At 68.8% G+C, this 54,756-nt stretch carries 62 protein-coding genes and 1 tRNA gene (2 of these 63 cut by a window edge); 23 read left to right on the forward strand and 40 right to left on the reverse strand.

Annotated features, from left to right (window positions below):
• On the reverse strand, positions 1-359 hold the start of the coding sequence (gene mshA / locus ABH927_RS11635) for a D-inositol-3-phosphate glycosyltransferase (RefSeq protein WP_370020687.1). 925 nt of this gene lie to the left of the window's left edge; 359 of the gene's 1,284 nt are visible here — the first part of the coding sequence; its start codon is at positions 357-359; its stop codon lies off the left edge, out of view.
• 125 nt (positions 360-484) lie between these two features.
• On the opposite strand from mshA, the gene ABH927_RS11640 reads away from it, so the two are divergent.
• The 3 genes from ABH927_RS11640 (at position 485) to ABH927_RS11650 (ending at position 2,649) form a co-directional block, all read left to right on the forward strand.
• Positions 485-1,234 carry an SDR family NAD(P)-dependent oxidoreductase gene (locus tag ABH927_RS11640; protein WP_370020689.1) on the forward strand — a complete coding sequence of 250 codons (750 nt, stop codon included), beginning with the start codon at positions 485-487 and terminating at the stop codon, positions 1,232-1,234.
• Complete coding sequence (locus ABH927_RS11645) at positions 1,231-2,040, forward strand: class I SAM-dependent methyltransferase (RefSeq protein WP_370020691.1); 810 nt, start codon at positions 1,231-1,233, stop codon at positions 2,038-2,040. Before ABH927_RS11640 ends, ABH927_RS11645 begins: the two co-directional genes overlap by 4 nt.
• Before the next feature lie 105 nt (positions 2,041-2,145).
• Positions 2,146-2,649 carry an N-acetyltransferase family protein gene (locus ABH927_RS11650; RefSeq protein WP_370020693.1) on the forward strand — a complete coding sequence of 168 codons (504 nt, stop codon included), beginning with the start codon at positions 2,146-2,148 and terminating at the stop codon, positions 2,647-2,649.
• Between the two features lie 52 nt (positions 2,650-2,701).
• On the opposite strand, the gene ABH927_RS11655 is transcribed toward ABH927_RS11650, so the two are convergent.
• Positions 2,702-3,232, reverse strand: a complete 531-nt coding sequence (locus ABH927_RS11655; RefSeq protein WP_370020694.1) for an O-acetyl-ADP-ribose deacetylase — start codon at positions 3,230-3,232, stop codon at positions 2,702-2,704.
• 51 nt (positions 3,233-3,283) lie between these two features.
• Here ABH927_RS11655 and ABH927_RS11660 point away from each other — a divergent pair, with 51 nt between their 5' ends.
• From ABH927_RS11660 to ABH927_RS11680, 5 genes are all read left to right on the forward strand, one after another.
• Positions 3,284-3,640, forward strand: a complete 357-nt coding sequence (locus ABH927_RS11660) for a BlaI/MecI/CopY family transcriptional regulator (protein WP_370020695.1) — start codon at positions 3,284-3,286, stop codon at positions 3,638-3,640.
• Positions 3,637-4,551, forward strand: coding sequence for a M56 family metallopeptidase (locus tag ABH927_RS11665; protein ID WP_370020697.1), 915 nt, complete (start codon positions 3,637-3,639; stop codon positions 4,549-4,551). Before ABH927_RS11660 ends, ABH927_RS11665 begins: the two co-directional genes overlap by 4 nt.
• A gap of 69 nt (positions 4,552-4,620) precedes the next feature.
• Positions 4,621-5,058, forward strand: coding sequence for a helix-turn-helix domain-containing protein (locus ABH927_RS11670; protein ID WP_370020699.1), 438 nt, complete (start codon positions 4,621-4,623; stop codon positions 5,056-5,058).
• Between the two features lie 3 nt (positions 5,059-5,061).
• The gene (locus ABH927_RS11675) at positions 5,062-5,505 is read left to right on the forward strand and encodes a hypothetical protein (protein WP_370020701.1); all 444 of its coding nucleotides are present in this window, start codon (positions 5,062-5,064) and stop codon (positions 5,503-5,505) included.
• Positions 5,506-5,738: 233 nt separating this feature from the next.
• Positions 5,739-6,071, forward strand: coding sequence for a DUF2516 family protein (locus tag ABH927_RS11680; protein ID WP_370020703.1), 333 nt, complete (start codon positions 5,739-5,741; stop codon positions 6,069-6,071).
• A gap of 22 nt (positions 6,072-6,093) precedes the next feature.
• On the opposite strand, the gene lepB is transcribed toward ABH927_RS11680, so the two are convergent.
• Complete coding sequence (gene lepB / locus ABH927_RS11685) at positions 6,094-6,795, reverse strand: signal peptidase I (protein WP_370020705.1); 702 nt, start codon at positions 6,793-6,795, stop codon at positions 6,094-6,096.
• 278 nt (positions 6,796-7,073) lie between these two features.
• On the opposite strand from lepB, the gene ABH927_RS11690 reads away from it, so the two are divergent.
• On the forward strand, positions 7,074-7,817 hold the full coding sequence (locus ABH927_RS11690) for a lytic polysaccharide monooxygenase (protein ID WP_370020707.1): 744 nt from the start codon (positions 7,074-7,076) through the stop codon (positions 7,815-7,817).
• Between the two features lie 42 nt (positions 7,818-7,859).
• Here ABH927_RS11690 and ABH927_RS11695 read toward each other — a convergent pair whose 3' ends face one another.
• Complete coding sequence (locus tag ABH927_RS11695; RefSeq protein WP_370020709.1) at positions 7,860-8,831, reverse strand: magnesium transporter CorA family protein; 972 nt, start codon at positions 8,829-8,831, stop codon at positions 7,860-7,862.
• A 60-nt stretch (positions 8,832-8,891) separates the two neighbouring features.
• On the opposite strand from ABH927_RS11695, the gene ABH927_RS11700 reads away from it, so the two are divergent.
• Positions 8,892-10,529, forward strand: a complete 1,638-nt coding sequence (locus ABH927_RS11700; RefSeq protein WP_370020711.1) for a DUF2207 domain-containing protein — start codon at positions 8,892-8,894, stop codon at positions 10,527-10,529.
• A 9-nt stretch (positions 10,530-10,538) separates the two neighbouring features.
• Here the strand turns inward: ABH927_RS11700 and ABH927_RS11705 are convergent, their stop codons facing one another.
• A complete protein-coding gene (locus tag ABH927_RS11705) occupies positions 10,539-11,480 on the reverse strand; it encodes an asparaginase (RefSeq protein ID WP_370020713.1) in 942 nt (313 codons plus the stop codon).
• A gap of 45 nt (positions 11,481-11,525) precedes the next feature.
• Here ABH927_RS11705 and dtd point away from each other — a divergent pair, with 45 nt between their 5' ends.
• Positions 11,526-11,951: a D-aminoacyl-tRNA deacylase gene (gene dtd / locus ABH927_RS11710; protein ID WP_370020715.1), complete on the forward strand. Its 426-nt coding sequence runs from the start codon at positions 11,526-11,528 to the stop codon at positions 11,949-11,951.
• A 34-nt stretch (positions 11,952-11,985) separates the two neighbouring features.
• Here dtd and ABH927_RS11715 read toward each other — a convergent pair whose 3' ends face one another.
• The 3 genes from ABH927_RS11715 to ABH927_RS11725 form a co-directional block, all read right to left on the reverse strand.
• Positions 11,986-13,044 carry a folate-binding protein YgfZ gene (locus tag ABH927_RS11715; protein ID WP_370020717.1) on the reverse strand — a complete coding sequence of 353 codons (1,059 nt, stop codon included), beginning with the start codon at positions 13,042-13,044 and terminating at the stop codon, positions 11,986-11,988.
• A 201-nt stretch (positions 13,045-13,245) separates the two neighbouring features.
• Entirely contained in the window at positions 13,246-13,656 is a 411-nt protein-coding gene (locus tag ABH927_RS11720; protein WP_370020718.1) for a Fur family transcriptional regulator, read from the reverse strand.
• A gap of 363 nt (positions 13,657-14,019) precedes the next feature.
• Positions 14,020-14,517 carry an FABP family protein gene (locus ABH927_RS11725; RefSeq protein WP_370020720.1) on the reverse strand — a complete coding sequence of 166 codons (498 nt, stop codon included), beginning with the start codon at positions 14,515-14,517 and terminating at the stop codon, positions 14,020-14,022.
• Between the two features lie 138 nt (positions 14,518-14,655).
• Between ABH927_RS11725 and ABH927_RS11730 the strand changes: the two genes are divergently transcribed.
• Complete coding sequence (locus ABH927_RS11730; protein WP_261587853.1) at positions 14,656-15,018, forward strand: DsrE family protein; 363 nt, start codon at positions 14,656-14,658, stop codon at positions 15,016-15,018.
• Between the two features lie 41 nt (positions 15,019-15,059).
• Here ABH927_RS11730 and ABH927_RS11735 read toward each other — a convergent pair whose 3' ends face one another.
• The 4 genes from ABH927_RS11735 to ABH927_RS11750 all read right to left on the reverse strand — a co-directional run bounded on the left by ABH927_RS11735 (position 15,060) and on the right by ABH927_RS11750 (position 22,676).
• On the reverse strand, positions 15,060-15,767 hold the full coding sequence (locus ABH927_RS11735; protein ID WP_370020722.1) for a type 1 glutamine amidotransferase: 708 nt from the start codon (positions 15,765-15,767) through the stop codon (positions 15,060-15,062).
• Positions 15,757-17,028, reverse strand: coding sequence for a MurT ligase domain-containing protein (locus ABH927_RS11740; protein ID WP_370020724.1), 1,272 nt, complete (start codon positions 17,026-17,028; stop codon positions 15,757-15,759). Before ABH927_RS11740 ends, ABH927_RS11735 begins: the two co-directional genes overlap by 11 nt.
• 176 nt (positions 17,029-17,204) lie before the next feature.
• Positions 17,205-20,615 carry an ATP-binding protein gene (locus tag ABH927_RS11745; protein WP_370020726.1) on the reverse strand — a complete coding sequence of 1,137 codons (3,411 nt, stop codon included), beginning with the start codon at positions 20,613-20,615 and terminating at the stop codon, positions 17,205-17,207.
• A gap of 108 nt (positions 20,616-20,723) precedes the next feature.
• Positions 20,724-22,676, reverse strand: a complete 1,953-nt coding sequence (locus ABH927_RS11750; RefSeq protein WP_370020728.1) for a hypothetical protein — start codon at positions 22,674-22,676, stop codon at positions 20,724-20,726.
• Between the two features lie 144 nt (positions 22,677-22,820).
• Between ABH927_RS11750 and ABH927_RS11755 the strand changes: the two genes are divergently transcribed.
• Genes ABH927_RS11755 through ABH927_RS11765 form a run of 3 tightly spaced genes read left to right on the forward strand, consistent with a single transcriptional unit; the run spans position 22,821 to position 25,101 of the window.
• Positions 22,821-23,474: a hypothetical protein gene (locus tag ABH927_RS11755; RefSeq protein WP_370020730.1), complete on the forward strand. Its 654-nt coding sequence runs from the start codon at positions 22,821-22,823 to the stop codon at positions 23,472-23,474.
• Positions 23,471-24,148, forward strand: a complete 678-nt coding sequence (locus ABH927_RS11760; RefSeq protein ID WP_370020732.1) for a hypothetical protein — start codon at positions 23,471-23,473, stop codon at positions 24,146-24,148. Before ABH927_RS11755 ends, ABH927_RS11760 begins: the two co-directional genes overlap by 4 nt.
• A complete protein-coding gene (locus ABH927_RS11765) occupies positions 24,145-25,101 on the forward strand; it encodes a hypothetical protein (protein WP_370020734.1) in 957 nt (318 codons plus the stop codon). The genes ABH927_RS11760 and ABH927_RS11765 overlap by 4 nt, the downstream gene beginning before the upstream one ends.
• A gap of 9 nt (positions 25,102-25,110) precedes the next feature.
• Here ABH927_RS11765 and ABH927_RS11770 read toward each other — a convergent pair whose 3' ends face one another.
• From ABH927_RS11770 to ABH927_RS11835, 14 genes are all read right to left on the reverse strand, one after another.
• Entirely contained in the window at positions 25,111-26,397 is a 1,287-nt protein-coding gene (locus ABH927_RS11770; protein WP_370020735.1) for a hypothetical protein, read from the reverse strand.
• A gap of 61 nt (positions 26,398-26,458) precedes the next feature.
• Positions 26,459-26,869 (reverse strand): type II toxin-antitoxin system VapC family toxin, encoded by a 411-nt coding sequence (locus tag ABH927_RS11775; RefSeq protein ID WP_370020737.1) that lies wholly within the window; start codon positions 26,867-26,869, stop codon positions 26,459-26,461.
• A gap of 10 nt (positions 26,870-26,879) precedes the next feature.
• Entirely contained in the window at positions 26,880-27,107 is a 228-nt protein-coding gene (locus tag ABH927_RS11780; RefSeq protein WP_370020739.1) for an AbrB/MazE/SpoVT family DNA-binding domain-containing protein, read from the reverse strand.
• A 211-nt stretch (positions 27,108-27,318) separates the two neighbouring features.
• Positions 27,319-27,597 (reverse strand): hypothetical protein, encoded by a 279-nt coding sequence (locus ABH927_RS11785; protein WP_370020741.1) that lies wholly within the window; start codon positions 27,595-27,597, stop codon positions 27,319-27,321.
• A gap of 13 nt (positions 27,598-27,610) precedes the next feature.
• Entirely contained in the window at positions 27,611-27,859 is a 249-nt protein-coding gene (locus tag ABH927_RS11790; protein WP_370020743.1) for a hypothetical protein, read from the reverse strand.
• Positions 27,860-28,063: 204 nt separating this feature from the next.
• Complete coding sequence (locus tag ABH927_RS11795) at positions 28,064-28,363, reverse strand: DUF1416 domain-containing protein (RefSeq protein WP_370020745.1); 300 nt, start codon at positions 28,361-28,363, stop codon at positions 28,064-28,066.
• Positions 28,363-29,202, reverse strand: a complete 840-nt coding sequence (locus tag ABH927_RS11800; RefSeq protein ID WP_370020747.1) for a sulfurtransferase — start codon at positions 29,200-29,202, stop codon at positions 28,363-28,365. Before ABH927_RS11800 ends, ABH927_RS11795 begins: the two co-directional genes overlap by 1 nt.
• Entirely contained in the window at positions 29,199-29,609 is a 411-nt protein-coding gene (locus ABH927_RS11805) for a DUF4395 domain-containing protein (RefSeq protein ID WP_370020749.1), read from the reverse strand. Before ABH927_RS11805 ends, ABH927_RS11800 begins: the two co-directional genes overlap by 4 nt.
• A gap of 56 nt (positions 29,610-29,665) precedes the next feature.
• Positions 29,666-29,755 (reverse strand): putative leader peptide, encoded by a 90-nt coding sequence (locus tag ABH927_RS11810; RefSeq protein WP_370020751.1) that lies wholly within the window; start codon positions 29,753-29,755, stop codon positions 29,666-29,668.
• A gap of 41 nt (positions 29,756-29,796) precedes the next feature.
• Complete coding sequence (locus tag ABH927_RS11815; RefSeq protein WP_370020752.1) at positions 29,797-30,225, reverse strand: TlpA family protein disulfide reductase; 429 nt, start codon at positions 30,223-30,225, stop codon at positions 29,797-29,799.
• A 103-nt stretch (positions 30,226-30,328) separates the two neighbouring features.
• On the reverse strand, positions 30,329-31,099 hold the full coding sequence (locus ABH927_RS11820; protein WP_370020754.1) for an anti-sigma factor: 771 nt from the start codon (positions 31,097-31,099) through the stop codon (positions 30,329-30,331).
• Entirely contained in the window at positions 31,096-31,608 is a 513-nt protein-coding gene (locus ABH927_RS11825; protein WP_370020756.1) for a sigma-70 family RNA polymerase sigma factor, read from the reverse strand. The genes ABH927_RS11820 and ABH927_RS11825 overlap by 4 nt, the downstream gene beginning before the upstream one ends.
• Positions 31,609-31,666: 58 nt before the next feature.
• Positions 31,667-32,347, reverse strand: coding sequence for a DUF2993 domain-containing protein (locus ABH927_RS11830; RefSeq protein WP_370020758.1), 681 nt, complete (start codon positions 32,345-32,347; stop codon positions 31,667-31,669).
• 39 nt (positions 32,348-32,386) lie between these two features.
• Positions 32,387-32,635 (reverse strand): MoaD/ThiS family protein, encoded by a 249-nt coding sequence (locus tag ABH927_RS11835; protein WP_261587834.1) that lies wholly within the window; start codon positions 32,633-32,635, stop codon positions 32,387-32,389.
• A gap of 241 nt (positions 32,636-32,876) precedes the next feature.
• Between ABH927_RS11835 and ABH927_RS11840 the strand changes: the two genes are divergently transcribed.
• Positions 32,877-33,593: a winged-helix domain-containing protein gene (locus ABH927_RS11840; protein WP_370020760.1), complete on the forward strand. Its 717-nt coding sequence runs from the start codon at positions 32,877-32,879 to the stop codon at positions 33,591-33,593.
• 66 nt (positions 33,594-33,659) lie between these two features.
• On the opposite strand, the gene ABH927_RS11845 is transcribed toward ABH927_RS11840, so the two are convergent.
• Complete coding sequence (locus ABH927_RS11845; protein ID WP_370020761.1) at positions 33,660-35,384, reverse strand: bifunctional UDP-sugar hydrolase/5'-nucleotidase; 1,725 nt, start codon at positions 35,382-35,384, stop codon at positions 33,660-33,662.
• 131 nt (positions 35,385-35,515) lie between these two features.
• On the opposite strand from ABH927_RS11845, the gene mshD reads away from it, so the two are divergent.
• On the forward strand, positions 35,516-36,496 hold the full coding sequence (gene mshD, locus ABH927_RS11850; RefSeq protein ID WP_370020763.1) for a mycothiol synthase: 981 nt from the start codon (positions 35,516-35,518) through the stop codon (positions 36,494-36,496).
• A 7-nt stretch (positions 36,497-36,503) separates the two neighbouring features.
• Here the strand turns inward: mshD and ABH927_RS11855 are convergent, their stop codons facing one another.
• From ABH927_RS11855 to dcd, 3 genes are all read right to left on the reverse strand, one after another.
• Positions 36,504-37,502 (reverse strand): anion permease, encoded by a 999-nt coding sequence (locus tag ABH927_RS11855; RefSeq protein WP_370020765.1) that lies wholly within the window; start codon positions 37,500-37,502, stop codon positions 36,504-36,506.
• A gap of 6 nt (positions 37,503-37,508) precedes the next feature.
• Positions 37,509-38,126 carry a DUF47 domain-containing protein gene (locus ABH927_RS11860; protein WP_261587827.1) on the reverse strand — a complete coding sequence of 206 codons (618 nt, stop codon included), beginning with the start codon at positions 38,124-38,126 and terminating at the stop codon, positions 37,509-37,511.
• 147 nt (positions 38,127-38,273) lie between these two features.
• Positions 38,274-38,849 carry a dCTP deaminase gene (dcd, locus tag ABH927_RS11865; RefSeq protein WP_370020767.1) on the reverse strand — a complete coding sequence of 192 codons (576 nt, stop codon included), beginning with the start codon at positions 38,847-38,849 and terminating at the stop codon, positions 38,274-38,276.
• Between the two features lie 205 nt (positions 38,850-39,054).
• On the opposite strand from dcd, the gene ABH927_RS11870 reads away from it, so the two are divergent.
• Both ABH927_RS11870 and ABH927_RS11875 read left to right on the forward strand, forming a co-directional pair.
• Positions 39,055-39,128 (forward strand) — tRNA-Gly (locus tag ABH927_RS11870).
• Between the two features lie 115 nt (positions 39,129-39,243).
• Complete coding sequence (locus ABH927_RS11875) at positions 39,244-39,717, forward strand: hypothetical protein (protein WP_370020769.1); 474 nt, start codon at positions 39,244-39,246, stop codon at positions 39,715-39,717.
• 483 nt (positions 39,718-40,200) lie between these two features.
• On the opposite strand, the gene ABH927_RS11880 is transcribed toward ABH927_RS11875, so the two are convergent.
• Positions 40,201-40,500 carry a helix-turn-helix domain-containing protein gene (locus ABH927_RS11880; protein WP_370020771.1) on the reverse strand — a complete coding sequence of 100 codons (300 nt, stop codon included), beginning with the start codon at positions 40,498-40,500 and terminating at the stop codon, positions 40,201-40,203.
• A gap of 5 nt (positions 40,501-40,505) precedes the next feature.
• Positions 40,506-40,850 (reverse strand): type II toxin-antitoxin system RelE/ParE family toxin, encoded by a 345-nt coding sequence (locus ABH927_RS11885; RefSeq protein ID WP_370020773.1) that lies wholly within the window; start codon positions 40,848-40,850, stop codon positions 40,506-40,508.
• A gap of 367 nt (positions 40,851-41,217) precedes the next feature.
• Here ABH927_RS11885 and ABH927_RS11890 point away from each other — a divergent pair, with 367 nt between their 5' ends.
• Complete coding sequence (locus ABH927_RS11890; protein WP_370020774.1) at positions 41,218-41,706, forward strand: hypothetical protein; 489 nt, start codon at positions 41,218-41,220, stop codon at positions 41,704-41,706.
• Between the two features lie 1,226 nt (positions 41,707-42,932).
• Here the strand turns inward: ABH927_RS11890 and ABH927_RS11895 are convergent.
• The 3 genes from ABH927_RS11895 to ABH927_RS11905 form a co-directional block, all read right to left on the reverse strand.
• On the reverse strand, positions 42,933-43,658 hold the full coding sequence (locus ABH927_RS11895) for an alpha/beta fold hydrolase (RefSeq protein ID WP_370020776.1): 726 nt from the start codon (positions 43,656-43,658) through the stop codon (positions 42,933-42,935).
• A gap of 219 nt (positions 43,659-43,877) precedes the next feature.
• Complete coding sequence (locus ABH927_RS11900; protein ID WP_370020778.1) at positions 43,878-44,354, reverse strand: MarR family winged helix-turn-helix transcriptional regulator; 477 nt, start codon at positions 44,352-44,354, stop codon at positions 43,878-43,880.
• A 176-nt stretch (positions 44,355-44,530) separates the two neighbouring features.
• Positions 44,531-45,232, reverse strand: a complete 702-nt coding sequence (locus ABH927_RS11905) for a hemerythrin domain-containing protein (protein WP_370020780.1) — start codon at positions 45,230-45,232, stop codon at positions 44,531-44,533.
• Between the two features lie 77 nt (positions 45,233-45,309).
• Here ABH927_RS11905 and ABH927_RS11910 point away from each other — a divergent pair, with 77 nt between their 5' ends.
• Complete coding sequence (locus ABH927_RS11910; protein WP_370020782.1) at positions 45,310-45,954, forward strand: TetR/AcrR family transcriptional regulator; 645 nt, start codon at positions 45,310-45,312, stop codon at positions 45,952-45,954.
• A gap of 297 nt (positions 45,955-46,251) precedes the next feature.
• On the opposite strand, the gene ABH927_RS11915 is transcribed toward ABH927_RS11910, so the two are convergent.
• Positions 46,252-47,508: a cytochrome P450 gene (locus tag ABH927_RS11915; RefSeq protein ID WP_370020784.1), complete on the reverse strand. Its 1,257-nt coding sequence runs from the start codon at positions 47,506-47,508 to the stop codon at positions 46,252-46,254.
• A gap of 426 nt (positions 47,509-47,934) precedes the next feature.
• On the opposite strand from ABH927_RS11915, the gene ABH927_RS11920 reads away from it, so the two are divergent.
• On the forward strand, positions 47,935-49,308 hold the full coding sequence (locus ABH927_RS11920; RefSeq protein WP_370020786.1) for a condensation domain-containing protein: 1,374 nt from the start codon (positions 47,935-47,937) through the stop codon (positions 49,306-49,308).
• Positions 49,309-49,418: 110 nt separating this feature from the next.
• Here the strand turns inward: ABH927_RS11920 and ABH927_RS11925 are convergent, their stop codons facing one another.
• From ABH927_RS11925 to ABH927_RS11935, 3 genes are all read right to left on the reverse strand, one after another.
• Positions 49,419-50,270: a BTAD domain-containing putative transcriptional regulator gene (locus ABH927_RS11925; protein ID WP_370020787.1), complete on the reverse strand. Its 852-nt coding sequence runs from the start codon at positions 50,268-50,270 to the stop codon at positions 49,419-49,421.
• A 144-nt stretch (positions 50,271-50,414) separates the two neighbouring features.
• The gene (locus tag ABH927_RS11930; protein ID WP_370020789.1) at positions 50,415-51,068 is read right to left on the reverse strand and encodes an O-methyltransferase; all 654 of its coding nucleotides are present in this window, start codon (positions 51,066-51,068) and stop codon (positions 50,415-50,417) included.
• A 99-nt stretch (positions 51,069-51,167) separates the two neighbouring features.
• On the reverse strand, positions 51,168-52,100 hold the full coding sequence (locus tag ABH927_RS11935; protein ID WP_370020791.1) for an NADP-dependent oxidoreductase: 933 nt from the start codon (positions 52,098-52,100) through the stop codon (positions 51,168-51,170).
• Between the two features lie 115 nt (positions 52,101-52,215).
• On the opposite strand from ABH927_RS11935, the gene ABH927_RS11940 reads away from it, so the two are divergent.
• On the forward strand, positions 52,216-52,776 hold the full coding sequence (locus ABH927_RS11940; RefSeq protein ID WP_370020793.1) for a MarR family winged helix-turn-helix transcriptional regulator: 561 nt from the start codon (positions 52,216-52,218) through the stop codon (positions 52,774-52,776).
• A gap of 260 nt (positions 52,777-53,036) precedes the next feature.
• Here ABH927_RS11940 and ABH927_RS11945 read toward each other — a convergent pair whose 3' ends face one another.
• On the reverse strand, positions 53,037-54,756 hold the 3' portion of the coding sequence (locus ABH927_RS11945; RefSeq protein ID WP_370020795.1) for a BTAD domain-containing putative transcriptional regulator. Its footprint extends 605 nt past the window's final position; 1,720 of the gene's 2,325 nt are visible here — the last part of the coding sequence; its start codon lies off the right edge, out of view; it ends in the stop codon at positions 53,037-53,039.

A 54,756-nucleotide genomic window follows, 5' to 3' on the forward strand; every position in this document is an offset into this window, starting at 1 on the left:
CAGTAGTGGGAGTGGATCAGGTCGTAGCGGCCCGGGTCGTACATCGCCTCGGCCCGCAGCACGCCGGAGAGGAACCCGCACAGCTCGCCGGGGAGGTCGGCCCGGTCGAGCTCCTCGTACGGCCCGGCGGTCACGTGGCGGACCAGGACGCCGGGGGCGATCTCCGCCACGGGAGGGAGGTCGCGGGCCGTCTGCCGGGTGAAGATCTCCACTTCCGTGCCGAGCGCCGCGAGCCGCTTGGCCACCTCGACGATGTAGACGTTCATGCCTCCCGCGTCGCCGGTGCCCGGCTGGTCCAGCGGGGATGTGTGCACGCTGATCGTCGCGACCCGGTTGACCCGACGCCGTCTGAGCGTCACCCGAACCACCTCCGAGAGTGCTCTAACAAGAAAGATCTCCACAAGATTCCCGAGATCCCTCCGGTCGGCCTCGCGGGGGGACTCCTGCGAGGATGTTGGCCCGTCCAAGCGTTTGGAGGCGAACCATGACCAAGACCGCAGTGGTGACCGGCGCGAGCAGCGGCATCGGTGAGGCGACGGCCCGCCGGCTCGCGGCCGAGGGGTTCGACGTCGTGGCGGCGGCCCGGCGGCGTGACCGGCTGGACAAGCTGGCCGCCGAGGTCCCGGCGATCCGCCCGGCCACGCTGGACGTGACCTCGCAGGAGTCCGTGGACGCCTTCGCCGCCTCGCTGGAGCGCTGCGACGTCCTGATCAACAACGCCGGTGGGGCGTTCGGCCTGGAGCCGGTCGCGCAGGGACTGCTGGACGACTGGCAGCGGATGTACGACGTGAACGTGCTGGGCTCGCTGCGGATGACCAAGGCCCTGCTCCCCAAGCTGATCGAGTCGGGCGACGGCGTCCTGCTGATGCTCACGTCGGTCGCCGGGCTGGTCTCCTACGAGGGCGGCGGCGGTTACTGCGCGGCCAAGCACGCTCAGACCTCGATGACCGAGACGCTGCGGCTGGAGCTCGTGGGCGAGCCCCTGCGGATCATCGAGATCGCGCCCGGCATGGTCCAGACCGACGAGTTCTCGCTGACCCGCTTCCGTGGCGACGCCGAGAAGGCCGCCAAGGTCTACGAGGGCGTCCCCGGCCCGCTGACCGCCGACGACGTCGCCGACGTGATCGCCTTCGCCGTCACCCGGCCGTCTCACGTGAACATCGACCGGCTGGTCGTACGGCCCCGCGCGCAGGCGGCCCAGCACAAGGTGTACCGCGTGCCGGAACGGGCGTGAGGCCGCGCCCGGGGACGCGGCCCATCGGGACGATCACTCGCGGGACCACGGGGCACAACCGGCTGCGGCGGTCCGACCGCTGGATCGCCGCGGTCCACGGTCCGTTGCTCAGGTCGTGGGCGGACGAGAAGCCGCTGGTGGTGGACCTCGGCTACGGAGCCTCCCACATCACGACATATGAGCTTTTCACCAGGTTGCGCTGGGTGTGCCCATCGGTGGAGGTCGTGGGCGTGGAGATCGACCCCGAGCGCGTGGCGGCGGCCAGGCCGTACGAGCGGGAAGGGCTCTCCTTCGCGAGGGGCGGGTTCGAGTTGCCGGTCGCCAGGCCGCCGATGGTCGTGCGCGCCTTCAACGTGCTCAGGCAGTACGGCGAGGCGGCGGCCTGGGAATACTGGGGCCTGCTGCGCGACCGGATCCACCCGGCCGGCGTGATCGTCGAGGGGACGTGCTCGGAGATCGGCCATCGGGCCGTGTGGGCCACGCTCGGGCACGACGGCCCCCGGACGCTCACCTTCGCGGCCCGTTTCACCGGCTTCGAACGGCCCTCCGACCTGGCCGAGCGGCTGCCCAAGACGCTCATCCACCGCAACGTTTCCGGAGAGCCGATTCATGCGTTCCTCGCGGACTGGGACCGGGCCTGGGCGACCTGCGCGCCCTTCGGCTCGTATGGCCACCGCCAGCGCTGGATCAGGGCGGCCGAACTGCTGGCGCGCGACTGGCCGGTCGCCACGGCGCCGCCCGCCGGCGGCCCGTCGCGGTGGCGCCTCGGCGAGCTGACGCTCCCCTGGTCCGCCGTGGGTCCATAGCCGCCGAGGGTCTCGAACCCCGGTCCGCCGTGTGTCCATGGCACCGAAGATCCGCAAGGGACTCCCCCGAGTCTTCCGTTCACCATGGATTGGTAACGTCGGGCCATGCGCTTCGTCCTGGCACCGGAGATGACGCCCGAGCTGTTCGAGGACCTCCTGCACTGCTGGACCGAGGTGACCAACGCGGGCGGAGCCGTGGGGTTCGTGCCGCCCGTGACGCCGGACGACATCAGGCCCACAGCCGAAAGGTCGTTCTCCGGGACCGGCAACGACCCCCTCGTCGGCTTCGACGACGACGGCCGGGTCGCGTCGTGGCTGATCCTCGCGGACAGCCAGTCGGGGCTGCGGGCGCACTGGCGGTGGGTCCTGCGCGTCATGGTCCACCCGAAGCACCAGGGCAAGGGCTACGGGCGGGAGCTCATGCTGGCCGCCGACGACGCCGCGAGAGGGCTCGGGCTGGAGATGCTCCAGCTCACGTGCCGCGGCGGCACCGGAGTGGACGGTTTCTACGCGAGCCTCGGCTACCGCGAGGTCGGCAGAGTCCCCCGCTCGATCCGCCTGTCTCCCGGCGACGACCGCGACGAGATCTACATGATGAAGTGGCTGTGATCGCGGCCCAGCGCAGCCCCCAAAGCGGCGGGCAAGAGACTTAACCGAACACTTACCCCATCTGCTCCAAGGCCCGCTCGAAGACCGCATAGGCTCCGGGGTTGAACAGCACGAAGCGCACCTCACGCACGGCGGACTGGGCGACACCCGACCCGGCCTGCCGTACCGCCGACAGGGCGATGCGGGCGGCGTCCTCCATCGGCCACCGGTAGATCCCGGTGGACACGGCGGGGAACGCCACAGTCGCGGCTCCCAGCGAGTCGGCGACGTGCAGCGACTCCCGATAGCAGGAGGCCAGCAGATGGGACCTGTCCTCGCTCCGCGAGTACACGGGACCGACGGTGTGGATCACCCATCGGGCCGGGAGCCGGCCGGCCGTGGTCGCGACCGCCTGGCCGGTGGGCAGGCCCTTCCCGTAACGCGAGGCGCGCAGAGCCCGGCACTCCTCGAGGATCTCCGGACCGCCACGCCGGTGGATCGCCCCGTCGACCCCGCCGCCGCCCATCAGCGACGAGTTGGCGGCGTTGACGATCGCGTCCACGCTCTGCTCGGTGATGTCGCCCTCAGCCAAAATGATCTTCACGGTGTTCACCTCTCTACAGGACGTAGTACTACCCCGGGTAGGCTGAATGACGTGAAGGGTCTCGGCGAGCTTGAACGCACCATTATGGACATTCTCTGGGCGGAGAACGCCCCCCTGACGGCCCGCGAGGTCGGCCGCCTGATCGAGGACCGCGACCTCGCGCCCACCACGGTGATGACCGTGCTCGACCGACTTTCCCGCAAGGGGTTCCTCAGCCGCACCCGGGATGGGCGCGCCTGGCGCTACCAGCCCGCCGCGAGCCGCGACGCCTACGTCGCCGAGCTCATGCTCGAAGCCCTGGACATGACCGGTGACCGGGACGCGGCGCTGACGCGCTTCGCCCAGGCTGTATCCGGGTCCGAGGCCGAAATCCTGCGAAAAGCCCTCACGGAGCTGGAGGAGCAGTGATCGCGGCGGCTGTCTTAGCGGCCCTCGCCACGGTTTGCGCCGTCGCCGCCTGGCGGCTGACCTCGGCGCGCTGGACGTGGCGTGCCCCTCGCACGGCCATACTGCTCTGGCAGTCCCTCGGCGTGACCTGGGGGCTCGCCTCCACGGGCGCCCTGCTCGCGTACGCGCTGGAGCCGTACAGACAGGGCGTGGTCCACGGGCTCGCCGCCTTCCTGACGACCTTGGAGTACGGCGTGCGCGAGCCGCACGACCTGGTCGGGATGGGTGCGCTGGTCACCGGGCTGACCATGCTCGCCGTACTCGTCGTGGTGCTGCTGGCCGCCGGCGCGCAGACGTTCCGCGCCCGGCACCGGCACCGCGTGCTGCTGTCGCTCATCGCCCGCGACGAGCCGGCCGTACCGGGGGTCAGGGTGGTGGACCACCCGGGCGCCGCGGCCTACTGCCTGCCGGGGCTGAGGTCGCAGGTGGTGATCAGCGACGGCACGCTGAGCCTCCTCTCGCCCGGCGAGCTGGAGGCCGTGCTCGCACACGAGACCGCGCACGTGCGGGAGCGGCACGACCTCGTGCTCCTGCCGTTCGCGGCGCTGCGCCGGGCGCTGCCGTGGTCGAAGGTCGTGCGGGACGCGCACGCCTCCGTGGGGCTGCTCGTCGAGATGGCGGCCGACGACCGGGCCCGCCGGCACTGCTGCCCCAAGCGGCTGGCCACCGCCCTGCTCCGCTTCGGGACCGCCGCCGCCATTCCCACCCCGCAGGGAGCGCTGGGCGCCTCCGCCGGGGCGAACGTGATGGCGCGGGTCAACCGGCTGGTCCAGCCGGGCATCGGCCTCCCGGCGTACCACCGGTTCCTGATCCTGGCCGGATCGGTCGTGCTGGCCGCCTCCGCGCCTCTGCTTTGGCTGATTCCTGGCTGAGCCTTGGGTGCTAGCTGGTGTTTACCGCCGAGTTTGCAATTGCAAGCACCAGCATGCAGACTATGGGACATGGAACTGCCCAAGGTCGGCTCGCTTGGCGAATACATCCGCCAGCAGCGGCAGCAGGCGAAGATCTCTCTGCGCCAGCTCGCCGCCCAGGCGGGGGTGTCCAACCCCTACCTGAGCCAGGTGGAGCGGGGCCTGCGCAAGCCGAGCGCCGAGATCCTGAACCAGATCGCGAAGGGTCTGCACATCTCGGCTCAGGCGCTGTACGTGCAGGCGGGCCTCATCGAGGACCGCGAGCCCGACAGCGACGTGCTGGCCGCGGTCCGGGCCGACGTCACACTCACCGGGCGGCAACGCCAGGTGCTCATCGATATCTACGAGTCGTTCCGCAAGGAGAACCGGGCCGACGACTCCGCCCGGCCGCCGCAATCGGCCGAGACTTTCGGGGACGACCCGGTTCCCTCGCGTAACGGCGTCACACCGGAAACGAAGGAAGGATAGCCCATGACTCTCGCCACCGAGGTCAGGAAGATCACCGAGTCCAAGCCGTTCTACGCGCTCACCGGCGCGGGTGACCTCGCCGTCGAGAAGCTGCGCGAGCTGCCCGAGCAGCTGCAGAGGCTCCAGTCCCGCCGGGAGGAGCTGCGCGAGACGGCCAAGGACCTTCCCATCAGGGCTCGGGCGTACGCCGTCACCGTCCAGGACAAGGCCGAGGCCGTCGCCAAGGACCTCCCGGAGAAGGCCAAGGAGTACGCCGACACCGCCGCCGCGAAGTTCACCGAGGTCTACGAGGACCTCGCGCTGCGCGGCCGCAAGATCGTGAGCAAGGTCAGCGGCGAGGCCGCGCTGGAGCTCGAGGAGGTCTCCGAGAGCGCCGAGCCCGCGATCGCCGCCGAAGCGACCACGAAGAAGCCCACCCCGCGCACCAAGCCGGTCAGCCGCGCCTGACGGCGGGGACGACCGGTTCCCGGCGAGGATCAGGTCTCATCCGGCCACCGGGCCCAACGGCGCGACCGTGCCCCGAGTTCGGCCCAGGCCGGGCAGAGGGATCGGCCGCGAGACCGGCCGAGATCCTGCGCAAGGACCGCCCGGCCCGCTCCCGCACCCGCGGGGGCGGGCCGTTTCGCGTTCTGTACGACTAGGCTGGGGCCGCGACTGACCATGGACTAGCGGGAGTGCCGATGTTTTACAGCCTGCTGGACTACATCTTCTGGGGCCTCGCCATCGCGGCGTTCGTCCTGGCGGTGTGGGCCCTCGTGCACGCGCTCAGGACTCCGGCGCGCGCGTTCCAGGCGGCGGGCAAGCTGACCAAGCCCCTCTGGCTGGTCTTCCTCGGCCTCGCGACGTTCTTCACGCTCGTGGCCGCGAGCGGCTACATCGGCGTCGGTTTCGGCCAGCTCAACATCTTCACGATCGTGTCGGTCATCGCCTCGGGCATCTACATGGCCGATGTGAAGCCCGCGGTGAACGAGTACCGCGGCGGCGGCAACCAGGGCCCCTACGGCCCCTGGTGACCACTCCCCGGCTCGCGGCCACTTACGGTGCCAGCCGGGCGAACGTTTCGGGAATCGGCAGGACCTTGGCCCGGTCGAACGGCCAGACGAGGACGAAGGCCCGTCCTATCACCTTGTCCATGGGGATCGTGCCGCCGCCGGGATCGCCCGTGTGACGCCGCGAGTCAAATGAGAGGGATCGGTGGTCGCCCATCACCCACAGCCGGTCCTTCGGCACGGTGACGTCGAAGGACGTATCTGACGGAACATCACCCGGATACAGGTAGGACTCATTGAGCGGGGTGCCGTTGACGGTGATCCGCCCCTTGGAATCGCAGCACTTGACGTTGTCACCCGGCACGCCGATGACCCGCTTGATGTAGTCCTTCTCGCCCGGGACGACGCCGAACGCGGTGCCCACCCAGTGGAAGAACCCGGCGATCGGGTTACCGGGCTCCTCGTACGGGACCTCGGGATCCCAGGAGTCGACGCCCGAGAAGACGACGATGTCGCCGCGCTCGATGTCACGGACGTGATAGACGAGCTTGTTCACCAGCACCCGGTCGTTGACGAGGAGGGTGTTCTGCATCGACTCCGACGGGATGTAGAACGCCTGCACCACGAACGACTTGATCAGCAACGCCAGACCCAGGGCCACGACGATGAGGACCGGATACTCACGTAACCAGGAGCCCTTCCTGCCCTTGCCGTCCGCGCTGGTCCGCTGGGTGTCTGCCGCGACCACGTTCACCTCGTCCGCAGTAAGACGGTGCGTCGAGGCACCGTGATCCAGCCCTGCCGGGTGCTGACGACACTAGTAGACCCGCCGCGAAAACAACGCCGTCTGGAGCTTGATCCATTCGGCGTTGACCCGTCCGCGGCGGCTCGCCTGCTCGCGTAGGGGCCCTGGAAACGCGATCTCGCATTCCTGACAGCATCGGGAAATGAGCGGTCACCGAGGCATTTACCGTTAAGAAACTTTCTTTTATATTCCTCCAAACCCCCTTCGTGAAGGAGCACTACATGCGAAGATCAATCACCTTCGTCACGGTGAGCCTGGTCGCCGTCGCGGCGACACTGTTCGTCGCCTCACCCGCGATGGCTCACGGGTACATCTCGTCGCCGCCGAGCCGGCAGGCCAATTGCGCCCAAGGGCGCGTCCCCAACTGCGGCGACATCATCTACGAGCCGCAGAGCGTGGAAGGGCCGAAGGGGCAGCGCAACTGCCATGGCGGCGTCGCCCGGTTCGCCCAGCTCAGTGACGAGAGCAAGCCCTGGCCGGCCACGTCCGTCGGCAGCAGTGTCACCTTCAACTGGACGCTGACGGCCAGGCACTCCACGAGCACGTGGGAGTACTACATCGGCAACACCCGGATCGCGGTGTTCAACGACGGAGGCAGGCAGCCCGGCGCGACGGTCTCGCACAACGTGAGCCTGGCGGGCTACAGCGGCAGGCAGAAGGTCCTGGCCATCTGGAACATCGCCGACACGGTCAATGCCTTCTACTCGTGCGTCGATCTCCAGATCGGCGGCGGTGGCGGCAACCCGACCCCCACGCCTACTCCGACTCCGACCCCGACCAAGACCCCGACTCCGACCCCCACCCCCACGGCGCCGAATCCAGGAGGGACCTGGGCCGCGGGCACCACGTACACAGTGGGCGCCACGGTGACCTACGGCGGCGCGACTTACCGGTGCGTCCAGACCCACACCGCCCAAGTCGGCTGGGAGCCACCGAACGTACCGGCTCTGTGGCAGAGAGTCTGATCCACTGACGGGCACCGCGGGCCCGGACGCGGCGCCCCCCGGTCAGAGCCAGTCGCGCTTGCGGAACGACCGGTAGAGAACGGCCGAGACGACCACGATGGCGGCCATGGACATCCAGAAGCCCCAGGGATGGCCGAAGCCAGGAAAAGGGATGTTCTGCCCGTAGAAGCCGGTGATCATCGTGGGTACGGCGATGATCGCCGCCCAGCTCGTCACCCTCTTCATGATCAGGTTCATCCGGTTGCTCTGCATCGTGAGATGCGCCTCGCGGATGTTGCCCACCATGTCACGGAGCGACTCCGTCCACTCGGTGGCGCGTAGCACCTGGTCGTACACGTCCTGGAAGTAAGGGGCCATCACCCCGTCGCCCATCTCGGTGTTGCGGCGGATCAGCGTGTTGACAACCTCCCGCATCGGCATCACGACCCGGCGCAGGGTCACCAGGCTCTTGCGCACCTCGAAGGTGCGCCGCTGGTCGGCGGGGCCGACCGGCCGCTCGTCGAAAACCGTCTCCTCCAGCGCCTCGATCTGCTCGTCGATCGCCTCCACCGCGACGAAGTGGCTGTCCACCACGTAGTCGAGCAGCCCGTGGACGAGGAAGGCGACGCCGTGCTCGGCGAGGCTCGGCGACTCGTCCCAGCGCCTGGTCACCTCGTCGATCGAGAACCGCTCGGAGTTCCGCACGGTGACCAGGGCGTGTGTCGTGATGAAGGCCGACGCCTCGGTGATGTCCAGCCGTCCTGTCCGGGGGTCGAACTCGGCGACGTAGATGTTGAGGAACTTGTGGCTCTCGTAGACGTCCAGCTTGGGCCGCTGCTTGTGCTGAAGCGCGTCCTCGACGGCGAGCTCGTGCAGGCCCAGTTCCTCGCTGATCTCCTGGAGTTCCTCCCTCGTGGGCTCGCACATGTCGAACCACACGACGGCGGAGGGGTCCTTGAGATGCTCCGAGACGTCGGCGACCGGAAACCCCTCGGCCTCCAGGGTTCCATTGCGGTACAGACGGGTCCGGCCCATGACGAGTAAGCCTATCGAGCGCGTCAGCCGTACAAGAAGGGACCGATAGGGTGCTGGCTCATGGTCGACCGTGCCCGCAGGATCGGGCTCGCCGTGTTGCTCGCCGTCCTCGTGGCCGCCCCCGCCCATGCCGAGGCGCTGACCTCGGGGACCGTCACCGAGGATGACGTGACCATGGAGCTTCGCGGGGACGGCGTGCTCCACGTCGAGGAGACCGTCACACTGTCCGGCGGGCCGGTCGAGCGGACCCCGCTCACCCGGACCCGCTATGACGACGGCCATGACCGCCTCTACCGGATCTCGAACGTCAAGGGCGCCTCCTTCGACGGCGAGACGCTGACGATCACGGGCAGCGGCACGGTGGAGTATGACGTGGCCGGCGCGATCACCCCCCTCGCGACCGGCGAGGAGCTGCGCTGGTTCGCCGTGGCCGGGCCGGTACGGCACGCGACGGCGCGGGTCAGCGGTCCAGGGAAGATTCAGAACCTTTCGTGCTTCGCCGGGGAGCTCACCTCGGCGATCCCCTGCACCGCGGCCTCGATCGAGGAGACCGGCGGAGCGGCCACGTTCGAGCAGCAGGGCCTCGGGCCGGGGCAGACCCTCACCGTGATCGTCGGCTACCAGAAGGGCGCCACGGGAGCCGGGCCGATCCTGGAGCGCCGCTTCGAGCTGGCGAACGCGTTCACCCTGAACGCGGTAACCGGCGGGGCGCTCGCGCTGCTGCTGCTCCTGCTCCTCGGAGGCGTCGGCCTGCTGTACTGGACGCGCGGACGGGACGCCCGGGTGGTCGGCAGCGAGTCCGGCACGGTCAGCGGCCTCCACAACGGCCAGTTCTCACCGCCGGACGGCGTGCGGCCCGGACAGATCGGCACCCTCTTCGACGAGCAGGCCGACGTGGTCGACGTGACGGCGACCATCGTGGACCTCGCCGTCCGTGGCTACCTGAGGATCGACGAGCAGCCGCGGCAGGCCTACGACGCCCCGGACTGGCGGCTCGTCAAGCCGGCCCAGGCTCCCGCGAGCAGCCTGCTGCCACAGGCCGCGCTGAGCGGCCTGCTGCCGTACGAGCGCGCGCTCTACGACGCGATCTTCGACGGGCGGGACGCCGTGCTCCTGTCGCAGCTCCACGGGTCCTTCACGGCCGGGCTCGGCAGGGTCCGCGACGCGCTCTACCGCGACGTGGTCACGCAGGGATGGTTCGCCAGGCGGCCCGACTCGGTGAGGTCCCGATGGACCAACGTCGGCGTGGCCGTCATCGGGCTCGGCGTCGTGGCCACGGCGCTGCTCGCCTGGCTCACCATGTACGGCCTGCTCGGGCCGGCCGTGATCATGGCGGGGGCGGCGCTGGCCGTCGGCGGCCAGTACATGCCCGCCAAGACCGCCAAGGGCGCCGCCGCCCTCGCCCACACGATCGGATTCCGGGACTACCTGTACTCGGCGGAGATCGGCGACGTGCCGCCGGCTCAGCGGATCGAGCTGTTCTCCCGCTATCTGCCGTACGCGGTGATCTTCGACTGCGTGGACCGGTGGGCCCGCGTGGTGACCTCGATCAACGGCAACGGCCACCCGGCCGACAACCTGTACTGGTACCACGGGCCGGCGGAGTGGGACCTGTCCAAGTTCGCCGGCTCGATGCGGACCTTCACCATGACGACCTCGGGCGCGATCTCCACCTCACGCCAGCTCCGCTCTCTCTGAGCCGGTGACTCAAGCCGGGCGGACGCGGACCTCGCCGACCGGGCGGCCTCCGCCGAACAGCGGCGTGGTCGCGAGCCCGGCAAGCTCCGGAGCGTCGAGGCCGAGGGCCCGGAGGGCGGCCACGGTGACCGGCACGCGGGCCCGGTAGCCGCCGTCCTCCACCTTCACGGCACCGGCGCGGCCGTCCGCGAAGGCGAAGGCGTCGAACGCCTCGGCGCCTGCCTTGACCATGAGGCCCGGGATCGCCCGCATGAGCTCCGCCTCGGGCCGTGCCGTACCACTCGTCCATTGCGGATAGGCGCGCATCGCGTCGGCGATGCGCCGTTCCGGGCTGCCGGGAGCCGCGAGCGTGAACCGGCGGAAGGCCCGGACGACGCCGGCCATCGAGACGAAGAACAGCGGGGCGCCGCAGCCGTCCACCCCGGTCGCCGCGACGCGCTCGCCGGTCAGCTCCTCGACCGTGGCCCGGATCGCCCTCTGCAGGGGGTGGCCCGGGTCCAGGTATCCCTCGATCGGCCAGTCGTTCGCCACGCAGGTGGCGAGCATCGCGGAGTGCTTGCCCGAGCAGTTCATGTAGATCCTGCTGGGCGCGCCGTTCTCGCGGATGACCTGGTGCATGGCGGCCGTGTCGAGCGGGAGGTCCTCCGGGCAGCGCAGGGCGGTCTCGTCGAGCCCCGCCCCGGCGAGGATCTTCCGCGCCCCGTCGATGTGGTACGGCTCGCCACTGTGGCTGGCGCAGGCCAGCGCGAGCAGCTCGTTCTCCAGCGCCAGGCCGGCCCGGACCATGGCGAGAGCCTGCAGCGGCTTCATCGACGAGCGGGGAGACGCCAGGCTCGACGTGTCACCGTGGACCATGACTGGGGAGCCCCCGGCGTCCACGGCGTGGACCCGTGCCCTGTGGACGGACTCGACGAACCCGGAGCGGACCACTTCGACGACCAGTTCGGACATGACGGGCAGTCTACGAAGAGGTCATACGTGGCAGAATGCGGGGCCATGCGTGCGGTCGTTCAGCGGGTCAGCTCCGCGTCGGTGGTGGTCGAGGGCAAGGTCGTGGGCGCGATCGACGAGCCCGGCCTGCTCGTGCTCGTCGGCGTCACCCACACCGACGGGCCGGCCGAGGCCGCCCGGCTCGCCGGCAAGCTCTGGGGGCTGCGCATCCTGCACGGCGAGAAGTCGTGCTCCGACATCGGCGCGCCGCTGCTCGTGATCAGCCAGTTCACCCTGTACGGCGACGCCCGGAAGGGCCGCCGCCCGACCTGGCAGGCGGCGGCTCCCGGGCCGGTGGCGGAGCCGCTGGTGGAGGCCGTCGTCGCCGAGCTGTGCTCATTGGGCGCACGGGTGGAGACGGGCGTCTTCGGCGCCGACATGAAGGTGTCCCTGACCAACGACGGCCCGATCACCCTCGTCCTGGATGTCTGAAACGTCCCCTGGGTCGCCCGCGCGGGGCCGGGCGTCAGCGGATCCGGCGCCTGAGGGCGGGGTCGATCGCCACGTTGCGACCCGCGTCCGGCGGCACGATGACCTCCTGGGTCGCGGCCACGCCGCCGGCCAGCAGGTCGATCTCCACGGGGACGGTCCGCTTCACCACCGCGAGGGCGATCGGCCCCAGCTCGTAGTGCCGCGCGGACGAGCCGACGAACCCGATCTGGCCCGGCTCGGCTGCGCCCTCGACGGCCGCCTCCGGATCGGCCTCGGCCGGAGTGCTCACGCCGAGAGTCACCGGAGCGCCATGCGGCGGCAGCACGTCCACGCTGCCGTCGAGGTGCAGGAACACGAGCCGGCGCGGCGGGTGGCCGAGGTTGTGGACGCGCGCGACGGTCTCCTGCCCCCGGTAGCAGCCCTTCTGGAGATGCACGGCCGTCCCGATCCAGCCCAGCTCGTGGGGAATGGTCTTGTGGTCGGTCTCGAACCCGAGCCGGGGCATGTGCGCCTCGATACGCAGCGCCTCGTAGGCCCAGATCCCCGCCAGGCGCAGCCCGAGGTCCGACGCCACGCCGGCCAGCCGCTCACGCGGGACGAGCAGGTCGCCGCCGATGGCGACGGTCCCGTCCGGCGGGGCGGCGGCGCCTGACGTCTCACCGGGGGCGGCGACGGTCACCACGGCGTAGTCGGGGGTCACGTCGGCCACCTCGACCCGCAGCATGAACCGCATCTTCTCCAGGAACGCGATCAGCTCGGCCGACGTGCCGGGCTCCACGTGCCCCCACACCGCCTCGCCGTCGTCCACGAGCGTGAGATGGTGCTCGACCCGGCCCTGCGCGTCCAGGAACAGGGTCTGCGCCGGGGCGCCCGGTGCGAGGGTGTCGAGCTTCTGCGAGCTCAGGTCGTTGAGCCAGCGCAGCCGGTCCGCGCCGGAGATCCGCACGACCTCACGGTTGCTCCGGTCGACCAGCGCCTGTCCGCTCGCGAGCGCACGCTGCTCGGCGTAGGGATCGCCGTAGTGGCCCGCAATGGTCTCGTCCGGCGCCTCGGCGGCGACGGCTCCCGGCGTGTCAAGCAAAGGGCTCCGCATGCCTCAAGGTTATTAGGTCCCTCGCGCCCCCATCCCGCGTGATCATGCGGAGATTCCCGGAGTGGCCGCCCGACCAGCCCACCCACCGCGCGTGATCATGCGCAGGTTCCCATAACATCCATCTAAGCAGGCCGTTCGTTCTTCGTGATCATGCCGTGCGAGCCGTACGCACTGGACCGCGCGAGCCGGGCGGCGGCGGGGTCAGTGGCACTTGCGGCAGCGGCCGAAGACGGTGAGATGGCGGACGTCGGTCGCGAAGCCGAGCTCGCTGTCCAGAGTCTCGACGAGGCCGTGGACGAGCTTCGGAGCCACCTCGGTCACCTCGCCACACCCCCGGCAGACGAGATGGACGTGGTCGGCCTCCGAGGCGAGGTGGTAGGTGGGCGCGCCGTGGCCGAGATGGGTGTGCGTGACCAGGCCGAGCTCCTCCAGCAGCTCGAGGGTGCGATAGACCGTGGAGATGTTCACCCCTCGGGCGGTCTCCTGGACCCGGCCGCAGATGTCCTCCGGCGTGGCGTGCCCCAGCGCGGTGACCGCCTCCAGCACGAGTTGCCTCTGCGGGGTGATCCGGTAGCCGCGCGACCGCAGCTCCTCGTGCCAAGTCTCGGCCATGGCCAGAGTTTATGCGGCCTGACCGGCCCCGGTCGCGGGGTGATCGCCAACCTCGGCGATTAATCGCTTGCCGCTCTTGATTCGCTCACATAACCTGCAAGCACGCAGAAGGGAGGTGGTCCGAATAATGGTTAGTCATTGTTGGACTAGCGAGGTGGCTGTCCGCTAGGACGTCGTCCATCTGGACCTTCCGTCTGGATGTCGTACGACGTCCCGGCGAATCCTCGACAGACACCGGAACCCCGGGCAGCCGGCGGTCGGAGAGCTCTCTCCGTCCATGGTCCAGCCGGCCCGCCTCATCAGGAGGCGGAGCACGCCCGGGGTTCTTTTATGCCTTCGGGATCCGCGGGTGTGACGGGTGATTCAGTCTTCGGGCGTGAAGTCCGCCACCTTCTTCAGCTCGGCGGAGGCGTGGGACTGCAGCGGGTGCCCCATGGCCGCCATGTCGTATGCGTACATGAGACTGCCGTTGACCAGGCCATACAGCCGGTGACCGGCGGTGTACTCCTTGGCGGTGGCCGTACGGGCGACGATGTCGGTCCGCAGTTCGATCTTGTGGAAGACGACCTCCCCCACGTAGATCTCCACGATGCCGGTGGGGTGGGCCAGGCAGACCTCGATCTGACGTTCCGGCTGGATCCGCCAGAAGCCCGTCTCGGTGGACAGCGGGCGGACCTTGTTGCCTTCGGCGTCCAGCAGCCAGGTCCGGCTGCGGTAGGTCAGGAACGGCTTTCCGTTGTGCCCGAACACCACCTCCTGGCCGAAGTTCGCGCTTTCGATGGTGGGATAGCCGATCACACCGGCTCCCTCCCAGCGGCCCAGGAGGAAGGCGATCGGCTCGAGGTCGGGATGTACGTCCATGGGACACGAGCTTAGAGGCCCCGGCGAGCCGATCATCGTGCGCGCTCGCGACCTGGCCACATGGCGGCTTATCGATTTATACCGACTTGTACGGCATGCGCTGACGCGGGCATACCAACCGCCGACTAGGCTGCCACCATGGCACGATCACTGGTGATCAAAGTGACGGCCGGCGCGGACGCCCCGGAGCGCTGCAACCAGGCGTTCACCGTAGCGGCGGCCGCCCTGGCGAGCGGCGTCCCCGTGTCACTCTGGCTGACGGGCGAGTCGGCGTGGTTCTCGCTGCCCGGCCGCGCCAAGGAGTTCACCCTCGCGGAGGCCGCGCCGCTGGCGGACCTGCTCGACGCGGTGCTCGTCGGTGGCCGGGTCACCCTCTGCACCCAGTGCGCCGCGCGCCGGGACATCACCGTCGACGACGTGATCGACGGCGTCCGCATCGCCGGCGCGTCGACGTTCGTGGAGGAAGTCCTCGCGCCCGACGTCCAGGCCCTCGTGTATTAGCCCCCCTTCGCCGTGATCATGCACACCTTGGCGACCGTGATTCATCGCGGGATGACGGTGCGAAGGCGCTCGTCTCTGAGCCGCTGATACCAGGTGTCGTCCATGGGCGCGAGCGGCCCGGCGGCCCACGTGAGCAGCAGGTCGGCGAGAGCGGGATTACGGGCCAGCGCCGGACCGTGCAGGTAGGTGCCGATGACCTTGCCCGCGTAGCACCCCTCCGTGCCGTCGCCGTTGCCCGTGCCGACGATCGTCCGGGACAGCGGCCGCACGCCGGGGCCGAGCCTCGTCACACCCATGTGGTTCTCGAAGCCCGTCAGCGTCGGCAGGCCCAGCGCGGGGTCGACGTCCGCGGCCAGCTCGCCGACCGACCGCCGCTCGCCGCGGCCCGAGCTGATGTCGAGCAACTCGATGCCGGGCACCGGCTGGCCCTCCTCGCCGCCGAAGACCGAACCCATGATCTGGTAGCCCGCGCAGACCGCCAGCAGCGCGGCTCCCCGGTTGATGGCGGCGTGCAGCCCGCCGTCCTTGCGCAGCCGCTCGGCGCCGAGAATCTGCGGCCGGTCCTCGCCGCCGCCGATCAGGTAGATGTCGCCCTGCTGGGGCACCGGGTCGGACGAGCGGACGTAGACCGTCCGCGTGGGGATGTTGCGCGCGCGGGCTCGCTGCTCCAGGACCAGGACGTTGCCCTGGTCGCCATAGGTGCTCAGCAGGTCCGGGTAGATCCAGACGATAGACAACTCAGACTGCACGGCCGAACTCCGCTCGGATCTGCTGGAACGCGGTGTAGTTGGCGATCACGTCGATCCGGCCCGGCGCCAGCACGGACACCGCCTGGTCGAACGAGTCGCAGAGCTGGAACGGGACCCCGGCGACGTCGAGCCGCAGGGCCAGGTCGAGACGGCGCTCCCCGGCCACGTACACGGGACGGCCCCCGAGGATGCGGTAGTCCACGTCCCACAGCCACGACGTGTCGCGGCCGTCGGGCCCCTGCGCGTTGACCGACAGGATGATGGGCAGGGCGGGGTCGGCGACGTCGAACGCCTCCAGCCAGCCCGCCGGGTTCTTGGCCAGCAGCAGCCGCAGAGAGCGCCCGTCGCGCTCGACCGTCGTGTAGCGCCCGGCCACCGACGTCACCGTGCGCAGCCTCGGCAGGGCCCTGGCGGGGTCCAGGCCGAGCGCCTCCGCGGTGGCCAGCGCGATCGCCGCGTTGGACCGGTTGGCCTGGCCGGGAAGCTGCAGGTCGAGCGGCCAGCGGTGGCCGCGCGGGTCGATGACCTCGTTGCCGTCGAGCACCCAGTTGGGCTCGGGGCGGTGGAAGGTGCACTCCCGGCAGGCCCAGGAGGAGTCCGTGCCCTGAGTGGCGGCGCCCTGGCCGGCGGCCATGGATCCGCCCCGGTCGAGCGGGCCTCCGCACTCGGGGCAGCACCAGGAGTCCTCGCGCCAGCGCTGCCCCGCCGCGACCCACGTCACCCGGGCCGCCGTCGAGGCCCCCCAGGTCACCAGCGGGTCGTCGCAGTTGGCGATCACGTGGGCGGGCTTGCCGTCGAGCGCCCGGCGCCACTTCTGCGCGAGCAGCCAGATCTCGGCCGCGCGGTCCATCTGGTCGCGGCTCAGGTTCATGAGGCAGACGATCCCGGCGTTGGTCGTGTCGAGGACCTCGGGAAGGTACTTCTCGTCGACCTCCAGCACGGCGTACGGCGCGGCCTTCGCGGACGACAGCGCCGACACGTGCCCGGCGGGCATGTTCGCGCCGAACGCGTTGGTGGCGACGTCCCCCAACTCCTGGAGCGCCGAGGTGATCAGACGCGTGGTCGTCGTCTTGCCGTTCGTGGCGCTGACCAGGGCGAGCTTGCGGTCCGCCGCGAGCTTGCGCAGCAGGTCGGGCTCCAGCATCAGCCCAAGCCTGCCGCCGATCACCGAACCGTCGCCACGTCCGGTGGCCCTGGACAGCGTCGCGGCCGTGCGGCCCAGAGCACTGGCGAGCTGCGCCCGCAACGGAAGCTGACTCATGTCCGCGATCCTAGCCTCGCTCGCCACCGCTGACCGACTCGCGACGCGGGAGCCGTACGGCACTGCATGGTCGCGGACGGGATCGTCGCAGGTGAGCGGCCATGTGCGGGAATCCGCGCATGATCACGACATAGGGGCGGGCAGGTGAGCGGCCATGTGCGGGAACCTGTGCGTGATCACCCTCCGAGGGTGGGAAAGGACAGCTCGGCGGGGGTTTCGCCGTCGAAGGGGAGGACGAACCGGCGTGGCCAGGACAGCACGGTCTCCAGCCAGCCCGCCCCCATCGTCTGGGCGACGTGCTTGACCCGGTCTCGCGGCTCGACGCCGATGGCGACGGTCGCGACGTCCCTCTGGATGCCCTCGTGCTCGTCGTCGCCGAGGATCGCCCGCCAGGCCAGGGCCCGGTTACGGTCGAACTCCATCGACAGCGGGTGATGGCGCAGCGCCTTGGCCCGGTGGCCGAGCAGCTCCGTGCGGACGCCGACCGCCACCGCCGTGTCCCCTCCTCCCGACCCATTGACGGCCGCGGTGGCGCCGCCGTCGGCGCTCGCCTGGACATCGCCGCTTTCCCGAACAACGGCATCGGCGCTCCCGTTCACGCCGCCGTTGAGTCCCTGGTGCGCGTACGGCCGGCCGGTGGGGTCGGTGCCGAACAGCGCGTACTCCATCGCCGGGGCGGGGCTGCGCAGGTTGGGCGCGGGATGGCCGAAGGGGAACAGCCGATCGACCTCGTGCAACCAGCGGACCTGCGGGATGACCCACGCCGCGCCGGGACGGTCGCCGGCCCGCATGGGCCGCGCGGCGTCAACCGATCCGATCGAGTCCTCCTGCCCCGGGCTCCCCACCATGTCCCCCACCATGTCCCCCACCATGTCCCCCGGCATGTTCCCCGGCATCAGGTCCTCCGGCCTCAGGTCCCTCGCCCGGAGGCTTCCCGGCCCGAGCAGCCCGGCCGCGACCTCGGCGGCCTTCTCCGTGAGGAGCGTGGGGTCGAACCAGGTGCGCAGCGACCAGGACCGGCCGGCGACGGCACGCTCGATCAGCGTCGCCAGCAGGCACTCCCGGCGCTTGACCGGCAGCTCCGCCCAGATGTCCGCGAGAACGCGCGGGACGCCGGGCAGCGACCGGTTCGTCACGAAGGCCAGAATGACCGTGTCCGTCCAGATCCGCAGCCACGCCCACTCGGGCGCGACCGCGAGCAGGTCGGCCTCGCGGAGCTCGACCAGCGTGCAGGCCTTCCCCGTGCGGCATTCTCGCCCGCACGCGGCCGACCGGCGGCCGCAGATGGGCGGCACGGGGCTCAGCATGGGGTGCTCGCGGTCCTCCCCGAGCGGCACCTGGATCCGCAGCGGCCGGTCCATCCCGTCCGCGAACACCGCGGCGTATCCCGGCTGGAGGGAGACGACCTGTCGCGACTGGTCCTCGCTGAGGTTCATCGCGGCGCCCACGAGCTGGCGGTCGTCCTCGGCGGGCAGGCGGTGGACCACCTTCAGGGCCGTGTTCTTCACCACGTCCGAGACGAGCTTCGTGGGGATCTGCTCGGCCACGATGATGCCCTCGCCGTACGCCCTGATCTCGGCGAGCATCCCCGCCAGCAGCTCAACGGCGTGGGTGGAGGCACGCTGGGCGCCGCGATCCCTGAGCAGCCGGTGGGCCTCCTCGATCACGATCACGTGCCGGAGACCGGCGCCCCCCTCCTCGTGGCGGGGCTCCTGCCTCGCGCGCATCCGGAGGTGCTCGACGATGCGGATGATCAGCGTGCCCATGAGGAACGCCTTGTCCTCGTCGTTGGCCACGTCCTCGATGGCGAGCACGACGTTGCGTTGCAGCAGGCCGCCGATGTCCGCCGGATGGCCTCCCTCGAAGAACCTGCCGGCACTGCCCACCCGCAGGCTGCGCAGCCGGAGGCTGATGAAACCCTCGACGTCGGCCTGGACCTCGTTGCCGTAGCCGATCTCCTGGATCACCTCGAGGGCGTGCTGCTGGAGCTGTTCGAGGGTCGGGACGGCCGGCTGCACCGCCGCGCCGGGAATGCCGCCGCCGGTGACCACATCCCAGCCGTTGGCCTCGTAGACCCGCTGGAGCGCCAGCGACATGATCTGCGGGAACGGCTCCTCGGCGTCGAAGGCGGCCATGAACAGCGCCCGGACCATGTCGATGTGCGCCTGCACGGGATAGCCCGGCTCCGGCGCGAGCGGGTTGACGCTGAACGGCACGTTGTCCGGCGCCGACGGGTTGATGACGGTGAGCGGGGCGAGGTGCTCGACCCGTCCGGCCATCGCGGCGTATTCCGACTTGGCCGGCTCGATCGCCAGCCAGGGGATGCCCGCCTTGGTCAGCTCCTCCAGCAGGTGCCTGACCGTCTGGGACTTCCCCGATCCGGTGGCTCCGGTGACGAACGCGTGGCGGTTGAGGGTGGCCAGCGGCACGCGGAACGTTCCGACCGCCCGGTCCTGCCCGTCGACGATCGCGCCGAGGTCGACCAACTCGGTGCAGCCCTCGACCTCGGCCTCGCTCGTCACGTCGAAGAAGCCCGCGTCGAGGACCCGCACCCCCGGCACCTCGCGGCGCGGCAGGCCCGCCAGAGCGGCCAGCGCGCCCGCCGTGGCCGCGAACGGCGCCGCCGCCCCGTCGGCCGGGTCTTCCAGGTTGACGGCCAGCGCCTCGGCGAAGCCGTACACGGACTCGCCGGCCGTGACGCCACGCTCGGGCCCCGCAACGCCGGGAGCCGGCACGGCCGGTACGGAGAGAACGGGTCCCGAGAGGGCGGGATGAGCGGGGCCGGAAAGGCCGGTCTCGGATGCCCTGGGACCGGAGAGTCTGGGCAGGGACATGGCGCTGCGCAGCCGGTAGGGGTGGTGGCTCATCTCGACGGAGCCGACCAGGACGGGGGCGATCTGCCGCAGCTCGTCCGGCCCGGCCGCGCCCGCCAGCACTCGCACGTTCCACAGGCCGGCCTCGCGGAAGGCGTCGAGCTCCTGCATCCGTCGCTCGGCCCGCTCGGCGTCGAACCGCGACCTCTCGGAGGCATCGCCGTACTGCCGGAGCACGTTGAGCTGGGTGCGCAGGTGGGTGACCTCGTCGTCGAGCAGGTCGGTCGGCTCGGCCACGACCACCCAGCCGAACGGCCGGGACATCAGCGTGACAAGGGTCGACTCGAAGAGCGTGGGCCGCTTGGTCTCGTCGTGCTCGGGCTCGCGCCTGCCGTACAGCGGGGGCGCCTGGCGGCCGGGACAGGGTGTCCAGACGAGGTCGGCCAGGTCGGCCAGCCACTCCTCGCCGATCTCGACCCCGCGGGCGCCGCCCGGGAAGAGCAGCGGCTGCGGTCCGGTGACCGGCGCGTCGACGGACGCGACCGCGCGCTTGGGCGGCCGCGGCGGCGTGAGCGGCCCGGCGTTGGTGATCAGCTCGAGCGGCGCGCCGGAGCCGCGTGACAGCCAGCCGATGACGAACGGGCGGTTGCGCTGGGCCGCGGACAGAACGGCGGGCAGGACCGTGACGAAGTCCCACTCCGCCGACGAGCTCCGCGACGGGGCGGTGATGGCCTGAATCCGGTACCACGGCCCGCTCAGGGGGAACGGATGCATGAGACCCCTCACTCGACGATGAACAGGGGAAAGACTCTTGGAACGATCAACGGCGCACATCCCGGTTGACCATGCCCTTACCGGATGCGAACGGTGTCGTGACCACCGTCATGGCCGCTTGCGCCAGTCGAGCCGGGGCGGCGGCGGGCCCAGGTTGGGCGGCGGGGCGTCCTCGTCGAGCTGCTCGAGCTCGGGCTCGGGCTCCTTGGGGGCCAGGGCCGCCCGCCGCACCTCCTCGAACTCCCCAAGCGTCGTCTTCGGGAAGGTCAGGATCGCCGGGTTGGCGTCGGCGAGCCGCACCTGCCGCCCCTCCGCCGTCGCGTGAGTGACGATCACGGAGGTCGTCGGGAGCTGCTGGAGCTGGTGGGGCTCGACCAGGAACTCGCGGGACCGCTGCAACACCCCTTCCGCGACCTGCGTGGCGTTGCGTCCCCACTCTGTCGACTCGGTGATGTCCTCCTTGAGGTCCCCCTCGCCCTTCTCCTCCGTTCCCGTACGGCCGGCGCTCACGGTCGAGGTGTAGAAGCCGCTGGGGCCGTGGACGGCCGAGCTGAACGTCTCGGTGAGCTGGGCGAGCTCCAGGCGGTGCTCGGTGCCGACGTGCTCGCTGGCGACCCGGGCGTCCTCCGCGTTGCCGAGGCGCATGAACGCGACGGCGGCGTGGCCCCGGCCGAGACGCTCGCGCACGGTCGGAGTGAGGCTCCGGTAGGTCAGGACCAGCCCGGTCCGGGAGGTCTCGCAGGCGTCCATCAGCCGGTCGAGCACGTCGCCGCGGAGCTTGTCCGCGCCCGCCACGATGATCGTGTGATACCAGGGCCGCTCGCTCGCCGGCGACTGGCGCAGGATGTGGGTGAGCGCCGTGGCCACGTAGGTCCCGAGGACCCGGTTGCCGAAGACGCCGGCCTGCCGGTCCATGCTGACCACCCGCAGCCGCGCCGGCGGGAGCCGTACGGCCTCGGAGCCGAGCGTCTCCAGCTTGCGTAGCTGCGACTCCAGTGCCCAGGCCCGCTCGATCACCACGCGGTCGGCCACGCCGCGGCCGAAGAGCGTGCCGATGCGTTCGAGCTGGGTCGCGGTCAGCAGGCCGTACTTCATGTCGTCGCGCGGGTCGCCCACCTGCGCGAGCGCCCTGAGCGCGGCGGTGACCTGGCTGATCGTGGCATTCTCGCCGAGGACCTCCAGGACCCGCTCCAGGATCGCGTTGTCGAAGCCGATGTCCCTGCTCGTCTCCTCGCTGACGCTCACGACGTGGGCCAGCACGTCGGCGAACGCCTCAGGCTTGAGCGTCGCGCCCAGGTCGAGCTTCGGCAGGTCCACCGGTAACACCCAGACGAGCGGGTCGTCGCCGCCTCGCTTGGCCAGTTCGATGAGGTCCTTGGCGATCGCGCCCTCGGACAGGTCGAGCACGGTCAGGTGGCCGCCGCTGTAGAGGCGGGTCGCGCCGATCAGCGTGATCAGGGCGGACCAGCCGGGCAGCGTCCCGCCGGCCACGTCCACGCGGTCGATCTCGTCGGGTACGGCCACCGCATACCAGGTGAGCTGCCTGTCGAAGATGCTCTTCTTCTCGGCCCAGTCGCGGTATTTCGCGGCGTGCTCCTCCTGGGCCGTCACCATCTCGCGCTCGCGGCGCTCCCGCTCACGCTCGGCTCTCGCGCGGCGCTCGCTCACCCGGGCGTTGACGGCCCGGTGGCCCTGATGGATGGCGTAGCTGCAGATCGCGGCGACACCGCCCGACGCCACCAGGCCGAGTAACACGAACGACCACGTGAGCAGCCCCGTCACGCCCAAGATGAGGATGCCCGCCGCCACGACCGCCATGAACGTACGGAAGAACCGGACCGGACGGTTGAGCAGATCCTCCTGGAGCCGCTCCCGCCGGACCCATTCCGCGTCGGCGGGGGGCTCGGTCGGGGACGTCGGGGACGTGGGGGATTCAGCCACATCCTCCCGGGCCGGGCGCTTTGGCGGCGGTCCCGGATCCGGGTACAGCAGAGCGTACTGCCAGCCCAGGTAGATGCGGTCTGCCTGAAGCTGGGCATGCTCGGGGTGCGGGTCGCCCACGGGCCCTCCATGTCCGCCTCGGTCACAGCGTAGGAGCTGAAAGCCCTGTCAGTACGGGCTTCTCGCCATTCGGACGTAATTCCGGCCACCGGTGGGACGAATGCGCCGGATGGTGTCAGTGTGGGCGTACTACCATCCCTTGCCATGACGTCACCCCCTCGTGGCTCCCGCCGCCGACGCCCGGTCCTGGTCCCGGTCGCCTCCGCGCTGGGCGCGACGGGGCTCGGGGTCACCGCCTTGTTCGGCGGGTTGAAGGACGCCCCGGAGGAGCCGGCGCCCAAGGTCGCCCAGGGCCAGGTGATCGACCAGGGCCAGTTCCGCACCCAGTTCATCAAGGCCATCGACACCACCGAGAAGGACGATTTCGGCGGCTCCAAGCGCTACCTGGAACTCGTCCTAAAAGTCACCAACAAGGGCGACAAAACGACCTATGTCGGGACTGTTCCGGCACCCGGGGGCAAGTTCTCCCCCATTGGCGGCTTCGCCGGCTCGCTGCTCCGCACGAAACCCGAGATCAAGACCAAGTACGGCGCCCAGGCCTCGGTGATCAGCTACGGCATCAAGAGCCAGCAACTTCATCCGGGGATAACGACGACCGTGGTGGTGAAGTATGAGCTGGAGCCCAGCGCCACAGCTCCTACGGAGATCACCGTTGATGTGGGGCGCTTCTCCTACGAATCCTTCGGGTTGCGGGACCAGACTCACTACTGGGAGCTTGTAAGCGACGACAAGCAGGACACGTTCGTGCCTGCGGTGGCCGCACAGGTCTCCCTTCCCGTACGGCAGGAGCTCGGGTGACGGCGGTGACACACCCGGAGACCAGGACGGCACAACGGGCCTCCAAGAAACCTCCGGCCAAGAAGAACATGACCCGACGCGCCTTGGGCGTTGTCATCGGTATCTCGCTCGCCGCGGCCGCGGTCTACGCCCAGACCTTCGCCATGTCCTTCGAGCAGCGCAACTCGTTCCTCACGACGAGAGGCGAGCCGGGTCAGGTAGTGGAGACGAACCGCTTCACTGTGAAGGTGACATCGGTCTCGGCCGCCAAAGCCGTGGACACCAAGAATTTCAGCGGCAACGTGACCAAGGTCGGCACCAGCAACCTGTTCCTCCTGGTGAACGTCTCCGCAACCACCCCCCGCGAGCCCATGCAGTTGAGCAAGCTCGGCCCTCCGGTGCTCCTGACCGCGGACGGCCAGCATTACCAGCCCACCGACAAGGTGGACGAAAGCCTCACGCTCTTCAACAAGTGGTTCCAGCCGGGATTCTGGTCCAGCGGTGTCCTGGTCTTCGAAGTGCCCGGGGAGGCGCTGCCCGGAGCGCGACTGGTCTTCATCCCACCGGTCTCCGCCATCGTCGTGGACAACTTCGCGCCTGAGGCGGAGATCGACCTGGGCCTTTCCGACGACACCGCCACGCGACTCGTCTCTCAGGCGGAGGAGTACCACTCACTCGTGAACAAGACCTCATGACCGGGGCACCCATGGGCCGAAAGCCGACCGAAGGCCGTCAGAACACGCGCGACTGGTTCGCGCCGCCGCCGAGCCAGCCCACCGACATCAGCGACATCACCTACAGCGGCCCGCTGCCCCAGCCTGCGGCGATACCGATCCCCGGCACGCTCAAGGGGCCGCGGGACCGGCGGGTATGGCCACCCGAACCCGAGCCTGAGCCCGAGGAGGAACAGGACAGGTCGACGCAGCCCTTCCCCGCACTCAGGGGAACGCGGCCCGCGACCATGCCTCCGCCTATCGTCCAGCCGTCCCCCACCCCACCGCCGCCCGCGCCGCCTGACATCCAGCAGCCTGACGTCCAGGCGTCTCCTGCCGAGCCGCCTGCCGCAGGGCACGCGGTGACTCTTCGCGGGCGGCGGACCGCCCTGCTGGGGGCTGGCGCCCTGGTGGCCGTCGTTCTGGCCGTTGGCCTCCCCGGATGGTTCGGCTACCGGGTCTTCCAATACGGTCAGCCGGAAGATCAGATCCACACGATCCAGCCAGGTCAGGCGGGCACGTGGCAGCACGTGTCCTGGCAGGTCACGCTGGAACGCATCCCCGATCCGACCGGTAAGCCGGCCACCTCCGATCGCCAGTGGATGAAGGTCGTCGCCACAAGAACTGCCCTGGACGGCGAGGGAGCGATCCGGCACGGTGCGCCGGAAGTCAGGTTGACGGACCGGTCCGGTCGCATCTGGCTCACCCAAGGAGTCCACGACGAGACTCCCCCTGACACTACGGACAACAAGGTCGGCACGCCGTACCGGATCGAACTGATGGGTGTGGTTCCCCCTTCTGTCGCCGGCGAAGTCCAGGTCCTGCTGCGCCCGAGCTCGGCGCGCAGCGTTCCTGGCCAGTCGGTGGCGGACATGATGAAGGACTCGGTGGAATCCGAAGAGAAAATGGACCAGGTGCTACGGTTCCTGCGCTGACCAAAACGACTATCGGCTGAGCCGGTCCCTGCTCGCCGCCAGGTCGAATGTCGCCGCGATGAGGCACATCGACAGCGTGGTCACTGCCAGGTCCTTGACGAAGTCGACGGGCACGTCGGTCACGAACCAGAAATACGGCTTATCGCTCGCCACGAGATAGCGACCGGCCCTACCGAGATAGTCGCCACCGATGTGCAGCCCGACATAGCACAGCGCGAAAAGGCCGAACAGCGGGGCGCCTCCACGTGCGGTGAGCCGGAGGGAGTTGAGGAGCGGGATCCAGCGTTCCGTCCATCCGGCGGTCAGCTTGGTCAACGCGCGCCGCGTCAGGCTGTGCGTGCGCTCGATGTGGACCGCGGCACGTTCGAGGCGCGTTCCTCTGATCGTGGTCCGCGTGTCCTCCGCGTACGCTCCGTAGACCAGGATGCCGACGGTCAGCCAGGCGAGCGGAGCGGCGAGGGCATCGATGACGTACGGCCAGACCTCGCCGGCAAAGTCCCAGAACGGCTTCCAGCCGGGAACGCTCGCCTCGACCTTCCCCACCCAGTCGTGCCAGCCCGCGACGACAGCACGGCTGCCTATCCAGTCAGAGCGAGCCCCCACCGCCGTGACCGTCGCGTTGATCCCGTAGAAGACGAACGCAAGCTCTCCGAATGTGGCAAGAATCCCGGAGAAGCGGCCGTTGCCCGCGTCGTGGCGGCGGCCGAAGAAGGTCTTCACCAGGTAGGCCACACCCATCGCGACGAGCGACACCTTGACGTCGAGGCTGCTGAGCCCGTCCATCACCGTGTTCTCCCGGCGGGCGAGCGCGTCGACCAAGACCGCATCCGGCTGCCGGAAGACATCCAGGTTCCAGAACTCGCGGACATCTTCCAGCACGAACCCCCACGTCATGTAGATGCCGGCGAACACGAGCGCCGTCCGGTTGAGGGCCCCCAACAGGGTCTCCCGGCCCTCGTCCGCCTCCCGGCGGGCCCGGGTCTCCATCAGGGCATCCCGGATCACGTACAGCATGCCCACGGTCGTGGCCAGCGAGGTCATCACGACCAGGGTGAACAGGAAGACCACGACGATGAGCCGCGCCTGGTACCACGATCCGTGCGAGAGGGTCGCCGCCAGCAGGAGCAGCCCCCAGCGCACGAGACGGCCCAGGGAGAACCAGATGATCAGCGGCAGCGCGCACCTGGCGGCGATGCGTAAGGCATGCGCAGGCAGCGCGTACGGCGACAGCATCCAGGACGACCTACGTGGTGCGGCAGCCTGGCTGGGAAGGGAAAGCGCCGACGTTTCGGACATCTGCCGCATGTTATCGGTTCCCCTGGCATCACATCCTCAACATCCCCTCGAAGTGGCCCCTTTACGGCGCAATCACCTCAAGCCCGGAGAAGTAGGTGCGATACCGCGCCGGGTCGCGGGTCAGGAGGCGGTACTTCCGCACGGCTGCGTGTGCACCTATGAAGAAATCGGGAAGTGGAGACCTCTTCTCGCCGCCACGTCGGCGGTAGGCGAGGTGCGCCTTCCCCGCAAGAAAGGCAGCCTCGTAGGGAACGTCTTCACGTTCGAAGTCCTCCGGGGGCAACACCTGATCGAAAGCCTCAATGGTAGAGAACCCGACCGACACCTCTGCGTATACAACCGGATTGATGACGACGCGACCCTCGTCACGCGCTTGCGCGACCGCATGGTCCGACCAGTCCGCCCACTTCGCGTCATTCGTGGCGATGTCCAGGAGGACACAGGAGTCAACCAGCGTGACACGCTCCGCCATCAGGCGCAGGCTACTCGCCACGCAGCATCTCCATGATCTCATCAGTCGTCATGCGGGTCGTGGCGGTGCCGCGAAGCCGGCGGGTGGCGCGTTGTCCTCGCGTAGCGCTCGACTCCCGGCGCACGATCTGCAAGGTGTTACCGACTTCGATCACGTCGACTTCATCGCCCTCATGCAGCCCGTACTTCGCGCGGATCTCTGCGGGGATGGTGACCTGACCCTTGCTGTTGAGCCGCATCGCGTTCGCTCCACTCACGTATTACGTCTACCACGTAATACTCACCGTACTCGTGGAAACGCACAAGACAGTGGTGGTTCTGGAGTGGCGGCCAACATACGGCCAGACCCCACTACCGATGTACACATTGTGCACGTGAGCCGCACAACATCGACGTCGATGACCCGCTCATCGAAGCCGCGATGCGCGAGCGGCAGCCGAAGGCGTGGGATCAGGCCACGTCGAGCCATGCCCGCAGCGCCTGGCGGATCACTTCGCTGGCACTGGTGTGATCGTGCTTGGCCCTTGTAAGCAACGCGGAGCGCAGATCGGGATCCAGCCGCACTGGAACAACGTCCGCAGGTGCCGAACCCATCGGCCGTCGACCTCCGCGACGTCGAAGCGTGTCTGTCTCATAACCTTCGACAGCCTCGTCCGCGAGTTCGTCGATAAGCTCATCGGTTATCGGCACACCGCCCGATGTAGGAATCTTCCTCTCCTCTCCAGGCATCGCTCCCACCCCCTCATGGCAACAGCTCTCGATATTTGAGCCTCATCCGCATCGCATGGATAGCCAACTCTCGGTCGTCATCCAAGAGGAGCACAACCGTTTCCAGCAGGTTCCCCGCACGATCCGGCCCAAGTCGTAGCTCTCGCCGTGGCCCTCCACCATGTTCGTCCGTGAGCGAGTAGGCGACCAAGAACCTGGTCACCGCATGAACAACGTCCTCGTAGACGACTCCGTGCTTGAGCGCGGACTTGTGCACCTCCACGCTAGCAAACGTAATACGAAACGACGAGTAGTGGGGGGTAAACGACCAATCACAGCCCGATGCGGATGGTTAGCCGTCAGCGCCCAATGTCGCATTGCTCACACGCCAGTAAGGAACCAGTCCTCTAGGCAAGCGGAAAGGCCGGTGGGTCCGTGGGGACGCACCGGCCTTTCGGGGCTTTGATCAGACTTCGGATCAGACAGGTCAGACGGCGACGGCGAGCTGGGCGACCTCGCCGAGCTTGGCCTCGACCGAGATGTCCTTCGTGATGCCACCGCCCGCGATGATGCGGACGGTCCACTGGCCCGGGGCGGCGAAGAAGCGGAAGATGCCCTCGTCGGAGACGACGACCTCACCGGTGAACTCGCCGGAGTGGTCGAGCAGGCGGGCGTAAGCCGTACCGGCGCCGGAGACGACGCCCTGGATCACGGCCTGCGTCGACAGGTCGATGCCTGCCGGCAGTGCCACGGTCTGCTCCGGTGCGGCGCAACCTTGAACAGTCATCAGCGGGCCTCTCCCAGCTCGATCGGCACGCCCACGAGCGAGCCGTACTCGGTCCACGAACCGTCGTAGTTCTTGACATTGGCCTGATCGAGGATCTCGTGCAGCACGAACCACGTGTGCGCCGAGCGCTCCCCGATGCGGCAGTACGCGATGGTGTCCTTGCCGAAGTCGACGCCCTCGCCGGCGTAGAGGTCCTTCAGCTCGTCGTCGGAGCGGAAGGTGCCGTCGTCGTTGGCCGCCTTGGACCACGGGATGTTGCGAGCGGTGGGCACGTGACCGCCGCGCTGCGCCGCCTCCTGCGGGAGGTGGGCCGGAGCGAGCAGCTTGCCGGAGAACTCGTCGGGCGAGCGCACGTCGACCAGGTTCTGCTTGCCGATCGCGGCCACGACGTCGTCGCGGAAGGCGCGGAGCGACAGGTCCTGGTCCTTGGCCGTGTAGGTCGTGGCGGAGCGGCTGGGCACCTCTTCGACCAGTTCGCGGGAGTCGAGCTCCCACTTCTTGCGGCCGCCGTCGAGCAGCTTCACGTTCTCGTGGCCGTAGAGCTTGAAGTACCAGTAGGCGTAGGCGGCGAACCAGTTGTTGTTGCCACCGTAGAGAACGACGGTGTCGTCATTGGCGATGCCACGGGACGACAGGAGGGCCTCGAAGCCGGCCTTGTCGACGAAGTCACGGCGGACCGGGTCCTGCAGGTCCTGCTTCCAGTCGATCTTCACGGCACCGCGGATGTGACCCTTGTTGTAGGCGCTGGTGTCCTCGTCGACCTCGACGAGCACGACACCCGGCGTGTCGAGGTTGGCCTCGACCCAGTCGGCGTCCACCAGAACGGCGGAGCGGCTCATTGAATTCTCCCAGGTTGTAGACGGCGGATGATCAGGTACATCTCGCAGCCGAGGCAGAAGCCGAAGGCTGCGTTGAGAAAGGCGGCCAGCAGTGCCGCTGCTGTCGCACCCAGAGCCAGCGGTGTGATCCCCGTCGCTAACCCGATCAGACCCACGATCGCGAACCCGAGCCCGACAACCTGCGCGAAGCGCGGTGGCGCGGCATCCTCCAGCTCACTCGGCGGTCCGAGCCTCGGGCGCACCAGCTTCCTGAAGAGAAGCCCGTACGGAGAGGCGTCGAAGGCACCGAGCGCGAACACGAGCGTCTGGACGGCGAGCAGCCAGGGGCTGCGCGTCACCAGGACAAGCGCGAGAACCAGAGTCGTTATGGCTGCCCCAAATCGGGGGCCGCGAGGGTCGATTTGCATCGTGGGATGCTCCTGAAGGATTCACGGAATGCGGCGGTGAGCCGCGGGAATCACCCTCAGGCCATGCGACAGAGCGAGGTGGCGACGCGGCAGAAATCAACCGCGCGCCGCTTTGTGAGCAGCTCTGTCGTGGGAGTCATGACCATGACAGTACCCGTCGTCTCGCCATCTGTCACACGCTGTCCGCTTACTGAGACAATTCGTGAGACGGTCCATCGACGGCGACGCCGATGGCGGCGATGACGTCCACCTTCCTCGGCTGACCTGACGCCCTCTTCACGATATGTCCGGAATGGTCCAGTATGAGGACCGTTGGGGTGCGCATAACGTCAAAACGCTTGACCAAGTCGAGCCGCGACTCCGCGTCGATCTCGACGTGGCGCACGCCGGGCACCATCGCGGCCACCTCATCGAGGACGCGGCGGGTCGCCCGGCACGGCTGGCAGAACGCGGTGGAGAACTGGACCAGCGTGGCCCGCTCCCCCAGGTCGGCGCCGATGTCGCCGCTGGTCACCGCCGAACGCGCACGTTCATCGGTAGATGCCTGATCCGGCTGCCTCACGGCACGCAGCCTCCCGTCGCGGCGCCTCATGACGAGCCCGATGAGCACGCCCACGACGAGCGTCACACCCAGGACAACGATTCCTGCCATCACGGTCTGGAACCCATCCCTCGCCCCGATTCATTCCCGTGAACCCCGAGGCGTGACGACATGCGCGTCACATCGGGACGGTCACCAGGATGCGGCCGGTGGAAGTGAGCAGTTCGAAGCGCTGGATCTCCCCGATCTGAAGATCCGTCGAGCCGCCGAACTCGGCCTTGCGCCCGTGGTAGTCGGCCGCCGCCACCGTCCAACTACCGACGGGCGACCTGGTGCCTTCGAAGCCGACCGCGTGCAACTGACAGTGCGTGCCGACGGGCACCCCGTAGACCTCCGCCATGACGGTGGTCCCGCCGGCATCCGGGGTGAGCCGCACCTCCAGGCGGAACTTCCCGTTCGTGTGCCCACGGTCGACCGATGAAATCTTCATGTTGGTATATGGAGCGGGCGAGGCCGGCGCGGTCAGCAGATTCGGATCGGCGATCCTGCTGTCGACCTCAGGTCGGGCGTCGGAGGCCACCGGGGCCAGCGCGCCTCCGGCCGCTGAGGTCTCCTGCGACTCCGTGTGCACTGTGCCCAGCCAGGCCGTGCCGCCCAGTGCCGCGACCACGACCGACGCGGCCAGGGCGAGCAGCACGCGGGACCGGCGGCTGCGCCTGGCCGACGCGGCGACCAGCCGGTCCAGTACGGCCCGCGGGGGCGTGCCCGCGTGCTGGATGTCCTCCTCGGAGACCCGGGCGAGCAAGGGCGGCAGCCCCGACAGCTCGGCCAGCTCGGCACGGCACGCCGGGCACCCGTCCAGGTGCTCCTCGACCTGGGCGGCCTCCTCGTCGTCCAGCGCCCCGAGGACGTAGGCCCCGAGCGACATCCGCACGTCGTCACAGGTCATGGCGCGAGCCCCCGTTCCTCCAGGGCGAGCTTCAGGGCCCGGAGCGCGTAGTAGGTGCGCGACTTGACCGTTCCCGGCGGGATCCCCAGGATCTCCGACGCCTCCTTCACCGATCTCCCCCGGTAGTACGTCTCCAGAAGCACCTCTCGGTGCTCGGGCCTCAGCGAGGCGAGGGCGTCCGCGATCCCCCACGATTCGACGGCCTTCTCCAGTTCGTCGTCGGCGGGCAGGACGGCCAATGCCTCGTCGCTCGTCTCCTTCGGCCGCGACTGGCGAGCCCGGTGCTGGTCGACGACGAGGTTGCGGGCGACGGTGAACAGCCACGCGCGGACCGGGCGCCCCTCCAGCACGGAAGGGTGCCGCCACGCCCGCAGTAGCGTCTCCTGCACGACATCCTCCGCCCTGCCCGGATCGCCCGTCAGCCGCAGCACGTAGCCGTACAACGGCCCTCCGTGATCCTCGAAAAGCGCCCGTATGAGCTCCTCGTCGGCGGTTCGGGCTGGACTCACACCCTCTTCACGTACGGCGGGGCCGTCCGGTTCATGAGGATTGCTCGGATCACCGGGATCATCTGAGCGGGACATCGGTCGCCGTGCCCTCTACCGCGAGGCCCTGGGGCGTCGACTTCACGGATGTGATCTTCAGATTGAGCGGAAGGTTCTTCACGGGGACGGTGAAGGTGATGAGCCTTTCCGGGCTGGGGACCGAGATGCCGCCCGCGATCTTCACGCTGGCCGGGGTGAGCCGCACACCGCCCTGGACGACTTCGAGCTTCATGTCCGCGGTGACCGGCACGGTCCGCCCGAGGACGGTGAGGTTCCCGGAGACCTTCAGCGTGTCGCCGCCGTCTCCCTCCACGCGGATGCCATGCGGCGCACGGGCGGACAAGGTCTCCCGGGAGATCACGATGGTGCCCGTGACGCGCTCGGCCCTGATCCGGGTCTTCTCGGCGTTCTTGAGCAGGTCGGCCAGCGGGGCGGACACACCGTACAGCGTGGCGTCGATCTTCGACAGCTTGACGCCCTCGCGGGTCATGGGGCCCATGCCGATGGCGATCTCCTCGTAACGTCCCGAGATGGCCTGAGTGAGGAACGGGATGCCCTCGATCCGCACCGTGGGGGGCTCGGCGAGGTCGTACTTCGCCTCTATCTGCCGGGCGATCTCCCGCTGCACGCCGACGACCGCCACCCGGTCGACGACGACGAGCAGGATGGCCAGCAGGATCAGGAAAACGACCAACTTGCGCATCCGAACTCCTCCGGGAGCACCTCGTGATCAGCCTAGCCCTCATCCCCCGGCAAAGGGCGGCAAAACCTCGACCACGGCGCCTTCGGGAAGGCTCACCGTGCTCGGGTCGCGCGTGCCCGCCGGCGCGCCGTTCACCAGAAAGGACGAACGGCGCAGCACGCGCTCAATCTGCGGATTTCGTGTGATTTTGGCAACCAAATCCGCCAGGGTCTCCGCGTCGAAAGGCTCTTCGGCGATGCCCGCGGCCTCTTTCGCCGCGGCCCAGTATCGGACCGTTCCGGTGGCCATCGGCCCCTCAGCTCCCTTCCCGTCACGCGGTTGACCACGCCCTGTGATCGGCCTGTTACGGCGTTAGTCCGCGTGAAGCGTTGTTTACACGATGGACCCACATTGGACGCGAACATCCTGTGGGCTACCCTACGAACTAATGGACCTGGGCGATGTGGCCCCCGGGTCCTTACGTGTTTGTACGGCTGTCGCGGTTTCGCCGGAAGCGGCGACGTGCCGACGAGGTGGCAAGGAGGCGGAAGTGAGCAACCTGCTCCTGCTGACCAATGCATTGGAGCCCTCCGCGGAGGTGCTCCCCGCGCTCGGGCTGCTGCTGCACTCGGTCCGGGTGGCGCCCGCCGAAGCCTCCGCCCTGATCGACACACCGCCCGCCGACGCCATCCTGGTCGACGCCCGCCGCGAGCTCGTCCACGCCAAGGGCCTGTGCAGGCTCCTGCGGACCACCGGGATCGACTGCCCGCTGATGGTCGTCGTCACCGAGGGCGGCCTGGCCGCGATGACCGCCGAGTGGGGCGTCGACGACGTCATCCTCGACACCGCCGGCCCCGCCGAGGTCGAGGCCCGGCTCCGGATGGCCGTCGGCAAGCTGTCGCTGGCGGCCGCCGAGGAGGTGCCGGACGAGATCCGCAGCGGCGACCTGGCGATCGACGAGGCCACCTACACCGCCCGCCTCCGAGGCCGCGCGCTCGATCTGACCTTCAAGGAGTTCGAGCTGCTCAAGTATCTCGCCCAGCACCCCGGCCGGGTCTTCACCCGCGCCCAGCTGCTGCAGGAGGTCTGGGGCTACGACTACTTCGGGGGCACCCGGACCGTCGACGTCCACGTCCGCCGTCTACGGGCCAAGCTCGGCGCCGAGTACGAGGCGCTGATCGGAACCGTCCGCAACGTCGGCTACCGTTTCGTCCCCGACCGTGGCGGAGAGCAGCATGCCGACGCCGCCGAGCCCGCCCGGCGATAGCCGTACCGTCTGAGCTTGTTGAAAGGCCCGCTCCGGTTTCCCGGGGCGGGCCTTCTCGTGTGACGGCTACTTGATGAACGTGATGCGGTTGGCGACCGGCGGAGCGATCGGCGAGTGCGCGCCGAAGTAGGCGACGAACGCGTCGATGTCGAGCGGGCCGCTCCACAGGTTGGTGCCCTGCGTGAAGACCGTGAAGCCGTCACCGCCTCCGACGAGGAAGTTGTTGGCGGCCACCCGGATCTGCTGGGCGTCGGTCACGGCGGTTCCGTTGATCTTGATGCCGGAGACCCGCGAGCCGATCGGCTTGGTCAGGTCGGCGGTGTAGGTCAGCGAGGCGGACGGCAGCAGGACCTTGGTGGACGAGGCCGTCCACTGCTGCTCCAGGAGCGCGTCGAGCTGCGCTCCGCTGAGCGTGACGGCCTGCATGAGGTTGTTGAACGGCTGGACCGTGAAGGCCTCGCCGTACGTCACGACCCCGTCGCCCTCGGAACCGCTCTGGGCGTAGGTCAGGTCGGCGCGGACGCCGCCCGGGTTCATCAGCGCGATCTCGGCGTTCCCGCCGGTCTTGGTGGCCTCGAGTTGCGCGTCGGCGATGAGGTCGCCCAGGGGGGACTCGGCGCCGCCGGTCACGTCACGGCCGATGTTCGCCGTGATGGTGCCGATCTTCTTGTTGGCGACCGTCGCGACGCGGTCCTTCCAGGTCTGGACAAAGGCCGCGGTCTCGGGGTCGGGCGTCACCGTGCGCGTCACCACGTGGTTGTCGGCGACGACGCTGGAACGGATCACGTCGTGCGTCCTGCGGTCGACCTGGAAGTCGATCTGCGTGATGACGCGGCCGAACGACGACCCCTGGGTGTAGTAGCGGTCCTGGCCGGCCGGGTCCTTGGTCTTGCAGATGTACGCCTGGTGCGAGTGGCCGCTGATGACCAGGTCGATCTGCGGGTCGAGCTGGCCGGCGATCCGCGAGCCGTTCCCCGGGGTGACGGGGCAGGCGTCCGGGCTCTGGCCGGGGGTGACCGAGTCGCCCTCGTGGACGAGCACGACCTGCGCCTTCACACCCCTGCGGGCGAGGTACTTCGACACCTTGTTGGCGGAGGAGACCTCCTCGGCGAACTTCAGCCCCTGGATGCCGGACGCGGTGACGATGCTCGGGGTGGTCTGGGTGACGAGGCCGATGAAGCCGATCTTCACGCCATTGATCTTCTTGATGTAGAAGGGCGGCAGGGCGTACCTGCCGCTCTTCTCCTTGAGGACGTTGGCGCCCAGGTAGTCGAAGCTGGAACCCTTCCACGTGCCCTCCGGCGAGCACCCGTCGACCGGGTGGCATCCGCCGTTCATGATGCGCCTGAGCTCGGTGATGCCCTCGTCGAACTCGTGGTTGCCGACGGACGACGCCTCAAGGCCGAGCTTGTCGAGCAGGGCGACCGTCGGCTCGTCGTGGTAGGCGGCCGAGATCAGCGGCGACGCGCCGATGAGGTCACCGGCGGCGACCAGCACCGTGTTCTGGTCGCGAAGCTGCTTGATGTGGGTGGCGAGGTAGGCCGCGCCGCCGGCGTCGACCGTCTGGCCGGTCTCGTTGACGATACGGCCGCCGGAGCCGGTCGGGGGCTCCAGGTTGCCGTGCAGGTCGTTGATGGAGAGCAACCGGACCGGTACGGCCTTCGTGCCCTTGGCGTTCTGGGGAACGTTCTGGCGAACGGGGTCCGCGCTGACCGGTCCGGCGGTGAGTGCCGCGAGACACGCCGCGGCGGCACCGGCGACGGCCAGTCGCGTAAGGGATGCTGGGGTCATGGTTCTCGACAGTAAAGCCGTGATCTAAGCATCAAATGGCGCAGAGATAACGATTCAGGGGGTTCGCACATGGCGGATGTTGCCAGAACCCGGCCGTGCTCGACGATGGACGATCACCTAGTGTGCGAGACATGAACGCGCGCGTGGAGATTTTGGAACGGCTTGGTGACGAGCAGGTGGCAGCCGTGCTCGCGCTGGTCGAGGCGGCCACCGAGGCGGACGGCGTGCGTCCGCTCAACGAGCACGTGATGCTGCATCTGCGCTACGGCGGCGACCCCGGGGCGAGAGCCGTACTGATCTATGCCGCCGCGGACGGAGCGGCCGTCCCGGACGGCGCCAGCGGTGACGACGGCGTTGGGGATCTCGCCGGCGATCGTGGGGAGCCGGTGGAGCTCGCGGGGTTCGCGCACCTGGACCCGACCGACCCGGTCGAGGGGCCGAGCGGCGAACTGGTGATTCACCCGGCGTTCCGCGGGCGCGGTCTCGGACAGCGGCTGCTGGAGGCGGTGCTGGAGCAGAGCGGCGGGCGGCTCAGGCTGTGGGCTCACGGCGATCACCCCGCAGCCTCCAGTCTGGCGGCGAGCGCGGGCTTCACGCGCGCCCGCTCCCTGTGGCAGATGCGCCGGTCGCTGTTCGCGCCGCTGCCCACCGCCGCCCTCCCCGACGGCGTACGGCTGCGCACCTTCGTGCCGGGACAGGACGAGGAGGCGTGGGTGGCGCTCAACGCCCTGGCCTTCGCCACGCACCCGGAGCAGGGCACGTGGACGATCGACGACCTCAAGCGCAGGGAGCAGGAGTCGTGGTTCGACCCCGCCGGATTCTTCCTCGCCGTACGGCAGGACTCGCTGGCGGGGTTCCACTGGACCAAGGTCCACGGCGACGGGGAGCACGCCCACGAGCCGATCGGCGAGGTGTACGTCGTGGGGGTGGACCCGGCGGAGCGGGGGACGGGGCTGGGCCGCGCGCTGACGCTCGCCGGGCTGGCGCACCTGCGCTCGCTGGGCCTGGCGCAGGTGATGCTCTACGTGGACGAGGAGAACGCCCCGGCGATCAGGCTTTACGAGTCGCTCGGGTTCACCCGATGGGACACCGACGTGATGTACCGCCGGTGATCTGGCCTTACCCGAGGATGAAGTTCAGCACGTAGTAGGAAATCGCGGCCACGATGGCGGCGGCCGGGATCGTGAGCACCCAGGCGACGACGATGTTGCCCGCGATGCCCCACCGGACGGCCGACAGCCGCCGGGTGGCGCCCACGCCCATGATCGCGGTGGTGATCGTGTGCGTCGTCGAGATCGGCGCGCCGAAGCCGATGGCGGCCGTGTAGAGCACGGTCGCCGCCGCCGACTCGGCGGCGAAGCCCCGCGGTGGGTCGAGGTGGATGATGCGGCGGCCGAGGGTGCGCATGATGCGCCAGCCGCCGGCGTAGGTGCCGAGGGAGATCGCCAAAGCCGAGGACGTGATGACCCACTCCGGGATGCTGGAGTCGGGCGAGACGTGCCCCCCGACGACGAGGGCGAGGAAGATCACGCCCATCGTCTTCTGCGCATCCTGCAGGCCATGCCCCAGTGCCATGGCGGCGGCCGACACCGTCTGCGCGTACCGGAAACCCCGGCTTGCTTTGTGCGGATTCGCCCGGCGGAAGATCCACAAGATCGCTATCATGATGATCGCGCCAAGGGTGAAGCCCACCACTGGCGAGAGCACCATCGGAATGACGACCTTCTGCACCACGCCGCTCCAGTGAACGGTCGTGCTCGACGCAAGAGCCGAGCCGATCAGCCCTCCGATCAGGGCGTGGCTGCTGGACGACGGAAGGCCGAAGTACCACGTGATGAGGTTCCAGATGATCGCGCCGATCAGCGCGCTGCCGACGATGATCAGCCCGTGCTGCCCGCTGGGAGGGGGAATGATCCCCTTGCCGACCGTGTTGGCCACCGACTCGCCGAGATGCGCGCCGATGAAGTTCATGACGGCGGCCATGAGCAGTGCGACTCGCGGGGTCAGCGCCCGGGTCGAGACCGAGGTCGCGATCGCGTTCGCCGCGTCATGGAAGCCGTTGGTGTAGTCGAACGCCAGCGCGATGACGATCACGCCGATGAGAAGTGCCAGCTCCACTGGGCCTTAACTTTCCTTGACCGCGATCGTCTCGATCGTGTTGGCCACGTGCTCGAACGCGTCGGCCGCGAGCTCGAGCTGCTCGATCACCTCGCGCATCTTCATGACGGTCAGCGCGTCGTAGTCGCCGCCGAACAGCTTCGCGAGCAGCCGCCGGTAGATCTGGTCGGCCTGGTTCTCCAGCCGGTTGATCTCGATCCAGTACTCGTTGAGGTGCTGCATCGACCGTAGCCGCGGCATGGCGTCGGCCGTCAGCTCGGCGGCCCTCTCCAGCACCTCGACCTGGCGGACGACCTCCTTGGGAAGGTGGTCGATCTGGTACAGAACGATCAGATCGGCCGCGGCCTCCATGAAGTCCATCACGTCGTCGAGGTTCGACGCGAGGCGGTAGATGTCCTCGCGGTCGAAGGGCGTGATGAAGCTCTCGTTCAGACGGTTCATGATCGCGTGAGTGCGCTCGTCGCCCGCGTGTTCGCAGGCCCGCATCTTCTCGGCCAGGGCGTCCCGGTCCGAACCTTCACTGATGATCTCGACCAGCAGACGGGAAGCGGTGACGAGGTTGTTGGCCGAGTCGGCGAACAAGTCGTAGTAGCTGTCCTCACGGGGCGTGAGACGCAGTCGCACGTCATTTCTCCAGATGTGCGGGGATGGTCCGCAGAGAAGAGTACGGCCTACCAGTGGAAATGCGAACTTAAGACCCTGGATGTGCGCTTGTAACCTTCTCTTTGCCTTGCGGCTGCCCTGCCGTCACCGGTTGACACGCACAGGTCTTCAGATCTTGGTGCGGTGGAAGTTGAGGAACGAGCGGCTGGGCGTGGGACCCCGCTGGCCTTGGTAGCGGGAGCCGTACCGGTTGGAACCGTACGGGAACTCGGCCGGCGAGCTGAGGCGGAACATGCAGAGCTGGCCGATCTTCATGCCGGGCCACAGCTTGATCGGCAGCGTGGCGACGTTCGACAACTCCAGGGTGACGTGCCCCTCGAAGCCCGGGTCGATGAAGCCGGCCGTGGAGTGCGTGAGCAGGCCGAGCCTGCCGAGGCTGGACTTGCCTTCGAGCCGCGACGCGATGTCGTCCGGCAGGCTGATCACCTCGTAGGTGCTGGCCAGCACGAACTCGCCGGGATGGAGGATGAACGGCTCGTCGCCGTTGGGCTCGACCTCGCGGGTCAGGTCGGGCTGCTCCATGGCCGGGTCGATGTGCGGATACCGATGGTTCTCGAAGACCCGGAAGTACCGGTCCAGCCGCACGTCGACGCTGGACGGCTGGACCATCTCGGGATCGTAGGGGTCGAGCTTGACCCGCCCGGACTCGAGCTCTGCGCGGATGTCTCGATCGGAAAGCAGCACGGGTGCAAGGCTAACGGTCGATGACGTGCGCATAACCGCCCACCGCCCATGTACGGCCCGGCCGCTGACCGCGCTCCCAGGCCGGAGTCATCAGGACTGGGCCGGTGGATCTTGCGCCAGCCGCGGACGATCTCGCCTGGGGACTGCAGGAGCACGCCGAGTTTCCGCTACAGTAGTGACGCGGTCGGCTTCATGGTCGGCCCATGCGGGTGTAGTTCAATGGCAGAACATCAGCTTCCCAAGCTGACAGCGCGGGTTCGATTCCCGTCACCCGCTCCACGCTTGCACGGCCCCTGACCTGGTCTTTCCTTGATCGAATTGTGGGCAGGCCTCGTTCTCTGGGTGCACCTGTGGGTGCACGTTGGTGCGCTGCCAGGCGTCAGGAATCGCGGCTGTGGAAACGCTGCCGGACATGGCGTCCATCGAGGTGCGCGTCCGCAAGAGCGGCGCCCCAAGCTACCGGATCTGGTGGCGGCTCGGCGGCGGCCGGCACGGCCGCCCGCAGTCGCGGACCTTCCATGCCTACGGCGAAGCGATCGCCTTCAAGCACGCGGTCGAGGCCTCCGCCCACCAGTGGCCGGAACCCGTCCTTGCGACGGGGACACCGCGCACGCCACTGTTCGCCGACTACGCGCTGGCCTTCATCGCGAGCAAGTCCGGAATCGCGGAGCGCACCCGCCACGACTATGAGCGCGGCTGCGCAACCACATCCTGCCCACCTTCGGCGCCCTCGACATCCGCAGCCCGGTGCTCGACCGGACCATGGTCGGCACCTGCCTACGGGGATCACGATCGGCCGTGGGTACGCACTGTGGATTTCACCTGCCCAGTCTCGTTCGACCACCCGCACGGAGTGAGCATGCAGTAGCCGGAATAAGGCGTCGCGCTTTTCTGCCTACGTCACCTCATCCGCTCTCGGGACAGGAGGCAACCGTCCTTCAGCCGGACGAGGCCTTGACAGGCTTTCAAGATCCGGCATATACGCGGAACTCTGCTGGCGGAAGACGATCGAAGCTGAGCCGAGCCGCAGATAAGAGCCGCACCTCTTCGACAAGATCGAGTCCACTCATAATCCGATGGTCCGCCGCAGCCCATGCGCCCGATCGCCAGGCCATTAACGGGCCATTAAGCAAGGCGACGAGGAGGCAATCACGGTCACTCATGACCGGCCGGAAGCCCAGGCCAGCGCCCCCACACGGCATGTAGCACAGGCTTCCCGTCATCCGCTCGCTCGTATGGCCTCTGGGCTGGGCGCTCCTTGAGCAAATCGTGAGGCGAATCTCACTCTCTGGGTGCACCCGCGGGTGCGCTTCAGAACGCTGCCAGGCGTAAGAGCTTCCAGGAGCAGAGGTCAGCTCGCTTTGGGAAGTGGCTGGAGTTGGACGCTGAGCCGTAGTTCCAGTGCTTCGGCGAGGCGTTCGAGCATGGGGATCGTGGGCATAGTGCCGCCTGCCTCGAAGCGGGCCACGGCCGGCTGCTTGAGTCCGGCCCGCTCGGCGAGCTCGGCCTGGGTGAGGCCTAGCTCTTCACGGCGATGCCGTACGGCCTCGCCGAGCTCGAAACGGATTCGCGCGGCCTCGTACGCGGCTCCGGCACCGGGCCGACTCATGATCTCAGCGCGCTTGTCAGACCACGCCTTACGCTCGGCCATGGCACTCACTCCTCCTCCGCCGTGTGAGCCTCCGCGATACATCGCGTCATGGCCCGCACCGCACGTTCGATCTCGGCCGTCTCACGCATCCGCTGCTTGCGGAAGACCGTCAGCAGGATGATGCGCCTGCCTGGTGCGATCCAGTAGCTGATGCGTACGGCCTCGCGGGAGAGATGGAATCGAAGCTCGCGGAGCTTGCCGCACAGCTGCCTGGTGTACGGCTCGTCTAGGAGCACTCCCCGCTCGGCGAGCAGGTCAACGTAGAAGACAGCCGTCTCCTGGTCGTCCTGGCTGAGCGAGTCGAACCACTCGTCGACCTCGGGCTCCAGTTCCACCTCTCCCCAACTCATAACACGAACGTTATATGCGAGGCAAGGCTCCTGCCCCTGGAACGAGAATAACCGGCCCCACCGGCTCATCGTCGCGCGCTTGACAGGAGTTCCACGGACCGTCTCCCGCGATGTTGCCGCAAGACTGGATGGGCTACCGCCTGGGTGGGAAAGCATGACGATCTGGCCACTAGGTGGAAACGCCGGTCTGTCGGATGGTCTGCTCATGGCCGGTTTATGCGGTTCCACCCAGACGCGTACAGGTCTGCCCTGTCGACGCCGCAGGAAAGCCCCCTGCCCTGATCACCGAGGACGCCATGTTGCGGCAGGCAGGATACGGCGATCTACGGCATCTGCAGCGGCTACCGAATCCGCCACCACAGAGAATATGATTATTACGATCGCCGTTGACGTGACAACTGACGGTTGGAAGTCCGTTGTCGCCAAACGGGCTTGCGATCTCCTCGGAAGCGCGCTTTGGGGCGAGGTCCAGACCGCGCGGGATTCAGGATGCGCCCCGCTTGCAGCCGCCGCCCGCAAGCTCCTGGAAGCGCGAGACCAAGCTCACGCCCTGGTCGCCGAGATACTGGTGGGCGAGTCACCTCAGGACAGGGCAGGCAGATGGCTCTGGGGACTCCTGCGGGAGTACGCCAAGAAGATCCCGATCCCTGGGGAGCAGGTCTACGAAGCGTCCGCTCAGGCACTGCGGATCATGGGCATCTACCTCTGCACTGTCACCGGCGATCTGACCCGCTGTGAGTGCCTCGCTGATCTTGCAGAGGCCACCGGGAAGGACAAGCTAGAAGACGTGCTCACCACCGGCCTGGACGATTGGGCAGACAAGCTGGCAGCACCCACCCTCGACAAGACTCCTTGATCTACACCCAGCGCGCCAAGATCAACGGTGTGCCCGCATGGGCACACCGGGCCGGCAGGAGTGGGTAGAACGCCGTAGAACCTGGCCCAACCCGGTAAGCGTGACCAGCTCGAACGGCAAACCCGCAGGTGAGAACCCCCTTACTGGTCCGGTTCGATTCCCGTCACCCGCTCCACAAGAAAAGGCCCAGGTCAGCGAAATGGCGCCGACCGGGGCCTTGATTGGCTAAAGACTCGTCGATCCTCCGGTGCCCGCTACGTGCCCGATCCTTTCGGATCTCGCTTTGTCAGGGCTCCTCGGTGAGCTTCCCGAGTGTGTTAGCGATCGCGGTCACGCTTCATAGCGGTGTGCTGATAGATCAGCCGGCCCGTGTAGTGGAGTGGCCCATGCGGTTCATCAGTAATGGACTCACTGAACCGTTTTCAGTCGCTCCCCGTGAGTCGACGAGACGCTGCGAATCGACCGGCGAGAGGTGCGGGCCGAAGCTCTACCCAGGCACGTAGCGACCTGTTCGCCATATTCGAGCACGCACTACTTGGCAAGGGGCTGACCCTGCTTGTCGTTGAACTTGCCCACGAGGATCAGGACAAGGTCGATCAGCACTCAAACACCGAGGCACCCGATAGCCTGCCGCGGCCAGCAGGGGCACGACGTCCACGTAGCTATGAATGTCGTACGGCCAGCCGTGCAGAAGGACGACCGCGGGGCCGTCGGCCGGACCTGCTTCGGCGTATCCGATGTTCAGAACCCCGGCGTTGACCTGCTTCAGTGACGGGAAGGAGGTGTTCGCCGCGGGTGGAACCCGCTTTCCTCCGGTGTCGGAAGCGGCCGACGCGGCCGATTCCGCGGAGAGCTCGGGAAGCGGGGAGCGAGGCCCCGACAGCCCCTAGGGTCAGCATCTTGGAGAACGTTCGTCTGTTGACGATGTTCCTCCTACCGTGAGTGTTCTGCGTACTCGAACTGCGCGACCCGCCATCTCGGGAGCGGTGGCGGGGAAGGCTGCCCGGACACCGCGTCCGGACAGCCGTGAAGAGCAGTGGTTCAACATCGCGTACGGCGAGTTCGCGCCGGGCAGCGGCGGCTTCCGGTTGGCCAGATCCGCCGAGTCCGTCCACGATCTCCACCATCCCGTTAGGCGCCTACGTCCGAGGGGCCCAGCCGCCGGCAGAGTGGCCGCAGGCCGAGGTGGCGGCAGGTCGGCCTCGCGGGCTCATTTGCACCGAGGGTCACTGCACGTGCTTGACGGCCTTGAGGATGATCTCCGCGATGGTGTCGGGGTGCGAGACCGGGACAGCGTGGGACGCTCCCGGGACCTCCACCGTCTCCCTGGAGCCGGCCCGCTCGGCCATGAAGCGCTGCGCCTCCGGCGGGATGTTGTAGTCCAGTTCCGGGATGACGAACCAGGACGGGATGGACTTCCACGCGGGCCGTCCCGAGCCCTCGTTGAGCGCGGTGTCGTTGAGCGGCCGCTGGGTCACCGCGTCCAGGGCGGCCTGCTCGGGGGCGACGTCGGCGGCGAACTGCTGGTGATACTTGTCCTGGCGGATGTACAGATCGGTGGTGCCGTCGGGCAACGCCACGGTGGTGAGCGTGTCGCCGAGAGTGGAGCCGGGGTAGCGGCCCGACAACTCGCCGATGCTCTCCCCCTCCTCAGGGGCGAAGGCGGCGACGAACACCAGGGCTTTGACCTGGTCGTTGTCCAAGGCGGCGTTGGATATGACGGCACCGCCGTAGGAGTGGCCGACCAGGACGATGGGCCCCTCCGAGCTGGCGAGGATGGCCGACACGAAGGCGGCGTCCCCGGAGAGGCTGCGGATGGGGTTGGCGGCGGCGATGGCCGGGATGCCGGCGGCGTGCAAGCTGCGGATGACGCCGTTCCAGCTCGCGGACTCGGCGAACGCGCCGTGCACCAGGACGACGGTCGGTTCTGCGGTACCGGGTACGGGGGTCATGGTTTCCCTCCAGAGGGTCAGGCGGACAGTACGGTGTGAATGAATGCGAAGGCCTGGGGTGACGGCGCCCCCGGGCGGCGTGGGACTACGACAGGGACACTAGCGACAAAGTTAATCGTGCACAAGGTAGACGTGGAAGGTTAAATTTGGCGCTAGGTAATAGGCCGGACGTGCGGCCTGCTCCGCGGCGGTCCCGCCTCTAGCCGGCTCGGGGCGCTATCACTCCGTGGCGCGGCTGTGAGAGGTGACGTTGGCGGTCAGGCGTCGCAGCGTGGACAGGGTCCGCTGGAATTCCTCCGGCTCCAACTTCATCGCGTCGCCGATCACCGCGGGGATGCCGCGGGTGCGCTCACGCAGCGCGGCGCCCTCTTCGGTCAGGGTGATCTGTACGGCACGCTCGTCGTCACGGCGGCGTTGTCTGCGCACCAGCCCGTTCGCCTCCAAGCGCTTGAGCAACGGCGTCAGCGTCCCGTAGTCGAGCTGGAGAGCGACTCCGAGATCCTTGACAGGGACGCCGCCGGAGCCGTGGCGCCACAGCACCAGCAGGACGAGATATTGCGGGTAGGTCAGGCCCAACTCCTCCAGCATGGGACGGTAGAGCCCCGTGACCGCGCGGGAAGCGGCGTACAGAGCGAAGCACATCTGGTCGTCTAGGATCACCGAGATGTCTCGGCTCCGGTCGGGGCGGGAACTCATCGCACCACAGTACCTCGCACGCAAGGTAGCCCATCGCGCCTCGTGTGACCAGCGTCGTCCCGGGACTGGCGTCTCCGCCAGGCCGGGCGGGCCGCGTCCGCGCCTGGGGCCCGCAGACGACCGCTTATCGCCTCCGGGCGCGGTGTCGGGCCGGGCGGAGCAGGGCGGCGGTGGCATCACTGGCCGAGTGCGGACTTCTGGGTTCGGTAGCGCTTGAGCAGCAACGGTCGCATCCACCGGACCGGCGCGGGGAAGTTGGCCATCAGACGCTCGGCTCCGGGCGCGGGAACCGGGTCGTGGAGCAACCCCATGACCAGATCCGGCCCGGAACGGGGGGCTCCGGCGACGATGGCAGCCCGCAGGCGCAGGAGCTCGGCATCGGGCACCTGCGGAAAGAGCTCCCGCAGGACCGGTTCCTCGCTGTCGAGGTGCTTGAGCAGCACCTCACCCAACCTGGCCGCCGCTTGCGCCCCTTCCCGCGCGGCATCGCGTACGGCGGCGCCAGGGTCCGACCCATGGGCCGACCGGCGGGCCGGCCCGGCGGCGATCGTGTCGACGGCGGCGCCGAGGGTCTTCAGTCCGGCGTCGAGGGCCTCGTGCTCGACGGTGAGCTCGTCCAGAGCTGTCACGGCGTCAGGGAACAGGCGGCGCAGCACGGGCCAGAACAGCTCGTCCTCGCTCGCGTGGTGGTGATGGACGAACTCCACCTGCCACCGTGCGGCCCGCACAAGCGCCTTCACGTCGACTCCTCCGCCGGCCGCCAGTCGCCGCATCGCCGCAGCGGTGAGGACCGCACCCCGACGGATGATCGTGTGTACCGCCAGCAACTCGTCGTACATCTGGAGGCCTTCCGACACGCCGTTCACGTTCTGCGCCATGGGATCCCCACAATCGAGGTTAGACAGTATGCAACGAATGCACATAGAGGATACCCATTGCTCGATAAGCTTTCCCCATGCCGACGCGTCGCCCGTACCGCTCCCCCCGTAGAGAGCAGGACGCCGCCACCACGCGCGGCGACATCCTGCGGGCCGCGCGGGAACTGTTCACGTCTGAGGGGTACGCCCGCGTGACCGTGACCGACATCGCGCGGCGTGCGGGGGTCGCGACGAAAACCGTGTACGCCAGCGCCGGCAGCAAGGCGGCGATCTTCCAAGAACTCCTCATGACCGCTGTGGCCGATTCCGGCGCGGACCAGACCCTGGCCGCGGTGCGGGAATGCGATGACCCTCGCGAGGCGGTGCGAATCCTCGCGTACGGCACCCGCGTCGGCAACGAGACTCATCAGGACGCCACCGAGATGCTCTATGCCGCGATGTCGGTGCAGGACGACGCGGAGGCGCTGTGGCGGCAGGGCACCACCCTGTACCGGGAGGCGTTGCGTCAGGCGGCGGTGCACCTCGGGAAGATCGGCGGGCTCGCTGAGGGGCTCGACGCCGATCGCGCCGGCGACATCCTCTGGTTCTGCCTGGGCATCGGGGCCTGGCGTACGCTGGTCAAGGACTGCGGCTGGACCTGGGACGAGGCGCAGCGCTGGCTGGCCCTCCAGGCGTTCACACTCCTTCACACGGGGCCGACGTCCGCCGAGCCTCCACAGTGACACGAGGCGGCGCGCTCCGGGGAGGGACCCAGTCGCCAGCTGCCCCGGGCTCACGTGTTGGCCCCCGAACCGGGTCCAGAGAGGGAAGATCAACGGTGTGCCCACGTGGGCACCCTGTACTACCGCCGGCATCCGAGTCCGGGTGCTTCCTCGCCGCTGAGGAACTCGACGGCCGCCCGGGCCACTTGGAACCGTTCTTCCCCTGACCGCGATATCGACGAGGTTCCGGCCAAACCTCGGCACCGGCAGGTTGTCGTCGGCCCGACGCCGACGACAACCACCGGTCGGTGTTCGGGGTCAGTCCCGTGACGGGCCGAGGTACACCGGCAGGCTGGTCACGGAGTTGGAGAAGATCGACGGGACCGCGGTCAACTCGGCGGAGTCGACGGCGAGCCTGAGGTCGGGGAAGCGGCCGAACAGCGAGGGCAGGGCGACCGCCGCCTCAAGCCGGGCCAGGGCGGGCCCGACGCACACGTGCGGTCCACCGCCGAACGCCAGGTGCTTCTGGTTGGGCCGGGTGATGTCGAACCGATCGGCGTCCGGGCCGTACTTGGCCGGGTCGCGGTTGACCCCGCTCCAGGGCGCGAGGATGGCGTCGCCCTTGGGAATGGTGACGCCGCCCACGGTGATGTCCTCGGTCGGGAACCTGGCCGGGAAGTTGCCGACCGGGGCGTCCCAGCGCAGGGTCTCCTCGATGACCTTGGACCACGTCTCAGCGTCGCCGTCGCGGACGAGGGCCAGCTGGTCCGGGTGGGTGAGCAGGGCCCGCGTCGCGTTGACGATCAGGCTGATCGAGGTCTCGTGGCCCGCGGCGACGAGCATCCACAGGGTGTCTTCGAGCTCGTCGTCGGTGAGGGTGTCGTCGTCCTCACCGTTGACGGCGATCATCGCGCTGGTCAGGTCGTCGGCCGGTTCGGCGCGCCGCATGGCGAAGAGCCGCTGCCACAACTCGTGCCGTTCCTGCTGGGTGGTGAGGTACTCCTCGGCGGTCGTGTCGGCGCGGATGACGGTGTCGATGAGTTCGCGGAACCGGGGCCACCACGCCTCGGGCACGCCGATGAGCTCGCAGATCACCTGCATGGGGAACGGGTAGGCGTAGTGCTTGCGCACGTCGACGACGCCGTCCGGTCCCACATGGTTGGGCAGGTCGTCCAGCATGGTGTTCACGATCTCTTCGATCCGCGGCCGCAGACGCTCGACCCGGGCGCGGGTGAAGGTGCGGGTCAGCGGCTTGCGCAGCCGCCGGTGCTCCGCGCCGTCGCGGGCCATCGCGTTGTTGAGCCGGATCATGCTGAGCAGCGGCCAGTCCTCGGGGACCTCGCCGCGCCGCAGGGCGTCCCAGTTGCGCCAGTCCCGGCCCACTCTCGGGTCGGCGGCGAGGTCGGCGAGCAGCGCGTAGTCGGTGACCACCCACGTCTGGACGTCACCGGGAAGCACGGCGCGGATGACCGGGCCGAGTTCGCGCATCCGCGCCGCCTCGCCGTGGCGGTCGGCGCCCGAGGGGTCGATGGGGATGAGAGGGGGAGGGGTCTGGACGACTACCGAGTCGGTCATAGCGGCATGCCTCCTGGCTGCTGTGATGTCGGGGCGCGGGCATCGGGCGCCCCCGCTGAAACGGCCGGGTCCGCCTCGACCTCGTCGCGGATCTGGGCCGGTTCCCGCTAGGGACCGCCCTTGTCTCATTTCGCAATCGATGCCGCCGGCGAAGGCCCCCACGTGGTCGGCTCCTGACCGCCTGCCGTCGATTCGCTCGTAGCAGGCCGAGCCCGACGGTTATTCGAAATGCCATCACAGCATGCTTGAAAACCGCTTAAATGTCTCCAAAGTACCCCCAAGGCGCCCCTGCGCGATCTCCATCAAATGCAACGGTTGACAATTGTTACGCGCTTGCTAAAATCGCACACATCTTGCGATTCCCGCCCATTCTTATACTTCTCTCACTATTCGTCGCTAATCCCGTCGCGATTGGGACTAATTGGCATGGATACCCCGACCGTCAGGAAGCCGGGCACCGTCGACGGACACGCCGCCCCGTCCAGAATGTTGAGCCCGACGGAACGCTGGTACTGGATCATCGACCAACTCTCCACACTCAACGTCTGCGCTCGCGTCCGCATCGAGGGTGAACTGTCCGCTGAGGCGCTGACCGAGGCACTGCGCGCGCTGCAGGCCCGACAACCGCTGCTGCGCCTGGCCATCACGGACGAGTTACCCGGCGGACCGCGGTTCGTGCCTACGGACAACCCGATCCCCCTGCGCGAGGTCAGCCTGGCCCACTCCGAGGAGTCGCCGTGGGAACGCGAGGTGGACGAGCACGAGTTCGCCGAATCGGTCGACTGGCGGTCTGGCCCGCTGGCCCGCGCCGTCCTCATCAGGCAGCCGGGGCAGGTCCACGACCTGGTCCTCAGCGTGCCGCACTGTATCGCCGACGGGACGACCGCCCTCGCGTTGCTGCGGCAATGGGTGCGGCTCGCCGCCGAGCCGCAGACGTCCGACCCGGATGTCGCGGATGTCGCGGATGGACCTGTCCCGGTCGCGGTGGAAGACCTCTTCCCGGCGCGCTATCGCGACATGTCGGGCGTGCTGCCCGACAAGGACCCTGAGGCCGGCGACGAACCCGACACGGTCCAGGACGCGGTGGTGGGCCGGGTCGTGCCCGATCGCTTCGTGCCGTTCCACCTCCGCCGGACTCGGTTGCTGCACCGGTCCATCGACAGCGACGCGCTGGAGAAGCTCACGACGGCGTGCAAGGGGGAAGGCGTCACGCTGCACGGCGTGCTGGCCGCGGCGATGGCCTCTGCCGTGGCGCGCGACGCCGGAGCCAAACCGCGCGCGCACTTCGCGGTCGGCTCCCCCGTCGCCTTCCGGGACGAGCTCGACCGGCCGGTCTCCGAGGACGAGGTCGGGTGCTTCGTCTCGGCGGTGCACTCGGTGGTCGCCTACCAGCCCGACGACCTGTGGGCGATGGCCCGGTTCATCAACAAGGACATCAGCGCGCGCAGGCGCCGCGGCGAGCAGTACTCGGTGTTCAGTCTCCTCGCCAGCCAGGGACCAATCGGCATCGCCGACAGCGAGCCCCTCGTCCGGTACATCGAGGAGCAGGGCTCGTTCAACTTCTTCGTGTCCAACATCGGCCGGTTCGACTTCCCCGGAGCCCTGAGCGGGTGGCGGTTGTCGGGGGCGCAGTTCGTGGGCGGCATCTCGGTCGTCGGCTACTTCGCCTCGTCGGTCAGCACCAGCCACGGCCAGTTGAACTGGAACTTCACCCACATCGACGAGGCGGTGCCCCGGGAGCGCGCCGAGCGCCTCGTCGACGACTGCGTCAAGACCGTGCTTACGGCGGCGGCCCTGTAGTACCGCGACCGCACCCGTGTGTCCTGAGTGGACCTGGTGCGAACGAGGCGCGGGTGGGCGGGTGCTCTCGCGGGCACCCGCCCACCCGCCGCGCAAGTGCCGTCGCGGTGTCAGAACGAGCTGGCCAGCGCCGGAATCTCCGGAAGGTCCACCGTCGGCCGTCGCGGCAGCGGAACCACCTCCGCCTCGTCCAGGGCGGGGTCCAGGGTCAGCACCGCCTGGTGGAACTCTTTCAGCCTGGGCGACGGCTCAAGCCCGAACTCGGTGAGCATGTTGTGCCGCAACCGGTGGAACGCCTCCAACGCGCGGATGCGGTAGCCCGACCGGTACAGCGCGATCACGTACTGGGCGTGGAGATTCTCGTGGAGGCGGTTGCGCAGGGTCTGCACCGCGAGTTCGCTGAGGATCTCGCGATGCAGACCCAGCCGCAGGTCCAGTTCGATGCGGTAGTCCAGCATGGTCATCCGGGACTGTTCGAGCGCGGCGACCTCGGCCCGGATTCTGGTGCCCGGTTCGACGTCGGCCACCGCGGGTCCGCGCCAAAGGTCCAGGGCCTGGCGAAAGTGCTGGGCGGCCGAGCGGTAGTCGCCCGCCCCCATGGCCGCGCACCCGTCCCGTCGGAGCCGGTCGTAGACCTTCAGGTCGAACTGCCCGGGTTCGACGACGAAGCGATACCCGTTGTGCACTGTCTGCAGTGTGTTCTCAGACACCTCTGCCAGGGTGAGCCCCGTCGCCTGGGTCAGCATCTTCCGCAGGTGGAAAACATAGATCTGCAACGCCGCGCGGGCGCTTTTCGGCGGGACGTCCTTCCACAACTCGTCGATCAGCGCCGAGACGGGCACCACCCGCACATGGTTGAGCAGCAGGAGAGCGAGCACCGTGCACAGCTTCTGCGCCGTGGGCGATATCTCCACGGTCCCGTGGTGGATCGACAGTGGACCGAGGACTCTGATGTCCATCATGGCGAGCTCGTTTTCAGGACGACCGGATGGGATGGTTGCGCGGCCAGGCGGACACGCACACGCCCGACCACCGGTCCGGTTCACGTGGTCGGAACACACAGCCTGCAGACCGGTCATCCTGAAACGAGTCCTCAGTGCCATAGGTCAGCTGAGCTTGAGGCACACCTGGACGCCCTGGTGGACCGGAAGCCGCAGGGACAGAAAGCCGTTGGCCGGATCGTTGACGTACTCAAGGAAGTCCTGGGTGAAGTCCTGGTCGATGTACAGGTCGATGTCGTCGGCGATCACCAGGGCGCCGGGCCGCAGCCGCGGCTGCACGACCTTGAGGATCGGCAGCCGCAGGTCCAGCCACCCGTCCAGGAGGAGCAGGTCGACCGGCCCTGGGAGGTCCTTCAGCGTCTCCCGCGCGTCGCCGAGCCGCAGCTCGATGATGTCGGAGAGGCCTGCGGCGGCGAAGCTCTCCTGCGCGCTGCGCGCCTTGTCCGCCTGCAGCTCGGTCGTGATCACCTGGCCGCCGTCGTTGTCGCGCACGGCGGAGGCCAGGTAGAGCGTCGAGATCCCGAACGAGGTGCCGAACTCCACCACGGTCCGCGCCTTGACGGCCCGGGTGAGCAGGTACAGCAGCTGCCCGCCCTCCCTGGACACCGACATGATGATGTCCTTCGTGCGCTCGGCCAGGTCGGCCGCGCTCACGTCCGCGGGGTACTCGCCCCTCATGTCCACGCCCGCGTCCGCGAAGGCGGCCACCAGGTCCTGCTGGTCCTCAGCGGCCAGCAGCCGGTTCAGGGTCGAGCCCACCGGGTCCGAATGTAACGTCGAAAGCACGCACACTCCTCGATTTCGTTGCTTCCCACGGGCTCGGCGCGGTCGGCGCCCAGCCGGGCCTGCGGTCGCAGGTCAGGGGATCAGGACGGTCTTGCCGGGCAGCTTTCCGGCGGCGGCCTCCTCGTGGACGGCGCGCAGCTCGTCCAGCGGCCTGCGCTGCGCCACGTAGATGGTCAGTTCCCCGGCGTCTACGCGGCTGACCAGCTCGGCGAGCTGCTCGGCGTCGCTGTGGCCGAAGACCTGGCAGATCCGCACGCCGCGGTCGGCGCTCCCTGGGCCCGGGGGGATGGTGTTGGCGAAGGCGCCGCCGTCGACGACCAGGTCCAGCAGCCGCGTGAGGTCCTCCGGGCTCGGAGGCACCAGGTTCAGCACCACGTCGAACCGCTGCCCTGCCACGGCCTCGTAGAGCGGGGTCTCGGTGTAGTCGATGATCCGGTCCACGCCGTAGGACTGGATGCGGTCGCGGCTACGGGCGCTGGCGGTCGCGGTCACGACCGCACCCGCCCGCACCGCGAGCTGCACCGCGTACGCGCCCACCGCGCCGCCCGCGCCGTTGATCAGGATGGTCTGCTTCGGCTTCAGGCCGACCTGCTCGAACAGCGCCTGCCAGGCGGTCAGGCCGACGGAGGGCAGAGCCGCGGCATCGGCCAGGTCGCCCGTGCGGGGCGCAGCCGCCAAGGCCTCGGCGGGCGCGACGACGTACTCGGCGGCCGCGCCGCGCCCGGCGATCGGCAGGAACGCCAGGACCGTGTCCCCGGCGGTCCAGCCGGTCACGCCCTCGCCCACCTCTGCCACGACGCCCGCCACGTCGTAGCACGGGACATGTGGCATCACCAGCGGGAACACCTCGGGGAAGTAGCCCGCGCGGATCGATGCGTCGACCGGGTTGAACGCGGCGCCCGCCACCTTCACCAGGACCTGACCCGTACCCGGCTCCGGACGGTCCGCCTCCTCGTGGACGAGGACGTCGGTGTCGCCATAGGAGTGGTACCGCACTGCCTTCATGGTCATCCTTCCTCACGTGCTTCGAAGTCAAAGCACCAATCTAGCCTACTTTGACTTCGAAGCAAGCCCGACGGGCGACACAGTAGTTTTGGTTCGAAGCAGGTACACTCACGAGATGGTTGGCTCCCCTTCCGACGCCGACGCGGACAGCGTCTCGGCGCTCGATCCCCAGCAGCTGGGGGTCTACTTCGCGCTCATGGAAGCCGTCAGCCTGCTCCAGCACCAGGTCGAGCTGCAGCTGCGCGCTGAGGGCGACCTCAGCTACGTGCAGTTCCAACTCCTGGCCCGCCTCGCGTCGGTCAGCGGCCACCTGACCATGACGCAGCTCGCCGACGGCGTCGTCTACAGCCGCAGCGGCCTGACGTACCAGGCCGGCCTGCTGGAGAAGGCCGGCCTGATCACCCGGCGTCCCAGCCCCGACGACGAGCGCTCCACGCTGGTGGCCGTCACCGAGGAGGGCTTGGCCCTGGTCGGCCGCGTCCTCCCCGGCCACGTCGAGGTGACCCGCCGCCTGCTGTTCGAGCCCTTGTCCGACGACGACCTGCACCACCTCGGCGACATCATGACCCGGGTGCGCGACCACATGCGGGCCCAGCCGCCTCGCTCGGCCGTACCGCGCAAACGCCGTCCTAGCCCGTCGTCGGTGGCCCAGGCCGCGCCGCGGGACGATCGCTGACCCCGGTCCCGTGCTTCGGTCCGGGCCCTTTTCAGCGCGCACGGGCACCGAAGCGACAGCTGGTGGCAGGTGGTGTCGTGGGCGGCGAACACCGGCGTGACAAGGAGGTTGCGCAAACTCGTCCTCGGCGACCTGGCCTTCAGCTCGCTGTACGGTGATCAGCGTGGAGATGAGGTCGTCGCCGGGGTTCTTCGCCTTCTCCTCCATGAGCGAGGCGACGTAGCCGTTCAGGCCCACGACGGCCTTCTCCACGCGCGCGGCTATGCCGGCGCCGTGGACCATGCTGAACACGAGGCCGACGTCGTTGGTCCACAGGCGGAACGTGTCGTAGTCCTCGTTCGGCACGCCGAGCAGACTTCGGGCCAGGTGGGCGGTGCCCCGGACGCCCCGCTGTCGTACGGCAGTGGCGCCACGGGCCTCGGCGACGGCCGTCGCGACAGCAGCGTGAGCGGCAGAGGCGCGTACGGCGCCTGGAGCCAGTGCCCGGCGCCCTCGGCCGCGCTCTCGGCCGCGCTCTCGGTGCCCCGCGCCGTCGCCCGGTCCGCCGCCGCGCCGAGCCGCCGGTGCAGGCGGGCCCTGCGCAGCCGCCCGGTGGTCTCGTACAACGCCTCGGCGACCAGGGCGTGGGTGAAGCGGAACCAGCCGAGCCGGTGCTGGTCCTCCACCACCAGGCCCGCCGCGATCGCGGTGTCGAGGATCTCCAGCGCCGCGTCGATCTCGATCGGCACGACCTCGGCGACGACCTCGATGTCGAAGTGCCTGCCCGCGACGGCGGCCACCGACAGCAGCTCAGCCGCGGGCGGGGGCAGCCGCGCGACGCGCCGCAGCGCCACTTCCCGCACCGGGACCGGCACCGGGGCCGTGCGGGGGTCGTCCAGGCGCTGCTCGCTGGTCAACACGTTGATCAGCTCCAGCAGGAAGAACGGGTTGCCCTCGGTGCGGGCGCACAGCCCTTCCGCGGTGCGCATGCTGACCTCCTGGTCGAGGATGGTGCCCGCCAGGGTCCGGGTGTCCCGCGAGTTCAGTCCTTTGAGGTCTATCCGGGTCAATTTCCCTCGGGACAAGGCGGCCAGTGTCTCAGCCAGGATCGGCGCCTCGTCCGAACGGTAGGACACGACCAGCAGCAACCGGTGCGCGGGCACCGACTCGGCGAGGTGGGCCAGCAGCCGCAGCGAACTCGGGTCCGCCCGGTGGAAGTGGTCGAGCATTACCACCACCGGCGCGCTCTGGGACACGTCGGTCAGGTAGTGGACGATCGCCTCAAACCGCCGCAGTGCGACACCGGTCACGTCCTCGCCATCCACCAGCGACCGGGTGTCCCTGTCCAGCAACTCGGCCACCGGTCCCGGCACCGGACGCTCCGGGAAGGCGGCTCCCGCCGCGCGCAGCACCTGCTCCCAAGGCCACAACGACGGCGCGGCCACGTGTTCGGGGCAGGCGCCCCAGAACACCGGCACTCCCGCCAGCTCGGCGAAACGCCGGAGCAGGCTGGTCTTCCCGATCCCCGGCTCGCCGGACACCGTGACCGCCCGGCCCCGGCCCGCCTCCGCCGCGGCCAACGCCTCGGCCAGCTGGCGCAGCGCCGTCTCGCGACCGACGAAGACCTCCACTTCGGCGTCCGGCGCGGGCGGCGACGTGGTCGTCACGACCCGCGGCGGGGCCGCGGGCTCGCTGGACGCGACCACGGTCGGGACGGCGGGGACAGGACGCCAGTCCAAAGTCGGCGCTTGGTTCAAAATCTCGCTCCAGCGTTGCTGGAGCGCGGGTCCGGGGTCGATGCCCATCTCCTCGTTGAGCGATACCCGGATGGTCCGCAGCACTTCCAGCGCCTCGGCCTGGCGCCCGGCCCGGTACAACGCCAGGCTCAGCAGCTCGCAGCCGTACTCGCGCAACGGGTTGGCCTTCATGAAGGCCCCCAGCTCGGACACGACCACCTCGTGCGCGCCCATGGCCAGCAGCGCAGCGCAGCGCATCTCGAAG

The sequence above is a fragment of the Planotetraspora sp. GP83 genome (assembly GCF_041262585.1).
In the GTDB taxonomy this organism is placed as follows: Bacteria; Actinomycetota; Actinomycetes; order Streptosporangiales; family Streptosporangiaceae; genus JAOEGB01.

Coding starts and splice junctions, on each gene's coding strand:
- ABH927_RS11640 (WP_370020689.1), top strand. CDS start 485: ATGACCAAGACCGCAGTGGTGACCGGCGCGAGCAGCGGCATCGGTGAG.
- ABH927_RS11650 (WP_370020693.1), top strand. CDS start 2,146: ATGCGCTTCGTCCTGGCACCGGAGATGACGCCCGAGCTGTTCGAGGAC.
- ABH927_RS11670 (WP_370020699.1), top strand. CDS start 4,621: ATGGAACTGCCCAAGGTCGGCTCGCTTGGCGAATACATCCGCCAGCAG.
- ABH927_RS11675 (WP_370020701.1), top strand. CDS start 5,062: ATGACTCTCGCCACCGAGGTCAGGAAGATCACCGAGTCCAAGCCGTTC.
- ABH927_RS11680 (WP_370020703.1), top strand. CDS start 5,739: ATGTTTTACAGCCTGCTGGACTACATCTTCTGGGGCCTCGCCATCGCG.
- ABH927_RS11690 (WP_370020707.1), top strand. CDS start 7,074: ATGCGAAGATCAATCACCTTCGTCACGGTGAGCCTGGTCGCCGTCGCG.
- ABH927_RS11695 (WP_370020709.1), bottom strand. CDS start 8,831: ATGGGCCGGACCCGTCTGTACCGCAATGGAACCCTGGAGGCCGAGGGG.
- ABH927_RS11700 (WP_370020711.1), top strand. CDS start 8,892: ATGGTCGACCGTGCCCGCAGGATCGGGCTCGCCGTGTTGCTCGCCGTC.
- ABH927_RS11705 (WP_370020713.1), bottom strand. CDS start 11,480: ATGTCCGAACTGGTCGTCGAAGTGGTCCGCTCCGGGTTCGTCGAGTCC.
- dtd (WP_370020715.1), top strand. CDS start 11,526: ATGCGTGCGGTCGTTCAGCGGGTCAGCTCCGCGTCGGTGGTGGTCGAG.
- ABH927_RS11715 (WP_370020717.1), bottom strand. CDS start 13,044: ATGCGGAGCCCTTTGCTTGACACGCCGGGAGCCGTCGCCGCCGAGGCG.
- ABH927_RS11720 (WP_370020718.1), bottom strand. CDS start 13,656: ATGGCCGAGACTTGGCACGAGGAGCTGCGGTCGCGCGGCTACCGGATC.
- ABH927_RS11725 (WP_370020720.1), bottom strand. CDS start 14,517: ATGGACGTACATCCCGACCTCGAGCCGATCGCCTTCCTCCTGGGCCGC.
- ABH927_RS11730 (WP_261587853.1), top strand. CDS start 14,656: ATGGCACGATCACTGGTGATCAAAGTGACGGCCGGCGCGGACGCCCCG.
- ABH927_RS11740 (WP_370020724.1), bottom strand. CDS start 17,028: ATGAGTCAGCTTCCGTTGCGGGCGCAGCTCGCCAGTGCTCTGGGCCGC.
- ABH927_RS11745 (WP_370020726.1), bottom strand. CDS start 20,615: ATGCATCCGTTCCCCCTGAGCGGGCCGTGGTACCGGATTCAGGCCATC.
- ABH927_RS11755 (WP_370020730.1), top strand. CDS start 22,821: ATGACGTCACCCCCTCGTGGCTCCCGCCGCCGACGCCCGGTCCTGGTC.
- ABH927_RS11765 (WP_370020734.1), top strand. CDS start 24,145: ATGACCGGGGCACCCATGGGCCGAAAGCCGACCGAAGGCCGTCAGAAC.
- ABH927_RS11770 (WP_370020735.1), bottom strand. CDS start 26,397: ATGTCCGAAACGTCGGCGCTTTCCCTTCCCAGCCAGGCTGCCGCACCA.
- ABH927_RS11775 (WP_370020737.1), bottom strand. CDS start 26,869: ATGGCGGAGCGTGTCACGCTGGTTGACTCCTGTGTCCTCCTGGACATC.
- ABH927_RS11780 (WP_370020739.1), bottom strand. CDS start 27,107: ATGCGGCTCAACAGCAAGGGTCAGGTCACCATCCCCGCAGAGATCCGC.
- ABH927_RS11785 (WP_370020741.1), bottom strand. CDS start 27,597: ATGCCTGGAGAGGAGAGGAAGATTCCTACATCGGGCGGTGTGCCGATA.
- ABH927_RS11795 (WP_370020745.1), bottom strand. CDS start 28,363: ATGACTGTTCAAGGTTGCGCCGCACCGGAGCAGACCGTGGCACTGCCG.
- ABH927_RS11800 (WP_370020747.1), bottom strand. CDS start 29,202: ATGAGCCGCTCCGCCGTTCTGGTGGACGCCGACTGGGTCGAGGCCAAC.
- ABH927_RS11805 (WP_370020749.1), bottom strand. CDS start 29,609: ATGCAAATCGACCCTCGCGGCCCCCGATTTGGGGCAGCCATAACGACT.
- ABH927_RS11810 (WP_370020751.1), bottom strand. CDS start 29,755: ATGGTCATGACTCCCACGACAGAGCTGCTCACAAAGCGGCGCGCGGTT.
- ABH927_RS11820 (WP_370020754.1), bottom strand. CDS start 31,099: ATGACCTGTGACGACGTGCGGATGTCGCTCGGGGCCTACGTCCTCGGG.
- ABH927_RS11830 (WP_370020758.1), bottom strand. CDS start 32,347: ATGCGCAAGTTGGTCGTTTTCCTGATCCTGCTGGCCATCCTGCTCGTC.
- ABH927_RS11835 (WP_261587834.1), bottom strand. CDS start 32,635: ATGGCCACCGGAACGGTCCGATACTGGGCCGCGGCGAAAGAGGCCGCG.
- ABH927_RS11845 (WP_370020761.1), bottom strand. CDS start 35,384: ATGACCCCAGCATCCCTTACGCGACTGGCCGTCGCCGGTGCCGCCGCG.
- mshD (WP_370020763.1), top strand. CDS start 35,516: ATGAACGCGCGCGTGGAGATTTTGGAACGGCTTGGTGACGAGCAGGTG.
- ABH927_RS11880 (WP_370020771.1), bottom strand. CDS start 40,500: ATGGCCGAGCGTAAGGCGTGGTCTGACAAGCGCGCTGAGATCATGAGT.
- ABH927_RS11885 (WP_370020773.1), bottom strand. CDS start 40,850: ATGAGTTGGGGAGAGGTGGAACTGGAGCCCGAGGTCGACGAGTGGTTC.
- ABH927_RS11890 (WP_370020774.1), top strand. CDS start 41,218: ATGATTATTACGATCGCCGTTGACGTGACAACTGACGGTTGGAAGTCC.
- ABH927_RS11895 (WP_370020776.1), bottom strand. CDS start 43,658: ATGACCCCCGTACCCGGTACCGCAGAACCGACCGTCGTCCTGGTGCAC.
- ABH927_RS11900 (WP_370020778.1), bottom strand. CDS start 44,354: ATGAGTTCCCGCCCCGACCGGAGCCGAGACATCTCGGTGATCCTAGAC.
- ABH927_RS11905 (WP_370020780.1), bottom strand. CDS start 45,232: ATGGCGCAGAACGTGAACGGCGTGTCGGAAGGCCTCCAGATGTACGAC.
- ABH927_RS11910 (WP_370020782.1), top strand. CDS start 45,310: ATGCCGACGCGTCGCCCGTACCGCTCCCCCCGTAGAGAGCAGGACGCC.
- ABH927_RS11915 (WP_370020784.1), bottom strand. CDS start 47,508: ATGACCGACTCGGTAGTCGTCCAGACCCCTCCCCCTCTCATCCCCATC.
- ABH927_RS11920 (WP_370020786.1), top strand. CDS start 47,935: ATGGATACCCCGACCGTCAGGAAGCCGGGCACCGTCGACGGACACGCC.
- ABH927_RS11925 (WP_370020787.1), bottom strand. CDS start 50,270: ATGATGGACATCAGAGTCCTCGGTCCACTGTCGATCCACCACGGGACC.
- ABH927_RS11935 (WP_370020791.1), bottom strand. CDS start 52,100: ATGAAGGCAGTGCGGTACCACTCCTATGGCGACACCGACGTCCTCGTC.
- ABH927_RS11940 (WP_370020793.1), top strand. CDS start 52,216: ATGGTTGGCTCCCCTTCCGACGCCGACGCGGACAGCGTCTCGGCGCTC.